General features: G+C 65.2%; 38 protein-coding genes, 1 tRNA gene and 1 pseudogene (2 of these 40 cut by a window edge). 25 read left to right on the top strand and 15 right to left on the bottom strand.

Features of this window, described 5'->3' with window-relative positions:
- Positions 1-418 carry the 5' portion of a succinate dehydrogenase cytochrome b subunit gene (locus AQZ59_RS04615; RefSeq protein ID WP_062613493.1) on the bottom strand. The gene continues 275 nt to the left of window position 1, outside the view, so the window shows 418 of its 693 coding nt (coding positions 1-418); the start codon lies at positions 416-418; its stop codon lies off the left edge, out of view.
- A gap of 162 nt (positions 419-580) precedes the next feature.
- Between AQZ59_RS04615 and AQZ59_RS04610 the strand changes: the two genes are divergently transcribed.
- Positions 581-1,576: a calcium:cation antiporter gene (locus tag AQZ59_RS04610; RefSeq protein ID WP_152994721.1), complete on the top strand. Its 996-nt coding sequence runs from the start codon at positions 581-583 to the stop codon at positions 1,574-1,576.
- A gap of 209 nt (positions 1,577-1,785) precedes the next feature.
- On the opposite strand, the gene AQZ59_RS04605 is transcribed toward AQZ59_RS04610, so the two are convergent.
- The 3 genes from AQZ59_RS04605 to AQZ59_RS04595 form a co-directional block, all read right to left on the bottom strand.
- Positions 1,786-1,859, bottom strand: a tRNA-Met gene (locus AQZ59_RS04605).
- Between the two features lie 197 nt (positions 1,860-2,056).
- Entirely contained in the window at positions 2,057-7,450 is a 5,394-nt protein-coding gene (locus tag AQZ59_RS04600; RefSeq protein WP_160326870.1) for an endo-alpha-N-acetylgalactosaminidase family protein, read from the bottom strand.
- 360 nt (positions 7,451-7,810) lie between these two features.
- Positions 7,811-10,798, bottom strand: coding sequence for a UPF0182 family membrane protein (locus AQZ59_RS04595; RefSeq protein WP_236698661.1), 2,988 nt, complete (start codon positions 10,796-10,798; stop codon positions 7,811-7,813).
- Positions 10,799-10,958: 160 nt separating this feature from the next.
- On the opposite strand from AQZ59_RS04595, the gene AQZ59_RS04590 reads away from it, so the two are divergent.
- Positions 10,959-11,495, top strand: coding sequence for a PPA1309 family protein (locus tag AQZ59_RS04590; RefSeq protein ID WP_062613490.1), 537 nt, complete (start codon positions 10,959-10,961; stop codon positions 11,493-11,495).
- A gap of 43 nt (positions 11,496-11,538) precedes the next feature.
- Here AQZ59_RS04590 and AQZ59_RS04585 read toward each other — a convergent pair whose 3' ends face one another.
- Positions 11,539-12,639, bottom strand: coding sequence for a YlbL family protein (locus tag AQZ59_RS04585; protein WP_062613489.1), 1,101 nt, complete (start codon positions 12,637-12,639; stop codon positions 11,539-11,541).
- A gap of 96 nt (positions 12,640-12,735) precedes the next feature.
- On the opposite strand from AQZ59_RS04585, the gene AQZ59_RS04580 reads away from it, so the two are divergent.
- Entirely contained in the window at positions 12,736-14,136 is a 1,401-nt protein-coding gene (locus AQZ59_RS04580; protein WP_236698660.1) for a zinc-dependent metalloprotease, read from the top strand.
- A 162-nt stretch (positions 14,137-14,298) separates the two neighbouring features.
- On the top strand, positions 14,299-15,249 hold the full coding sequence (locus AQZ59_RS04575; RefSeq protein WP_062613488.1) for a hypothetical protein: 951 nt from the start codon (positions 14,299-14,301) through the stop codon (positions 15,247-15,249).
- Between the two features lie 11 nt (positions 15,250-15,260).
- Here the strand turns inward: AQZ59_RS04575 and AQZ59_RS04570 are convergent, their stop codons facing one another.
- Complete coding sequence (locus tag AQZ59_RS04570; RefSeq protein WP_062613487.1) at positions 15,261-17,261, bottom strand: ATP-dependent DNA helicase UvrD2; 2,001 nt, start codon at positions 17,259-17,261, stop codon at positions 15,261-15,263.
- Positions 17,254-18,162: an NAD(+) diphosphatase gene (gene nudC / locus AQZ59_RS04565; RefSeq protein WP_062613486.1), complete on the bottom strand. Its 909-nt coding sequence runs from the start codon at positions 18,160-18,162 to the stop codon at positions 17,254-17,256. Before nudC ends, AQZ59_RS04570 begins: the two co-directional genes overlap by 8 nt.
- 123 nt (positions 18,163-18,285) lie before the next feature.
- On the opposite strand from nudC, the gene glgX reads away from it, so the two are divergent.
- The 3 genes from glgX to AQZ59_RS04550 all read left to right on the top strand — a co-directional run bounded on the left by glgX (position 18,286) and on the right by AQZ59_RS04550 (position 24,061).
- Positions 18,286-20,463, top strand: coding sequence for a glycogen debranching protein GlgX (gene glgX, locus AQZ59_RS04560; RefSeq protein WP_062613485.1), 2,178 nt, complete (start codon positions 18,286-18,288; stop codon positions 20,461-20,463).
- Between the two features lie 39 nt (positions 20,464-20,502).
- Positions 20,503-21,591, top strand: a complete 1,089-nt coding sequence (gene trpS, locus AQZ59_RS04555; RefSeq protein WP_062613484.1) for a tryptophan--tRNA ligase — start codon at positions 20,503-20,505, stop codon at positions 21,589-21,591.
- Between the two features lie 103 nt (positions 21,592-21,694).
- Positions 21,695-24,061 carry a glycogen/starch/alpha-glucan phosphorylase gene (locus AQZ59_RS04550; RefSeq protein ID WP_062613483.1) on the top strand — a complete coding sequence of 789 codons (2,367 nt, stop codon included), beginning with the start codon at positions 21,695-21,697 and terminating at the stop codon, positions 24,059-24,061.
- 68 nt (positions 24,062-24,129) lie between these two features.
- Here the strand turns inward: AQZ59_RS04550 and AQZ59_RS04545 are convergent, their stop codons facing one another.
- Complete coding sequence (locus AQZ59_RS04545) at positions 24,130-24,870, bottom strand: hypothetical protein (protein ID WP_062613482.1); 741 nt, start codon at positions 24,868-24,870, stop codon at positions 24,130-24,132.
- Positions 24,871-25,425: 555 nt separating this feature from the next.
- Here AQZ59_RS04545 and AQZ59_RS09745 point away from each other — a divergent pair.
- The 14 genes and pseudogenes from AQZ59_RS09745 to AQZ59_RS04480 all read left to right on the top strand — a co-directional run bounded on the left by AQZ59_RS09745 (position 25,426) and on the right by AQZ59_RS04480 (position 44,083).
- A complete protein-coding gene (locus tag AQZ59_RS09745) occupies positions 25,426-26,481 on the top strand; it encodes an efflux RND transporter periplasmic adaptor subunit (RefSeq protein WP_062613481.1) in 1,056 nt (351 codons plus the stop codon).
- A complete protein-coding gene (locus AQZ59_RS04535) occupies positions 26,478-27,119 on the top strand; it encodes an ABC transporter ATP-binding protein (protein WP_236698659.1) in 642 nt (213 codons plus the stop codon). Before AQZ59_RS09745 ends, AQZ59_RS04535 begins: the two co-directional genes overlap by 4 nt.
- Positions 27,116-28,204: an ABC transporter permease gene (locus AQZ59_RS04530; RefSeq protein ID WP_062613480.1), complete on the top strand. Its 1,089-nt coding sequence runs from the start codon at positions 27,116-27,118 to the stop codon at positions 28,202-28,204. Before AQZ59_RS04535 ends, AQZ59_RS04530 begins: the two co-directional genes overlap by 4 nt.
- Positions 28,205-28,255: 51 nt before the next feature.
- Positions 28,256-30,439, top strand: a complete 2,184-nt coding sequence (locus tag AQZ59_RS04525) for an alpha-1,4-glucan--maltose-1-phosphate maltosyltransferase (protein WP_062613479.1) — start codon at positions 28,256-28,258, stop codon at positions 30,437-30,439.
- Between the two features lie 15 nt (positions 30,440-30,454).
- Positions 30,455-32,176, top strand: coding sequence for a maltose alpha-D-glucosyltransferase (gene treS / locus AQZ59_RS04520; protein ID WP_062613478.1), 1,722 nt, complete (start codon positions 30,455-30,457; stop codon positions 32,174-32,176).
- Positions 32,173-33,489 carry a phosphotransferase gene (locus tag AQZ59_RS04515; protein WP_062613477.1) on the top strand — a complete coding sequence of 439 codons (1,317 nt, stop codon included), beginning with the start codon at positions 32,173-32,175 and terminating at the stop codon, positions 33,487-33,489. Before treS ends, AQZ59_RS04515 begins: the two co-directional genes overlap by 4 nt.
- 66 nt (positions 33,490-33,555) lie before the next feature.
- Positions 33,556-35,721, top strand: a complete 2,166-nt coding sequence (gene glgB / locus AQZ59_RS04510) for a 1,4-alpha-glucan branching protein GlgB (RefSeq protein ID WP_236698668.1) — start codon at positions 33,556-33,558, stop codon at positions 35,719-35,721.
- 221 nt (positions 35,722-35,942) lie between these two features.
- A complete protein-coding gene (locus AQZ59_RS04505) occupies positions 35,943-36,488 on the top strand; it encodes a YagU family protein (protein ID WP_062613475.1) in 546 nt (181 codons plus the stop codon).
- A 659-nt stretch (positions 36,489-37,147) separates the two neighbouring features.
- Positions 37,148-37,411, top strand: a complete 264-nt coding sequence (locus AQZ59_RS09905) for a radical SAM protein (RefSeq protein ID WP_082661145.1) — start codon at positions 37,148-37,150, stop codon at positions 37,409-37,411.
- Between the two features lie 446 nt (positions 37,412-37,857).
- Entirely contained in the window at positions 37,858-39,156 is a 1,299-nt protein-coding gene (locus tag AQZ59_RS09795; RefSeq protein ID WP_160326869.1) for an ATP-binding cassette domain-containing protein, read from the top strand.
- Complete coding sequence (locus tag AQZ59_RS04495; protein ID WP_082661144.1) at positions 39,110-39,544, top strand: ATP-binding cassette domain-containing protein; 435 nt, start codon at positions 39,110-39,112, stop codon at positions 39,542-39,544. Before AQZ59_RS09795 ends, AQZ59_RS04495 begins: the two co-directional genes overlap by 47 nt.
- Before the next feature lie 248 nt (positions 39,545-39,792).
- A pseudogene (locus tag AQZ59_RS04490) lies at positions 39,793-40,863 on the top strand (methylenetetrahydrofolate reductase).
- Positions 40,864-40,956: 93 nt separating this feature from the next.
- Positions 40,957-43,236: a 5-methyltetrahydropteroyltriglutamate--homocysteine S-methyltransferase gene (gene metE, locus AQZ59_RS04485; protein WP_062613472.1), complete on the top strand. Its 2,280-nt coding sequence runs from the start codon at positions 40,957-40,959 to the stop codon at positions 43,234-43,236.
- Positions 43,237-43,348: 112 nt separating this feature from the next.
- On the top strand, positions 43,349-44,083 hold the full coding sequence (locus AQZ59_RS04480) for a cyclase family protein (protein ID WP_062613471.1): 735 nt from the start codon (positions 43,349-43,351) through the stop codon (positions 44,081-44,083).
- 180 nt (positions 44,084-44,263) lie between these two features.
- Here AQZ59_RS04480 and AQZ59_RS04475 read toward each other — a convergent pair whose 3' ends face one another.
- From AQZ59_RS04475 to AQZ59_RS04465, 3 genes are all read right to left on the bottom strand, one after another.
- Positions 44,264-45,169 (bottom strand): sugar ABC transporter permease, encoded by a 906-nt coding sequence (locus AQZ59_RS04475; protein ID WP_062613470.1) that lies wholly within the window; start codon positions 45,167-45,169, stop codon positions 44,264-44,266.
- Positions 45,170-46,774 carry an ABC transporter permease subunit gene (locus AQZ59_RS04470; RefSeq protein WP_062613469.1) on the bottom strand — a complete coding sequence of 535 codons (1,605 nt, stop codon included), beginning with the start codon at positions 46,772-46,774 and terminating at the stop codon, positions 45,170-45,172. It abuts the gene before it with no gap.
- A gap of 79 nt (positions 46,775-46,853) precedes the next feature.
- Complete coding sequence (locus AQZ59_RS04465) at positions 46,854-48,104, bottom strand: sugar ABC transporter substrate-binding protein (protein ID WP_062613468.1); 1,251 nt, start codon at positions 48,102-48,104, stop codon at positions 46,854-46,856.
- A gap of 276 nt (positions 48,105-48,380) precedes the next feature.
- Here AQZ59_RS04465 and AQZ59_RS04460 point away from each other — a divergent pair, with 276 nt between their 5' ends.
- From AQZ59_RS04460 to AQZ59_RS04445, 4 genes are all read left to right on the top strand, one after another.
- Positions 48,381-49,403: a LacI family DNA-binding transcriptional regulator gene (locus AQZ59_RS04460; protein WP_062613467.1), complete on the top strand. Its 1,023-nt coding sequence runs from the start codon at positions 48,381-48,383 to the stop codon at positions 49,401-49,403.
- A 28-nt stretch (positions 49,404-49,431) separates the two neighbouring features.
- Positions 49,432-51,087, top strand: a complete 1,656-nt coding sequence (locus AQZ59_RS04455) for a glycoside hydrolase family 13 protein (protein WP_062613466.1) — start codon at positions 49,432-49,434, stop codon at positions 51,085-51,087.
- Between the two features lie 235 nt (positions 51,088-51,322).
- Complete coding sequence (gene dcuC / locus AQZ59_RS04450) at positions 51,323-52,681, top strand: C4-dicarboxylate transporter DcuC (RefSeq protein ID WP_062613465.1); 1,359 nt, start codon at positions 51,323-51,325, stop codon at positions 52,679-52,681.
- Positions 52,682-52,697: 16 nt separating this feature from the next.
- Positions 52,698-54,032: a lyase family protein gene (locus AQZ59_RS04445; RefSeq protein WP_062613464.1), complete on the top strand. Its 1,335-nt coding sequence runs from the start codon at positions 52,698-52,700 to the stop codon at positions 54,030-54,032.
- On the opposite strand, the gene AQZ59_RS04440 is transcribed toward AQZ59_RS04445, so the two are convergent.
- The 4 genes in view from AQZ59_RS04440 to AQZ59_RS04425 are tightly spaced (at most 46 nt apart) and all read right to left on the bottom strand, a layout consistent with a single transcriptional unit that may run on beyond the window.
- Positions 54,029-54,904, bottom strand: a complete 876-nt coding sequence (locus tag AQZ59_RS04440; protein WP_068538693.1) for a MurR/RpiR family transcriptional regulator — start codon at positions 54,902-54,904, stop codon at positions 54,029-54,031. The genes AQZ59_RS04445 and AQZ59_RS04440 overlap by 4 nt on opposite strands.
- A 46-nt stretch (positions 54,905-54,950) precedes the next feature.
- A complete protein-coding gene (locus tag AQZ59_RS04435; protein WP_062613462.1) occupies positions 54,951-55,856 on the bottom strand; it encodes a tetratricopeptide repeat protein in 906 nt (301 codons plus the stop codon).
- 12 nt (positions 55,857-55,868) lie between these two features.
- A complete protein-coding gene (locus AQZ59_RS04430) occupies positions 55,869-56,882 on the bottom strand; it encodes a hypothetical protein (protein ID WP_062613461.1) in 1,014 nt (337 codons plus the stop codon).
- Positions 56,875-57,671, bottom strand: partial view of a hypothetical protein gene (locus tag AQZ59_RS04425; protein ID WP_062613460.1) — the 3' portion only. It continues 316 nt past the right edge of the window; only the last 797 of its 1,113 coding nucleotides appear in the window; the start codon falls outside the window, past its right edge; the stop codon is at positions 56,875-56,877. The genes AQZ59_RS04430 and AQZ59_RS04425 overlap by 8 nt, the downstream gene beginning before the upstream one ends.

The raw sequence follows: 57,671 nt of genomic DNA, 5'->3' as shown, positions 1-57,671 counted from the left end.
CGGAGGCCACCGGCTGCAGACCAACCGTCAGGTCAAGAATGTGAACAATGAGGAAGCCCAGGATCGCCACGCCCGTCACCGGCATGAGCCGGGCCGAAACCGCCTGGATGCCGTGAAGCTTGCGTGCCCGGTGCTTGCCGCGGAACTTCCGGCCCCGGATGTAGACGATCGACGCCGCCCACACATGCAAGACCAGGCAAGCGCCCAGCACCACGCGCATGATCCAGAGCACGGCCAGCTTCGGGAACAGCGGGTAGAACGCCTCGCGCAGCCAGTGGGCGTAACCGTCGAAGCTGGTAGCACCCATGTAGACCTTGAGATTTCCATACAGGTGGATGAGAACGAAGATCGCCCAAATGGCGCCCGTGACCGCCATGACGACCTTCAACGCCCACGAGGGCGGAGCCTTCAGTTGCATCGTTGCCTCCTTCCTGCCATTGTCCCAGGCCGCAGATGTGATTCTTCACACCTTTGTCCCGAATCGGGTATGCTCGAGGGGTTGCCGGGACGGCCCGGCGCCGCGCTGGTGTTGCCGATCGCTACGCGGCACAGGCGAGGGACGGCCCTCAAGAAAGGGCACATGCCTGCTGTGATTGCATGGTTGGCCATGGGGTTGACCTTGGTGGTTGACCTGTCGGGGCCGGTGACCGTGGCGGGAATCCTCGCCGTCATCATCTATGCCTCCTTCGAGGTGAAGCGGCGGGCGGACGCGCTCTCACGGCGGCTCGGCGAGCCCGTCGGCACGATCATCCTCACCCTGTCGATCATGCTGATCGAGGTGGGAATGGTGGCGAGCGTGCTGCTCGGCCCGGGCACACATGCCTCCATCGCGCGCGACGCCGCCTTCTCCGCCGCGATGCTCATCCTCAACGGGATCCTGGCCGGCGCCATCCTCGCCCACGTGGCCCGGCGCGGGCCGATGCCGATTCGGGCACGGGCGCTGGCTTGGTACCTGGGAACGCTCGGGGTACTCGGCACGGGCGCATTCGTGCTGCCGAGGGCGGTGGGCGAATACCGGGGCGGCTGGGCGGTCATGGCCGGGGTCGGGCTGGTCGCAGCATACGGGGTTTTCATGTGGCGCCAGCTCGGCCCGGGGGCGGGCGACTTCTCCGAAGCCGACTCGCCCCCGCGCTCCTCCGAGCCCGTCGCTCGCAACCTGGTGTCGCTCGTGGTCACCTTGGTGGCGATCGTGGCGCTCTCCCACGCGCTTGGCCCACTGCTCGATGCGACCGTGGGCAACACCGCGATTGTTGGCCTCATCGTGGCGGGCGTGGTCCTCCTGCCCGAGACCGTCACCACGCTCCTTGCCGGCTGGGAAGGGCAGAGCCAGCGCGTGTCAAACCTGACCCACGGCGCGCTCGTATCGGTACTCGGCGGCTCGGTCCCCGCCGTGGTGCTCATCGGGGTCGCCACCGGGCAAGACATCGTGCTTGGCGTGGGAGGCACGGAGCTGGCCCTCCTCGCGGCGACGCTCGGCCTGCAAGCCACGGCGCTGGCAGGCCGGCGATTCAACGCGGCCCACGGGCTGGGGCACCTGACGTTGCTTGCCGCCTACGTGGCGGGACTGCTCGCCTGACGACCGGGGTTCCCGCCCGGCTTCACTCCCCTTCCCCGCGTGTGCAACGGTAATTCCCCATGTGCAACGTTAATAAACTGCTTTTCGCCGTTGCATATTGCGGATTAGCGTTGCATATGGCCAGGCCCTGACGAGCGAGGTGGCTGAGCGTGGCGGGGTCGGGCAATGCAAAGCCCGGGATCTCGGCTGAGATCCCGGGCTTGTTCTCGTGGCGGGGGCAGGATTTGAACCTACGACCTCCGGGTTATGAGCCCGGCGAGCTACCGAACTGCTCCACCCCGCGTCGGCATCCCCTACTCTATTCAGCCAGCGTCCCGGATTCAAGGTTGGCCGTGGTGCCCTTCCTCACCATCCGCCAAGCTCGCCCAGGCGGGTGGATGCAGACACCGGGGCGGGGGCCCGCGCATGCGAGCCCCCGCCCCTCGATCCGATCAGCGGCAGGCAGACACCGTGTCAGCCAACCCGCCGGCCGTGTGGCCGTTAACCGATCAGATCAATGTTGTCCCAACCGTGGCCGCCCTGGATGGGCTTCGCCCAGCCGCTCTTGCCCGTGTTGTAGTAGGTGAACAGGCGGCCGTCGTTGCGAACGCCGACCAGGTCGAAGCGGCCGTCACCGTTCACGTCGCCCGGGATGGTCGCCTGGACGAAGCTCGACCAGCCGTGGCCGATCTGAGCCGTGTAGGCGATCAAGCCATCGCGGCCGCCCTTGTACAGGAACATCTTGCCATCGTCGCGGATCGCCACGATGTCAGCGTTGCGGTCGCCGCTGAGGTCGCCGGGGCCAAGGATGGTGGCCATCGACGACCAGCCGTGGCCGATCTTCGTGCCAGAGTGCATCCCATTGGCCGTGACGACGTAGCGGTAGAGATCGCCCGTGGCAACGTGGCGTGCCACCACGTACTCGGAGCCCGAGCCTCCCAGCTTGCCGGCGTAGACAATGTTGTCCATGCCGTTCCAGCCATGACCCACCTGCGGGCCCTGGGTCAGGAAACCATCACCCTGAGAGTAGTAGAAGTGCACCGTGCCGTCTGTGTGGCGAACCAGCACGTCCGCACGCCCATCGCCGTTCATGTCCGGGATGGGGGCGAGAGCGGTGAACTCATCCGCGTTGCAGTCGACGATAGCGCCGCCCGCGAAGGTGCCGTTGCCCACAGAGGCGTAGCGGCGCAGACTGTTGTCCTTGTCAACCGCCCACAGGTCAGCAAAACGATCACCCGTGAACTCACCCAACAGGCCCGTGCCACGAGCCGGAATCGACGGACGATCCACGGCCTGGCACGTCCCAGGCTCCGGCTGCGGCTCCGGCTCGGGCTCCGGCTGCGGCTCCGGCTCGGGCTGCGGCTCCGGCGTAGCACAGGTGCCGCCGAGGCGGATCTCGCCAGCGCCACCGAAGACAGCGCCGTTGATGGCATCGAGGCCAACCAGCTTGACGAACTTGCCCTCAACGGCCGGGAACTCCACAACCTGAGGCGCGAGGTCGGCAGTGAAGTTGCCCGTAGCGACCGGATCGCCCCAGTCCTCGCCATCCATCGAGACGTAGATCTCGTAGCCCTTGATGCGACCGTTCGCCGCACCCTGGCGGGTGGTGTACTCGAAACCGGTGAACGTACAGGTCAGGTCGTTATCCGTGACCGCCGCCGGCTCGAGCGTGATGTGGTGCGGGTAGCCCCGCACACTCGGGCTCCACTGGGTGTGCCAGTAGGTGCTGGGATCGCCGTCGATCGCCGCCGCAGCGAAGCCGCTCGGCGCCGGCTCATCGGACGTCTGCTGGGAGCTGAAGTCCGTGACCGTCAGGTCTGACCCACCGATCGGGTTGAGGAGCTCGGCCTTGCTCGGGTCGATGGTCGCGGTCTGCGCGCCCTCGCCCGCCTTGTCGCCGATCATCCAGGTGCCGGTGAAGACCAGATCGCCGGGCTCGGAAGTGCGCGGAGCATCGACCTTCCAGGTCGCCACAGACGCGGCGTCCTTCGTGGCCTCGGTGGCGCCGGCCGTCACCTCCGTGACGGTCCAGCCCTCGGGCGCCTGAAGCTTGTGCGCCACGTCGGTTAGGTCGTCAGCGTAGGAATCCACCGTTGTGGTTACCTCGTAGGTGCGCACGTCGTCGCTCGAGGGCTCAACCTGCTGGACATCCATACTGGTGCCCGGGATCAGCCCGAGGTCCTCCACGCGGAAGTTGTCGATCGTCAGATCGCCCTGGTAGTGGTTGCCCGCCTTGACAATACCGATGAAGGTCGGCTGGGAGCTCGCGCGGAACTGCATCTCGAAGGTCGACGTGCCCTTGCCGGCGTTACCGTCGGCGTCTTGCCAGCCTGTACCGCGGCTCTGCGCGATCGGGTTGCGGGTGTCGATGACTTCCTTCCAGCTATCCCCGGTCGACTCGTCGTGGCCGATGACCAGCTGGTAGTCGCCGTCGTAGCCGGCCTGGTAGTCGAAGCTCACCTTGTAGGTGCGGTTCGCTTCGAGCGGCACCGACGCGGTGGTGGTGCGCAGGATGAGCCCGCCGTTCTCCTGGTGGGCGAGGAGCGACCAGTCGCCGTCGAGCACGTTGTCGATGAGCTTCTGGCCCGCCTCGGTGTTCTGGCCGTTGCGGGTGCCCCACCAGCCGGACTGCGAGTAGGGCTCGTTGCGCAGGGCGAGCTGCGTGCGGGCGTCACCGGTCTGGGTGGAGCCGGTGACGAACGGCCAGTAGCCGGTGTCGGTGTCCTCGAAGTTCGTGAACGCGATGGTCGCGTCTGTCGGGGCCTTGTCGGTCTCCTTGAAGGCCACCATGCGTAGGTCGTCGACCGCCACGGTCGCGTCGCCCTCGCCCACGGTGATGGCGAACGTCATCGCCTTGCCGTCGGTGTGGAAGCGGACGGGCACGCGCTGGAAGCGCGTTTTGAACTTCTCGTCCGACGCCGTGGCATTGATCGCGCCCGACGTGGTGATGGTGGTGGTGGCCACCCCGTCCACGTCCTTCTGGTAGTCGCCCGGTGTCACGACGCCGTCCTTGCCGGTCACGGACACGCTCACCTCGCGCGTCTTACCCGGCTGGATCTCGATCCACGCCCAGGCGGAGTAGTCGCCTTCGGGCAGGGTGATCTCCTGGGAGATCGAGCCCGCGCCCTCGCCGAACTGGGCCTGGTAGTTGCCGCGCTCGGAGGTGGCGACGGTGGCGTCGCCAGTCACGTCGTAACTATCGAGGGTGCCGGAGAAGAAGCCCGGGTCCGCAATTCCGGTGCCCTCGCCCCAGTTCGGGGTGGCGGGTGCGGGAACAGCGCTGCTCGGGTAGAGCACGTAGGCCGTAGTGGCACCGCCGTCGGTAGCCGGGATGGTCACTGAGCCGTCCGAAACCGGCAGGTCGGTGACCTCGGCGCGGCCGGTGGCCGTGAGCTTGAACAGCTTCAGGCTCGACTGCGAGGCCCATGCATTCGTGAGCTTCCAGGTGGTGGCCTCCCCGCTCGGGTTGTAGTAGTACAGGCGATCCTCGCCGCCGTCCTTCCACGGCAGCAAGTAGGTTGCACCGTTCAGCACGGTGGCGCCGTCATAGGTGACCACACGGTCGGTTGCGGAGTCGTACCCGCCAACCGCGGTCTGCGCCGAGGTGACCTCCGTGCCGTTGGCAAAGACCACGCGGCCGGCCTGGCCGTTCGCGGGCTTGGTCCAGGACATGATGTCGGACTGCTGGAGGAACTTCGCCGGGAGGTTCTTCTGCCAGATGCCCTGGATGAAGGTGTTGTAGTTGACGTTGCCCGCCCAGCCCTCGAACTCGCGGACGTTGGTGTTGCCCAGCATCGGATCGGGGTTGAACGTGTCACGGTAAGAGTTTTCCACGAAGCGGATGAGCGTGGAGCTCAGGCCCTTGTTCGTGGTTCCGCCGTAGGGTTCGTCATTGGCCCAGTGGGACCACGTGGACAGGGTGGGAAGCGAATAGGCCCACTCGGAGGCCAGGCGGAAGCCCAGCTCCTGCTGCTGCCTCCACGCGAACGCCTCGGCCTGCCAGCCGCTCTCGTAGTAGACGTCCCAGTAGAGCCAGTTGAGGTTCGAATCGGCCGGGAAGTCCTTGCGCAGCTGCGCCAGGCGCTTGAGCACGTTGCCGGTGGCCAGGTCCTTCTTGTCGTTCATCTTGTAGGACTGGTTCATCCAGCCCCACGCGAGCCGCGGCGGCATGCGCAGCTCACACGGAGCGGCCACGCCGTTCGCGGCATCGTCCACGTAGCCGTTCACCCCGTCAGAGAAGCACTTGGCCTCGGAGTAGGACTCGGTGGCGTTGACATGGATACCGAAGGTGGCATTCCAGGCCTTGCCGGCATCCACGAGCTTCTTGAGGTCGGCAAGGCCGCCGGCGCGCTCGTTGTAGTTGTTGCCGTAGTCGCCCTGGGCCGAGTCGTGGCCCTCGGACTGGTAGCCCTTGAGCAGGACCTGCTGGCCGAGGTTATCCGTGGCGAGCGCGATCCGCTTCGTGTCGTCGAGCGTGCGCAGGAAGGGGTGGGTGGCCTGGGAGACGATGTTGAACGGGATGCGGGTGATGACGGTGTTCTTCGTGTCATTCATGCCGACGAACGGGCGCAGCACGTCGCGCGTGGCGATCGCTGCGTCCTGCCAGTCGACAGCCCCGTCCGCGTTCGCGTCAGCCGTGATCTTGACCTGGATGAAGGGATCAGGCTCTTCCCCGATGCCGCTGCCGTCGTCGTACTGCACGACGGCGCCGCCGCGGTGCACCCATTCGTACGGGGAGATGGTGCCGATGCGGTTGCCATTCTGCTCGCGGACCTGGACCGTGTAGCGGTCATTACCCGAGGTGCCGGACACGGCGGTCTGGTCGTCAATCGCATTGGTCTCGAAACCGGCGGCCAGGCCGTTGCCGGCTGCCACCGCCATCCACACCCGTGCAGTCGTGTCGGCGGTGGACGCGACCGTGAGGAAGCTGTCCGGGTTCGCGGCGCGGTTGGTGTTGATCCGCGCGCCGCCCACCATCGCCGTGGCGTCGGCAACCGAGTCCAGCGACACGAGGTCAAGCCCCGGGATCTGGATGCGGTTGATATTCTTCTCCGGGTCAGTGATGTTCGTGATGCGGTAGTCGAGCACCTGGTCCTTGACCGAGATAACCACATCGAAGGATCCAGACACCGACGGCAGGCTGACCGGGTACGTCACCGCGGTCTTGTCCGCGCTGACGGACGGATCGCCGACGACGACGGGCGTCGCCTTCCCATCAATGTTGACCGAGGTCAGCGCATCGCCGAACTTGCCGGGCATCTGCTTCTCACCCAGCTGGTAGTCCACCACCTGCGGGAAGGCGGGGTGGGTGTGAACGGTGAGCTGGCCGTCCGTGATTTCGGGCGCACCCTCGGGGATAACGACCTCGAGAGGAGCGGCCGGCTCCGGCTCGGTGCCTGGCTCGTTTTCAGCGGCGGTGAAGGCCGCGAACTCGGACAGCGCGGCCACCTGCTCCGCGCTGTCGTTGCCGCCCCATGTGCTGTTAATAGTCACCGCCACGCAACGTGCGGCGGTCGGCTCGAAATCGACGTTGACCGGCGCAAGCTTGCCGGCATCCGGGGCCGCGGGGATCGACTCGTCCGCCACGGACTCAAAATCGGGGACCGAGTCTTTACTGGCGTAGGCCTCCGGGTTCGCGCACTCCGCGTCAGTAGAAACGGAGACGTTGAAATTGCCGAACCGGCCCGAACCGTTAGAGGACTGGCGCGGGGTCAGCACGATACGGCCGAGCCCCTCCACGCTCTCGCCAAGGTCCACGACGAGCTTGTGAGGTAGCGGATCCTTCGCAGGGTTCCACTTCGTGTGCCAATAAGTGTCAGTGTTGCCGTCGAGAACGAGCTTCGCCGGGCCGTTGGCACCTTCGCCCGTGGTCTCGACCGAGTCCGCGTAGGCCACAGACATCCCCGTCTGCGGTATCGGTGAGTATGTATAAGTTACGCCAAAGGCGGGGGCTGTGATCCCGCCTATCGCCAGCGCTGCACCCGCGATGAGCGCCGCACTTCGTTGTGGAGATGATCGCATGTTTTATTCCTGTCGCTGGATTTGTGATCTGTAAAGCCAGCTTGAACGTCAATGTTCACGGCTTCACGCTTCCAGCCTAGACCATGGGAGAACTCATTTCAGCAAAACTGGCAAAATTCGACCACGTCAAAACCGTTCTTTTGCCATATTGGCCAAACCTGCGCGACCACGGGGACCAGGAAACGGGGAGGGAGCCCGCCCGGACTCCCTCCCCTGCCTGCGACCCAGCGCCAGCTACTGGCCGTCGATCTCCTGCTGAGCCTTGACCGCGTCGTCGATCGCCTTCTCCAGCGCCTCCTGAGCCTTGCCGTAGTCCGCCCAGTTGCCCGCGTCCAGCGCGGCCTTCGAATCCTCGATGGCCTTCTTCGCCGAATTCAGCGCGCTATCGAGCCGCTCCTGCACGCTACCCGGCACTGGCGCGATCGGCGCCTGGCTCGGCTCGCTGCGGGGATCCTCAGTCGGCTCCGTGCTCGGCTCCTCCGGCGGCGTCGCACCCTCGAGCGGGGCCTCCTTTTCGCCCACGACGCCGGCATCGCCCGCGTTCACACCCGAATCACCGCCGAAGACCTGGTCGAGGGACTCATCCAGCGTGGGCGCGAAGCCCACGTTGTCACCAAACAGGGTGAGCACGTACTGCAGGGTCGGGTACTGAGTACCCGAGGACGCCTGGACGTAAACCGGCTGGACGTAGAGCAGGCCGTCACCCACGGGCAGCGACAGGAGGTTGCCGCGCATGATCTCCGTGCCGCCCTGCTGGAGCAGGTTGAGATCCGTAGACACCTTCGGGTTGGCCAGCATCGTGTTCTGCGCCTGGCCGGGGCCGGGCACCGTCAGGTCTCGCGGCAGCTCGAGCAGGCTGAGCTTGCCGTAACCTTCGCCCTTGACGCCCCTCTCGTTGCCGGCGTCGCCGGATGCGGCAAGGAAGCCGGTCATGACGTTACGGTTCGTCTGGCCGCCCGGAATGTAGGACGTGGTGAGCGAGAACGCCGTCTGGTCCTCCCCCGGCATCTTGAGGGTGAGGTAGTACGGGGGCTGCTTCGGGGTGGTGGGGCTGGCGGCCTTGGTCGGCTCCAGCGGCACGTTCCAGAAGTCGCCGCCCGAGTAGAACGACTTCGCGTCCGTCACGTGGTAGCGCGCCAGCAGGGTGCGCTGGATCTTGAACAGGTCCTCCGGGTAGCGCACGTGGGCGATCAGATCGCCCGGCATCTCGGACAGCTCGGTGATCTGGCCGGGGAAGATGGACTTCCAGGCGTTGATGATCGGATCGTCGTTGTCCCACTGGTAGAGGGTGACCGAGCCGTCGTAGGCGTTGACCACGGCCTTGACCGAATTGCGAATGTAGTTGATTTCCTCCGGGCGCGGCTGACCCAGGCCGGTCGTCGTCGCATCCGCGGTGGCCTCGGTCAGGGTCTCGCGCGCCGAGTAGGGGTAGTTGTTCGACGTCGTGTAGCCGTCGATGATCCACACCAGGTCCTTGCGGGTGGACGGATCGTTGTCCATGTCCACCACCGCGGGCACGGCCTTCGTATCCAGGGTCAGGTACGGAGCTACCTTGCGCACGCGCTCGTGCGGGTCGCGGTTGAACAGGATCTGGGAATCGGAGGTGACGCGGTCAGAGAAGAACAGTTCGGTCGACCTCATCCGGATGGCGTACATGAGCCGCTCGAAGGCGTTGCCCACGCTCGGCCCGCCGTTACCGGTGTAGGTGTTCATCACCTGACCGTTCGGGGCCGTGTCGTCCGGGTAGTCGAGCTCCCACGGGTCCGAGCCCTCCGGTGCGCCCACGATCGAGTACGACGGCGACTGCTGACCGAAGTACACGCGTGGCTCGTAGTCGCCGAGCTGGCCCGTGGACGGGATGCCGGCCTCCCAGAACGCCGGGTCGCCACGCGAAGTAATCGTGTTGCCGTAGGCGGCCGCCACGCCGAAGCCGTGGGTGTAGACCGTGTGGTCGTTGACCCAGGAACGACGCTCGGCGTCCAGACCCCCGAGGTTGAGCTCGCGCACCGCGATCACCGTGTCGCGCGTCTGCCCGTCGATCTCGTAGCGGTCAACCGTGAGCGGGTCCTTGAACTGGTAATACTGCCGGTTCTGCTGGAGCTGGTTGAACGAGGGATCCACGATGTTCGGATCGAGCAGGCGGATCTGCGCCGCCGTCTCCGAGTCCTTGCGCAGCTGGCCCGGCTCGACGTCGGTACGCGCGTCATACTGCTGGGTCTCAACGTGGGCCATGTCGTAGGCCTTGAGCGTGGCGTCAATGTTGCGCTGAATGTAGGTCGATTCGAGCTCGGCCGCGTTCGGGCGCACCTTGAAGTTCTCCACGAGCGCCGGGTAAAGCATCGTCACCACGAGGGCCGTGGCCACCGTGGAGGCGATGCCGATGACGGCTGGCTTCCAGCGGCGCTGCACCGCGGCGACCACGAACAGTCCCGCCACGAGCACCACCACAATCGCCAGGATCGTCAGGCCCGGCTTGGAGGCGTTGATGTCGGTGTAGGTGGCGCCGGAGAAGCGCTGGTTATTGCCCAGCAGCAGGTCATACCGGGCGAGCCAGTAGTTGACGGCAATCATGAGCGTGCCGATCGCGAGCAACACGCCGGCGTGTGCCTGGGCCTTTTTCGACACGGTAAATCCGCGCTGACCCGCCCCGATATCGCCCGTCATCCAGTAGACCACGGCCCCCACCATGAACGATAGGATCACCAAGGTCACCATGAAGCTCATGATCGTGTGGATCGCGGGCAGGGAGAAGACATAGAAGGACACGTCCAGGCCGTATTCGGGGTCCGCCTCCCCGAACGAGGAGCGGTTGATCCACAGAAGGAAGGTCTGCCAGTTGCCGGCCAGGCCCGCGCCGAACAGCAGGGAGACCACCGCGGGCACCACGCCGAAGGTCAGCCACTTGCGCCCCAGCAGCGTGTCGCGGAAGTTGTTCCCGTCGAGGTTAATGACGTTCTCCGGCGTCTTGCGCTCGCGCACCGCGATCCACAGGTTGAGCACGACGACCCCGAACACCAGCACGAATCCGATCGCGCCGAGGGCGATCGACGCGCCGTACTGGGTCCAAAACACGCGCGCGGCCTCAATCTGTTCGTACCACTTGAGCTCGGTCCAAAAACCGGCAAAGCCGATGAGCGCAAACACCAGCAAGCCGAGCACGATCAGCGTGGGGATGAACGCTCCTGGCCGGGCCCGATGCTCCTTTTCGGTGGATGTAGTCAAGATAAACCTCGTTTCATGGCCGCGTTTTGCGGGCATTTCGGCACGTTAGAACTGACAAAACCGTATAACATCTGCCGCGCGGGGCGCCATGCGGTTCACCTAAGAGCTTGCCGGTGGCGTGTGGTAAGAATAGGCCGTGACTGAAAATACGAAGACCCCCATGACTCGTTCGTTGGAGAAGTCCACCTTGGAGATCGAGCGGCACGTGGCCACCGGCGGCTGGGATGCCCCGATCCGGCTCTTCGCCCTCGCACTCGCCAAGAATGCGCTCGCCCAGCATCCCGAGCTCGCCGGCGAGCTCCCATCGGACGTCCAGGCCGACGCGATCAACGACGAGACCACCCTGTTCTCCATCGAGCAGGAGGGCCTGCCCCCGGTGGATACGCTCGAGGAGCTCCTGGGCCGCATCGTCTGGCCCGCCGACGTCGATGGCGCGGCCCTCGCCGTGGAGCGCATCATTCTTCCGCCCAGCGCCGAGGTGACCCTGCCCGAAGACCCGGTCGAAGCCGAGAAGATGCTGGCCGAACACCCGGATCGGCAGGACGTGCGCATCGTCGCCTCCGTCCTTCGCACGGGCGAGAGCTGGTGCGCGATCCGCATGCGCAAGTTTGACGACGACGCCAAGGTCCTCTCCGGCGCCAACCTCATCCCCGGCATCGTCGAGGGGCTGAAGATGGGCTTCGCCGAGCAGCCCTAAGCGCTGGCTCAGCCTCCGCCGCCGGGCGGCGGGCCGCAGGCGCTTAGCCCTCCGGGTTCACTTCGGGCAGCGCCGAGCAGGGCGTGAGCGAGCTCGTGTCACCCGCGCCGATCGCCTCGACGGCGGCGATGGCCTGGTCGATCGTGCGCACGGCCCAGATATTCAGACCGTCGAGCTCGTACCCGATCGTCTCGGGGCAGTTGTAGGCGGGGGCAATGAAGTCCGTGGCGCCGGCCGCGCTTGCCCCCGCGAGTTTGTGGCGGATCCCCCCGATCGGCTCGATGTCGCCATCCCAGGCGATGGCACCCGTGCCGGCGATCACCGCATCCCCGCCCAGCGAGCCGGGCGTGACGGCGTCGTAAATGGCGAGGGTGAACATCGTGCCGGCCGAGGGCCCGCCGATCCCCTCCACCTCGTAGGTGGCCTGCGCGGGCAGCTGAACATCAGCGACCGAGACGTAGATTCCGAGCACCGAGCCGGGGTGGACCCAGCCGGTGACGTCGGGCTCGAAGCCGCGGGTCGTCGTCGTGACCTCTTGCTCCGAACCGTCGCGCTCGATCGTCAGCGTCACCTGCGTACCGGGCGCCGTATCGTCGAGCACGTTGGTCATCTGGCGGAAGGTTCCGATCGTGGCCGTGCGCTCCGGCGTCGTGATCGCGCGCAACACGTCGCCCTCCTGCAGGATCGCTTCTGCCGGGGAGCCCTCGGGCACGCCCGCCACGCTCAGCGTCATCGACACGTCCATCCCCGCCTCCTCGAAGGCGACCGCGGCGGCCGTGTCCTGCGAACTCGTCATGAGCTGAACGTTTTGCTCGTTGACCTCGCTCGAGGACACCTCCTTGGGATAGTACGCGCGCACCGGCACCACCTCGTCTGAGGTCAGGAGCGCCGAGGCCACCACGGCACCCGAGATGCCGGCGTCGGCGTTGCCCAAGGCGTTGACGGTGGTCATGAGGAAATGCGTGCCCGAATCGAAGGTCTGCGTGCCCCCGACCGTCACCAGGTTCTCCCCGTGCTCGGTCACGTCCAGGACCGGGCCGGGGCGCTGCACCATATACGACGACGGCAGCGCGGCACCCGCCGCGAGCAGAACGGCGAAGATGCCACCCGAGATGACGGTCTTGGAGGGGCGAGAAGTGAACATGTGATCCTCTTTCCGGAACTTCGCGCTCGGCGCACCGCCCCGCGTTGTCCGGTGCGGCGGACTGCTACTACCCTATAGTGAATCCAAGGAGGAAAAATGAGCAATAGCGACATGGGCCCGGGCAACGACGGTTGGCAGGACCGCCTACGCGCCATCCTCGGCCCGGAGGCCGCCGACCGGCTCATTGAGCAAATCAGGAATCAGGGCCAGGATCCGGATCAGTTCATGTCCCAGATGCTCAACCCAGCAAACCTCGCACTTGTGACGAATCAAATTCAGCAGATGCTCGGCTCCTCGGGCGAGGGGCCGGTGAACTGGAAGCTGGCCGAGCGCGTGGCGCGCGAAACGATCACCAATCAGCACCTTGATCGGCTCACCGCCGACACCGCCGATAGGACCCGCGCCTCCCTGCGCACGGCCTCCCTGTGGCTGGACGCCGCCACCGCCCTCGACCCGACGACGGGCCCTAACATGGCCCTGTCCCGCCTCGACATGCTGGCCCATTCCCTGTCCACTTTCCGCAGGCTGCTCGAGCCGGTGGGCTCCAACGTCTCGCGCGCCTTTTCTGAGATCTTCCGCGAGCAGGCCGAGCACATACCCCCACAGATGGCCGGCTTGTTCGGCGACCCGGGCGGCTTCGTGAACAAGATGATCGCCTCCGTGCTCGGCGTACAATACGGCGGGGCGCTGGCGGAGCTCGCGGCCGAGAGCTTCGGCTCCACCGACACGGGCGTTCCGCTCATGGAGGGGTCCTCGGCCGTGCTCGTGCCCACGAACGTGGCGGGCTTCGCCAAGGACCTCGAGATCCCGGACGAGGAAGTGCTGTTATTTGCCGCCGTTCGCGAGGCCGCCGCCGCGCGCCTCTACACGCGCGTGCCCTGGCTGCGCCCGCGAGTCATCGACACGATCGCCCAGATCGCCTCCGGCTTCGAGATCGACATGGAAACGATCGAGGAACAGGCCCGCGGCCTGACCGAAGGCATGTCCTTCGACCCGTCCTCCATGCCCGAACTCGACATGTCGAAGGTATTCGTGCTCGACCTGTCCGAAGAGCAGGAGGATTCCGTGGCGCGCCTTCAGCTCCTCCTGTCACTGGTGGAGGGCTGGGTCAGCGAGGTCACCGCCCGCGCCGTGGCACCGCACCTGCCCAACGCCGTGGCCCTGCGCGAACTGTTCACCCGCCGCTACGCCACCGACAACCCTGCCAAGCACGTGTGGCAGGCCCAGCTCGGCATCGAACTCACCCCGCGCCTGCAGCGCGAGGCCGCCGCGTTCTGGCAGCAGGCCGAGTTCCGCGTGGGGATCGACGAGCGCGACGCCCTGTGGGCTCACCCCGACCTCCTGCCCACCTCCGCCGCGCTCGACAACCCGGCCGCCTTCTTCGGCCCGGACGTGGCAAGCGTGGAGGCCGAGCTCGATTCCTTCCTCGAGGACCTCTTCAACGACGAGAACCAGGGCCAGGCCCCGCACGAGCCCGGCTTCGGCGACGTGGAGTAGCCCGGCTGGCAGAGGGCGGCGCGAGCTGAGAGAGCTCCGCGCAGGGCGAGGGCCGAGGGAGGCGAGTGCCACGAACGAGGCGAGTCCCGCGAGCGCGCGGCAGTTTTCCACAGCGGTGCATTGCCGGGGCGCGCGCCCGGCGTTTTGACTAGCGTGTGCCTCATGCAGCTGACCACTGGAGTGTTTTGGACGGGACCGTGGCGTGCCCAGATCGGGATCGACCCGCGCATCGGCCTCAGCCTTGACGGGCTGAGCAAGGCCGAGCTGTCGTTCGTCGACACCCTCACCCTCCCTCAGGAACGGCCCGAGGTGGAGGTGCGGGCCAAGGCCGCCGGCATCTCCCGAAAGCGGCTGGCCGCGCTGCTTGGGATGCTCACCGACGCCGGCGTGCTTGACCAGCGCCCCTCCTCCGGGATGGACCACGCGCCGTGGCGGCGCATCCGGCAGGATTCGCCGCGCCGCCAGAACTGCCACGTCCACATCCACCGCGCCGACTACCTGGGCGCCGGCATCGCGATCGCGCTCGCCCGTTGCGGGGTGGGCAAGATTACTACAGATGACGCCGGCGCGGTCGGCTACAGCGATCATCCCACGATGACCTCGCTCGGCTTGGGCAGGGGGCGGGCCGCCGCGCTCAAGACCCTGCTGCGCCGGGAGGCGCCCACCATCCAGACCGCGGGGGTGGACATGGGGGTACGCCCGCCAGACGTGGTGGTGGTCAGCGGCACGTATGCCACCGACCCGGTGAGCGTGGGCATGTACCTGGGCCAGTCCGCGCCCGTCTACCAGACCTGGATCGAGGAGGTGGACGTTTTCGCCGGTCCGCTCTCAATCCCTCACGAGTCGGCGTGCGGCACTTGCCTCATGCTGCACCGCGCGGATGCGGACCCGAATTGGACCGACCTCATCCAGCAGGCCTGCTCGGCCACGCCCCTCATGCCCGAGTCTTCCTCGGCGATGATGGTGATCTCGCTGGCCGTGCGCGACATCGTGGCCTACCTGGACGGCGGGCCCGTACCCCACATGTGGAAGGTGGGGCCGGCACCGCATCCGCCCGAGCCGATGGTGCTCCAGCCCCACCCCAAGTGCGGGTGCACGCTCAGCACCGCGTGAACCGGCTTCGGCTAGCGCCCGAAGCCGATGGGCTTGTCCCCCACGATGGCGAGCAGGTCGAAGCCGTAGTCGGTGAGCTTGCGGGTACCGATCCCGCGCACACGGCCGAGCTCGGCCAGGTCGCGCGGCTTCTTCACGGCGATCTCGCGCAACGTCACGTCGTGCAAGATGAGGTGGGCGGGTTTGCCCGTCTCCTGCGCCTTGGCCAGCCGCCACATGCGCAGCTCCTCAAACAGCGCCACGTCGTCAGGATTCTCCGCCGCCCACTGCTCCTTGGCCGCCTTCGAGCTGGCCCGCCGCGAGCGCGTGGAGCGCGATTCGGGCTGGGGCCAGTGCTCGTCGAGAAAGCGGGTGAGTTTGCGCTTGGACCGGCCCCGGTTGCCTTCCGCATAGGAGATGAAGAGCTCTTCGCGTGCGCGGGTGATGCCCACGTAGAGCAGGCGGCGCTCCTCGGCCACCGCTTCGGGGCTGGAGGCGTGGGAGATCGGCATGAGCCCCTCGCTCATGCCGGCGAGGAACACGGCTCCCCACTCCAGACCCTTGGCGGCGTGGAGGGAGGAGAGGGTGACAGCGTTGGTGGTGGGTTCGTTGCCCAGCTCCGCGCGCTCCTCGAGCTCGGCCACGAACTCGGCCACGCTCGCGTGGCGCCTGTCCCACATGGCCTGGGCCAGCTTGAGCAGAGCGTTCTGGGACTCCCAGCGCTCCTTGGCCGCCCCCGCCTCGGGCGCCTCGGGCCGCCAGCCCATCCCAAAAAGCGTGTCCTCCACAATCTGCGGCAACTCCCCTGCCACCGCCCCACGCGCGGCGGCGCGCAGGGCCACCATCGCGTCCTTGACCTCGCGGCGCATGAAGAAGCGCTCCGACCCCTTCATCTCGTACGGGATGCCCGCATGGGCGAGCGCGGTCTCAAACTCCTGGGATTGGGCGTTCGTGCGGTAGAGGATCGCCATGTCGGAAAAGTCCATGCCCAACTCGCGCAGGGTAAGGATCTTGCCGGCGATGCCGACCGCCTCGTCGGCGTCGTCGGCATACATGGAGTACGTGACGGGCCGGCCGGACTTTAGCGCCGAGACGAGCTGGACGGCGGCGGCGTTGTGGTCGGATTCGATGACGGCGTTGGCGAGCTCCACGATCTGCGGGGTGGAGCGGTAGTCGCGGTTGAGCTTGACCGTGCGCGCCCCGCGGAACTCCTGCGTGAAGCCCTCCAGATACCGGGCGGAGGCCCCGGTGAAGCTGTAGATGGTCTGCGACACGTCACCCACCACGCACAGGTCCCGCCGATCGCCCAGCCACAGCTGGAGCAGGCGGTGCTGCATGGGCGACACGTCCTGGTATTCGTCCACCACGAAGTGCTGGTACTGTTTGCGGATCGTGGCCGCGATGTCGGGCCGATCACGCATGATGCCAATAAGGATGACGATGACGTCCTCGAAATCAATGACGGCGCGCTCGGACTTGACCTCCTCATAGGCCCTGATGAGCGCGGCGATCTCCGCGTGCGAATAGCCGGCCACCTCCGGGCGAAGCTGGGAGGCGGCCTCGCGTTCGTAGTCCCCCGGCGCGATGAGCGAGACCTTCGACCACTCGATCTCGGCCGCCATGTCGCGCACCGAGACCTTGTCCACGCTCATTCCCAGCCGAGCGGCGGCGCTCGCCACCAGGTTGACCTTCGACTCCTTGATCTCCGGCACCCGCCCGCCGATCGCGTTCGGCCAGAAATAACGCAGCTGGCTCAGCGCCGCCGAGTGGAAGGTGCGGGCCTGGACGGTGGGCACCCCCAGGTCGCGTAATCGCGAGCGCATCTCACTGGCCGCCCGGTGGGTGAAGGTGACGGCCAGGATGTTCGTGGGCCGCTGCTGGCCCGAGTGCACGGCATAAGCGATGCGGTAGGTGATCGCGCGGGTCTTGCCTGTGCCGGCGCCGGCCAGCACCGCCATCGGCCCGCTCACGTTTTCGGCCACCTCGCGCTGGCGCGGGTCCAGGTGGCTCAGTAGCTCCTCGGCATCAAACACGTGCCCCTCCTCTTTCTAGCGGTCCGCCCAGCCAGTCCTCGATGAGGGCGCGAGCCACGGACGTGGGCCCGGGCATCGAGGCGGGGTTGTCCGCGTACATCTGGCGTAGCTCGGCGCGCGTGACGAACATGGCCGCCACCACCTCCACGCCGTCGGGCCTCAGCTCCGGCGCCTCCTGCGCCGTCCAACCGCGGAAGCCCACCATGAGCGAGCGCGGGTAGGGCCAGGGCTGGGAGGCGAAGTATTCCAGGCGCCCCACCTCGATCCCTGCCTCCTCCAGGACTTCGCGGCGCACCGCGTCCTCCAAGGTCTCCCCGGCCTCCACGAAGCCGGCCAGGGTGGAAAAGCGCCCGGCGGGCCAACTGCGGTTACGCCCGAGTAGCAGGCGGTCCGCCCCGTCCCGGATCGCCATGATGACCGCCGGGTCCATGCGCGGGAAGATCACGTGTCCGCCCGGGCAGCGCATCTGCCAACCCGATTCGACCAGCTCTGCGCGCTGCCCGCACATGGGGCAGTACGGCGTGCCATGCCAGTTGAGGAGCGCCATCGCTTCCATCGCCAGCGCCGCCTCGGCCTCGTTCAGCAGGTGGCCAACCTCCCGCAACGGCGCGAAGCGCAAGCCGGCCAGCTCGCCCTGCCACGCGCGATCAACGCTGAGCGCCCCAGCATCGACGCCGAAGTACGGCCGCCCCTCGAACACGCCGAGGTAGGACGGTTCAGGCGCGCCCAGCTGCTGGAACTGGCCGCGCGTCAAAAACACGAGCGCACCGTCGAACGGCACGTCCCCCTCCTGAATTAAGAGGTATCGTCCGCGCGGATCGGCCAGCCCCGCCCGCGGATCAGACCTGCTCTCCGCGTCCCGCTGGCCGATCGCCCGCCGCTCGCTCAATTTTCCGTACATCGTGCCTCCTTCCCCCTCCACTCTACTGCGCCCCTCCGACACTGCCGGAGGCCAGCCCGCTACCGATTCACACCATAAACTGCCACAATAGGGTTCGTGACTTCCCAGCAATCCACAAAGCCCGTGTCGCGCTATACCGCGCGCGAGCCCGAGCCGTCGTTGCCCGTCACGGGCCCGGTTCGCCTCGGCGCGCACCTTACCGGCCATGGGGTCGACGTCGCCGTCATGGCCTCGCACGCTACGGCAGTGGACGTCTGCTTCGTGGACGCAAGCGTCTACCACACCTCCGAGCGCCGCTTCCGCCTGCGCCGCGGTGACCACGGCGTGTGGTCGGGGCACGTGCCCGGCATCCGCGCCGGCCAGGCCTACGGTTTTCGCGTGCACGGGCGCTGGGACCCGGCCCAGGGCCTCCTGCACAACCCCGCCAAGATCCTCCTCGATCCCTACGCGCGCGCCATCACCCGCACCCCCGAACTCCACCCGGCGCTCTACTCGCACGTCGTCGACGCCGACCTCAAGCCGGACCCGTCACACCAGGCCGACCAGCGCGATTCGGCGGAGGTAACGGCGCTCGGCGTCGTGGTCGAAGATCAGCCCCTGGAGATCCATCGGCCGAACGTGCCGTGGGACCAGACGGTCATCTACGAGGCGCACGTGGTCGGGCTGACGAAGGCCCTGCCCGGCATCCCCGAGGAGCTGCGCGGCACGTACGCCGGCGCCGCCCACCCTGTCACGATCAACCATCTCAAGAGCCTGGGCGTCACCGCGATCGAGTTCCTGCCGATCCACGCGAAGATGAGCGAACCCTTCCTGTCCGTCCAGGGAAAGGAAAACTACTGGGGGTACAACACCCTAAGCTTCTTCACCCCCGAGCCCTCCTACGCGATGGAATCCTCCCGGGCCGCCGGGCCGCAAGCGGTGATCGACGAGGTCAAGGGCATGGTCAAGCTCCTGCACGACGCGGGGATTGAGGTGCTGCTCGACGTCGTGTACAACCACACGTGCGAGGCAGGCTCCGATGGGCCCACCGTGTCCTGGCGCGGGCTGGACAACTCGATGTACTACCGCCACGATTCCCAGCGGCCGGGCCAGCTCATCGACACCACCGGTTGCGGCAACTCCCTTGATTTCCGCCGCATGCCGGTCATCCGGCTGACCCTGGATTCGCTGCGCTACTGGGTGGAGCACATCGGGGTGGACGGTTTCCGCTTCGACCTTGCGGTCACGCTCGGGCGCGAGGGCGATTCGTTTAACCACATGCACCCGCTCTACGTGGCGATGGCCACCGACCCGATCCTGTCCCAGGTCAAGCTCATCAACGAGCCGTGGGACCTGGGGCACGGCGGCTGGCGCACCGGCCAGTTCCCGCCGCCGACCGCGGACTGGAATGACCGCTTCCGCGACACACTGCGCTCGTTTTGGGTCACGGAGCCGGCCGCGATCGTCCACGGTGGCCAGGGCGGGGACCAGCGCGACCTCGCCACCCGCATCGCCGGCTCGGCGGACCTGTTCGGGCACGGGCGCATGCCCGGCGGGCGCGGGGTGTATTCCTCGGTCAACTTCATCACCGCCCACGACGGCTTTTCCATGTATGACCTGGTGAGCTACAACCACAAACACAACGAGGGTAACGGCGAGGACAACCGAGACGGCACGGACAACAACCGCTCGTGGAACCATGGGGTGGAGGGCGAGAGCGCCGACCCGAAGATCCTGGCCGCGCGTCGTCAAACCATGCGCAACCTTTTCGCTTCCCTCTTCTTCTCCGTGGGCACGCCGATGATCGCCGCCGGCGACGAGCTGATGAAGACCCAGGGCGGCAATAACAACGCCTACAGCCAAAACGGCGCGGTTTCGTGGATCGACTGGGACCTCGACCAGGACCAGCGCAACATGTTCGACACGGTGGCCTACCTGCTGCGCCTGCGCCGCGACCACCGCACCTTCCGCCCCACGACCTTCTACACGGGCAACACCGCCGACGGCGACGTGATCCCCGACATCACCTGGCTCGACTACACCGGCCAGATGATGCCCGACTACAAGTGGTTTGACCCGAACGTGCGCCTGTTGCAGGCCCTGCGCTCGGGCTTCGGGCAGGACGCGGACGCGCTGATCGTGGCGAACGGCAACGTCACCTGGCGCGTGGTGCAGCTCCCGCAGGGGCGGGGCAACCCGTTCCGTCTCGAGTGGCGTTCCACCTGGGAGACTCCGCGCCGATCGACGCCGACGTACGCGCCCGGCGCCCTCACGCGCGTGCCCCCGCTCTCACTGACACTGTTCTTCGCCAACCCGGCCTAGAAGTTTCGAAACGTCGAGGCGGCCACCTATCATGGGGGCATGACTGATCGCGCTAGCTTTGACATGTCCGATGCCTCCCTCGATCACGCTCGCTCGGTGAGCGCGAAGATCGATCGGGCCATTGCCGAGGACCCTTCCCAGTTCCGTGTGCTCACGGGCGCCCGCCCCACGGGCAACCTGCACATCGGTCACTACTTTGGAGCGCTTCGCAATTGGGTGGACATCCAACGCCGCGGGGTCGATACCTGGCTGCTGATCGCGGACTACCAGGTGATCACCGACCGCGATGAGACGGGCTCGATCCGCGATTCGGTCTACTCCCTTCTCACCGACTACCTGGCGATCGGCATGGATCCGGAGGCGACCACGATCTTCGCCCACTCCCAGGTGCCCGAGCTCAACGAGCTCCTCCTGCCCTTCCTTTCCCTCGTGACCGACGCCGAACTGCGCCGCAACCCCACCGTCAAGGCCGAGCTTGAGGCGACGGGCGGGCGACCCATGTCCGGCCTGCTGCTGACCTACCCGGTCCACCAGGCGGCCGACATCCTGTTCTGCAAGGCCAACCTGGTGCCGGTTGGCAAGGACCAGCTCCCCCACCTGGAGCAGGCGCGCGTGATCGCGGACCGATTCGAGGCCCGTTACGGCCACAAGGGCGAGTCCCGTGTGTTCCCGCGCCCGCAGGGCCTGCTGTCCGAGGCCGAGTCGGTGCTCGGGCTGGACGGGGCGAAGATGAGCAAGTCGCGCCACAACACGATCGAGCTGGGGATGAGCGCGGATGAGACGGCCAAGCTCATTAAGAAGGCCGTGACCGATTCGGAGCGCTTCATCACGTTTGATCCGGAGGGCCGCCCCGAAGTGTCCAACCTCCTGCTGTTGGCGGGCCTGGCCACCGGCCGCGACCCGCGCGAGATCGCTGAGGAGATCGGCAACGGCGGCGGCGGGACCCTGAAGAACGTCGTCACCGAGGCCCTCAACGAGCACTTGGCACCCCTGCGCGAACGCCGCGCCGAGCTTGCAAACGACCCGGCCTACCTCACCTCCGTGCTCGAGCGCGGAGTGGCCCGGGCCCGCGAGCAGGCGGCGCAGACACTCGCGGAAGTTCACGACGCGCTTGGCATGCGTTACTGACGTTTTCTTGCAACAATCCTGGACCAATTTGGAGACGCTTTTTTCGCGGGTATCCTTGGAGCGTTAGGTCTCGTGGACGTCCACGCTTCACTGAAGGGGTTTCATGACTCACGATAATTTGACCGCGACAATTGCGGGCCAGGTCCGTTCCGTCTCTGGCAAGAACGTCCTTTCCGCCACACTGCAGGAATACTGGCAGGGCACCGCGGCCGCCGTCGTCGACCACCTTGCCGACAACTGGCAAAAGACCGAGGAGCGCTACAACGCCTCGCGCATGCAGCACTACTTCTCGGCCGAGTTCCTCATGGGCCGGGCGCTGCTCAACAACCTCAACAACCTGGGGCTGGTCGAGGAAGCCGAACAGGCCCTGGGCGCGTTCGGCCAGAACCTGAGCGACGTCCTGGAGGAGGAGCACGACGCCGCGCTTGGTAACGGTGGCCTGGGCCGCCTAGCCGCGTGCTTCCTCGACTCGTCGGCCACCCAGAACCTGCCCGTGCGCGGGTATGGCATCCTGTACCGCTACGGCCTGTTTAAGCAATTCTTCGAGGACGGCAACCAGGGCGAAGAGCCCGATCCGTGGATGGAGGAGGGCTACCCCTTCGTCATCCGCCGTGAGGAGAACGTCAAGTTCATCAACTACGCCGACCTCAAGGTCCGCGCGATCCCCTACGACATGCCGATCACCGGATATGGCACCGACAACGTGGGCACGCTGCGCCTGTGGAAGGCCGAGCCGATGGCCGACTTCGACTACAACGCGTTTAACTCGCAGGATTTCACGGGCGCGATCGTGGAGCGCGAGCGGGTCAACGACATCTCGCGCGTGCTCTACCCCAACGATTCCTCCTTCGAGGGCAAGGTGCTGCGCGTGCGCCAGCAGTACTTCTTCTGCTCGGCCTCCCTCCAGCAGATCGTGGACAACGAGCTGGCCCAGCGTGGAACGCTGAAGGATTTCGCGACGTTCAACTCGATCCAGCTCAATGACACCCACCCGGTTCTCGCCATCCCCGAGCTCATGCGTATCCTCATGGATGACCACGATTTCGGGTGGGACGAGGCGTGGGAGATCGTGCGCGGCACGTTCGCCTACACGAACCACACGGTGCTGGCCGAGGCGCTGGAGACCTGGGAGGTGTCGATCTTCGACCGGCTCTTCCCGCGCATCCGCGAGATCATCTTCGAGATTGACCGCCGCTTCCGCGAGGAGATCGCAAAGGCCGGCTTCGACCAGGGCAAGATCGACTACATGGCACCCGTGTCCGGCAACCGCATCCGTATGGCGTGGATCGCCTGCTACGCGGCCTTCTCGATCAACGGCGTAGCCGCCCTCCACACGGAGATCATCAAGGCCGACACGCTCAAGGACTGGTACGACGTGTGGCCGGAGAAGTTCAACAACAAGACCAACGGCGTGACTCCGCGCCGCTGGCTTGACCAGTGCAACCCGCGCCTGTCCGCCCTGCTCACCGAGCTGCTGGGCAACGACGAGTGGGTACGCGACCTGGACCTGCTGAAGAACCTCGAGGGCTACCTCAACGACGCCGACGTGCTCGACCGCCTAAATGCGATCAAGCACGCCAACAAGGTGGACTTCGCCGCGTGGATCAAGCACCGCCAGGGCATCGAAGTGGACCCGGACGCTATCTTCGACACGCAGATCAAGCGCCTGCACGAGTACAAGCGCCAGCTACTCAACGCCTTCTACATCCTTGACCTGTACTTCCAGATCAAGGACGACCCGTCGATGGAGGTGCCCCCGCGCGTGTTCATCTTCGGCGCGAAGGCCGCCCCCGGTTACGTACGTGCGAAGGCGATCATTAAGCTGATCAACACGATCGGCGAACTGGTCAATAACGACGACGACGTGGCCGGCCGCCTCAAGGTGGTCTTCGTGGAGAACTACAACGTTTCCCCCGCCGAGCACATCATCCCGGCCACCGACATCTCCGAGCAGATCTCCACCGCCGGCAAGGAGGCCTCGGGCACGGGCAACATGAAGTTCATGATGAACGGCGCGCTCACGCTGGGCACCATGGACGGTGCGAACGTGGAGATCGTGGACGCGGTGGGCAACGACAACGCCTACATCTTCGGCGCCACGGAGGACGAGCTGCCCGAGCTGCGCAAGACGTACGACCCGCGGCGCACGGCCGCCGAGGTCCCCGGCCTACAGCGTGTCATGGATGCGCTGGTGGACGGCACGCTCGACGACGGCGGCACGGGGCTGTTCCACGACCTGCACAATTCGCTGTTCGACGGCTGGGGCGGCGCGGACGAATACTACGTGCTGGGCGACTTCGCCTCCTACCGCGAGACCCGCGATAGGGTGGCGGCTGACTACTTCTCCGACCGTCGCCACTGGGCGGCGATGTGCCTGAAGAACATCATCGAGTCGGGCCGCTTCTCCTCTGATCGCACGATTCGGGATTACGCCCGCGAGGTGTGGAAGATCGAGCCACAGAAGATCTGACGTGTAAAAGCGATCTGATCCCACGGGGTGCCCGCGCGATTGCGCGGGCACCACTGCGTTTCTAGGCGCTACTTGAGGGCAACCCCGTAGAGCATGTCGCTCGGGGGAAGCGCCGGGCAGGCCTCGAGGACGTCGTCGTGGCCGCCCTCGGCTTCGAGAGCAGGCTGGAGGTCGGTGGGGAACCACTCCCGCCCCGAGCCGTCCTCGGCGAAGAAGTTCTGCACGTAGGATTCACGCGAGGGGCGCTTGGAGACGTCCGTCGCATAGCCGTACCCCTCCAGGCACGGAATCATGTACTCGTTCCAGTAGTCGTAGACGAGCCCGACCTGCTCGGCTGACCAGTCGCGGGCGAGGGCCGGGTCGAAGGGAAACTGCATTTGGCACGTGTATCCCGCCAGCTGGAATGCCCGCTCTTGCAACTCGGGATACTTACCATAGGACAGGCCGCCCGTTTGAAGTGCTTTGGCGCTAAAGCCGGCGTCGGTCATACACTCGGCCATCTTCTTTTCTTGTTCTCGGAACGAATCGTAATAGGCGACGACGGGCACATCAGGCAGGCTCTCAAGCAGCTCGGGATCCGTGACGAATTGCCGTGCAACCTCTTTGCGGGTCTGATCCTTCTCGTCCTCGGTCAGCGAGGGGCGCGTAATGGTGACGGTTGGCTCCCACGCCTTGGGATCCCAGTCCCGCGACGGCCCCTCCGAGGTCCCCGTGCCCTCGGACGTCGGGGCGTCGGGCTGTTGTGCCTGGGGAACAGAACAACCCGCGAGCAAAACAGTCACAAGTACGGCACAGAAAGGCTTACGCATGAAAACCATCCTTCAAAGCAATCCGTTATCAACTATGGCAAATCAGACTAAATCTTGCCATCCTACCAAGGCAGTAGTAGGTATCCTTGATGGAAGAATGCCCGACATTTAACCTGAAAGTACCTATTTCAGTGATGATAGAAGGAATAATCTCATGAAGAGATTTGGTAGAGTCGTTGCTGCGACCATGATGTCGGTAGCGCTCGTATTTGGCGCTACAATACCTGCTTCGGCTGGTACAAAATCGGGGACTCATTCTTGCGCAACAATCGCAAGGAATGCTGTCAGAGGTGAGCAACAGCGTTTCGCTACTATGACTCTTAAACTCGGCGGTTCGACCGTTTACTCGAAGTACGGCGAGTATGTGGGATGGGGATACACCACATCTGGAGGGACCAAGACGTGGTCTGCAAGTTCGCCATGGCTACTCTGGAAAGGCACCTACGCTACGTGCGCGCCTAAGATCATCAACTAGTTGATTCTGAGTAGCGAACCAACACCGCAAGTTCAGGCCTCCCGCTTGATCCAGAACGCTGCGCATGTAAGGGAACCCGTATGAAAGGTTTTCGTGCTCTCGCGACACTCCTCGGCGCCGTCGTCGTGCTCGCCGGCGTCTTCTGGGCGGGGTACACCGTCGCGTCCCCGAGCTCCGCACCTACCAAGGACGCCGCGCCCACCACGGTCGAGGCCACGTCGGGAACGATCGAGCACAAGATCGTCCTCACGGCGAGCGTGAGCAGGCAGGCGCTCCCCCTGACGGTCAACGCGCTGGAGGGCTACGTCCTCAAGGTCACGGACGCCTCCACTGCCTCACAGGGCGACATTCTCTACCAGGTCGACGCCCGGCCCGTCTTCGCCGTCGTCGGCTCTACCCCATTCTGGCGCGACCTCGCGCCCGGCGACTCGGGCGACGACGTCGCCCAGCTCAACCAGATGCTGGTCGACACCGGTTTCCTCGCCGAACCTGGGCAGAAGTTCACCGCGGCCACGCGGGCGGCGATGAAGGCCCTGCTCGCCGAGCATGGCGCCGGCTTCGACGACGTGGTGCCGATCGGCCAGCTCATCGCCATCCCCTCCGAGGCGACCCCGGTCATGATCGATAGGTCGATCCTCTATCCGGGCGCCCGGTTATCCGGCGGGGAGCGGGCGATCTCTATCCTGGACCGCGATCCGATCTTCGCTATGATCGTCACCCCCACCCAGGCGGGAATGATCCCACCCGGAACGACGGTGCGCGTCCACCACGGTGAGCTGACGTGGGACGGGGTGGTCGGCCAGTCCAGCACCACCGACGAGGGCATCTCGCTCGAGTTGCTCGGCGCCGACGGCGGGCTCGTCTGCGGCGAGGAATGCGACGCCCTCCCGCCCACCGCCACGGCCTCGCTGCTGACCGACGTCGTCCTCGTCCCTCCTGCCACGGGCGTGACCGTCCCGGTGGCCGCGATCAGCACCCACGCCGACGGCACCACCAGCGTGACCCGCGTGGCGGGAGATGCGCAGGAGAGCGTGAACGTCACGGTCGTGGGCGTCTCGGGCGGCCTCGCGGTTGTCGAGGGAGTGGAGGAAGGCGACACGCTCCTGTTGTCGGGGCCGCAGGAGGAGGAGTCGTGACCGGAATCCTCACCGTCACGGACCTCACCTTTCGCTACAAGGCCTCCCTGCCCGAGCTCTTCGACGGCCTGACCCACGACTTCGAGGCCGGCGTGACGGCGGTGACCGGCCCGTCCGGCCGCGGGAAGTCCACGCTCCTCTACATCCTGGGCATGTTGTTGCGCCCGACGTCGGGCACGATCCGGCTACGCGGGAGGAACCTCACCACGCTCAAGGACCACGAGATCTCCTCCGTGCGGGCACGCGAGTTCGGCTTCGTCTTTCAAGATTCCGAGCTCGACCCGGCACGCCCGATGATCGACTCGGTGATCGAGCCCGGGCTGTATGCGGGCGCGCGCCGGGCCGACCTCCTCGAGCGCGCCCGCCGCCTCCTAGCGGAGGTCGGCCTGGAGGAACGGGCCACCCACCGCCCGGCCCAGATCTCGGGCGGCCAGGCGCAACGAGTGGCGCTGTGCCGGGCGCTGGTCAACGACCCGGCCGTCGTGCTCGCCGACGAGCCGACAGGCAATCTCGACCCCGCAAATTCCGCGATCGTCCTCGACGCGCTCGGCGACATGGCGGCGTCCGGGCGCGCCGTCGTCATCGCCACGCATGACCCGGTGGTGCTGGAACGCGCGGACAGGGTGCTCGCCCTATGAACATCGCCGAACTCCTCGCCGAATCCTGGCGCGCCTTCCGCTCCTCTCCCGTGGCGGCCCTCCTCATCGCCTTCCTGACCGCCGGCATGGGCGCCATTACGATGGCGAGCGCGGGCTCGAACGCCGCCACCTACGATTCCATCAGCGAGTCGCTCAACGCCCCCGAGGCGCGCACGTTCAAGCTCACCGACGGCGAGCAGCAGGTGATCGGGATGCCGATCGTGGACTCGGTGCGCTCGCTGTCCTCGGTCGAACGCGCGCTGGCCATGACCACCCCGCAGGACATCGTAGCCGGCAACCTCGGCCAGGACTCGACGCCCGTGCCACTGTCCCACATCGCCGGCGACGTCGACGGCGCGCTCACACTCACCTCGGGCCGGATGCCCGACCCCCACGAGGTCGTCATCGGCCCCGGGGCGCTCGACGCGCTCCGGCTTGTCGACGGGGTGGGCTACGTGGAGTCCCCCGCCGGGGAGCAGTGGGCGGTGGTCGGCACTTTCGCGGCGCGACCCCCGTTCACCGACCTCAACTCCTACGCCATCTCTACCGAGGAGGCCGGCGCCTACGCACGCCTGCACGTGGTGGCACGCAGCCTCGAGGTGCTCTCGGGCATGGAGCGGGACGTCTCCGACGTCGTCGGCGAATTCCCAGGGATCGAGATCGCCAAGCAGTCGGCGGCGGCGTCGGCAGCCGAATCGCTCAAGGTTATGGGGATCCTGCGTAGCTCGGGCACTGCAAACGTGGCGCAGACGATGGGAGCCGGGCTGCTTATCGTGTTTGGCGTCGTGTTCGCCGACGTCCTCCTCCACGCCCGCGATCTTGGACGACGCCGCACGCTCGGCATCACCCGCTCTCAGCTCGTAGCCTTCGTCCAGTTGCGCGTGGCCTACTCCGCGTTACTGGGCGCCGCGGCCGGCGTGCTGGGCGCGCACATCGTGCTCGCAACCCGCGGCGTGGCCGTGCCCTGGACGTTTGCGCTGGCAACCTTCATCCTGACGGTCACTGCGGCGGTGTTCGCGGCGTTCACGCCCGGCGTTGTTGCCGCCTACCGCGATCCCGTCACCGTGATGCGCACGCACATGTAGCATTTCGATACCGGCTGATTGCGGCAGTAAAGTTGCGGCCTTTGGCATAGGATGAAAAACGTGACTAGCAACGATTTCACCCAGCCCGCTGTTCCTGCTTCTGCCGCTGAAGCCGCCACGAAGGCGCCTGCTGGCAAGGCTCCTGCCGTTGCAAAGGCGCCGGCGAAGAAGCCCGCAGCGCGCAAGCCGCGCGCCACCACGCGCCGCACCACCAAGGCCACAAAGGCCGCCGAGGCGCCCACGCTGGGCCGCATCCCGATCGTCGACGTCCAGCCGAGCCTGCAGAACGGCGCGTGGCCGGCGAAGGGCACGCAGGGCGAGGCATTCCCCGTCACCGCCACGGTGTTCCGCGAGGGCCACGACCAGTTTGGCGCTGCCGCCGTGCTCGTGGATCCGGAGGGGCGCGAGGTGCAGGAGTCGATCATGTACGACTCCCACCCGGGGCTCAACATTTACAAGGGCTGGCTCACCCCCACCCACCCGGGCACGTGGGAGTTTTTCGTGCGCGCGTGGTCTGACCCGGTTGCCACGTGGTACCACGACGCCGACATCAAGCTCAACGCCGGTCAGGACACGGAGCTGGTATTCCTCGAGGGCGCGCGTGTGCTCACCCGCGCGATGGAGAAGATGCCGGCGCGTAGCGAGGAGCGCAAGATCCTGCGCGATGCAATCTCGGTGATGAAGCGTGACCGGGTGGCGATCAACCTGCGCTTCGCCGCGGCCACCTCGGAGGACGTGCGCCGGGCGCTCGCCACCTACCCGTTGCGTGACCTGGTCACGGAATCGGCGCGGCTGAAGGTGAACGTGGACCGCGAGCGCGCGCTCGTGGGCTCGTGGTACGAGTTCTTCCCGCGCTCGGCGGGCTGCTACTACGACGCGGCGGCTGAGAAGTGGGTGTCGGGCACGCTGAAGACCGCCGCTGAGGCGCTGGATCGTATCGCGGCGATGGGCTTCGACGTCGTCTACCTCACCCCGATCCACCCGATCGGTGAAACGAACAAGAAGGGGCGCAACAACTCCCTCGATTCCATCCCGGAGGATCCGGGATCGCCGTACGCGATCGGTTCTGCCGACGGCGGCCATGACGCGATCCACCCGGACCTGGGCACGTTCGAGGACTTCGACGCGTTTGTGGCACGCGCCCGGGAGCTGGGCATGGAGGTGGCGCTCGACATCGCGCTCCAGTGCTCCCCCGATCACCCGTGGTTGAAGGAACACCCGGAGTGGTTCACCACGCGCGTGGATGGCACGATCGCCTACGCGGAGAACCCTCCGAAGAAGTACCAGGATATCTACCCGCTGAACTTCGATAACGACCCGGAGGGGATCTACCAGGAGATCAAGCGGATCCTGAAGCTGTGGGTCTCCCACGGGGTGACGCTCTTCCGCGTAGATAATCCGCACACGAAGCCGGTCATGTTCTGGAAGCGCCTGCTGGAGGAGTTCCGGGCGGAGCATCCGGAGGTCATCTTCCTGGCCGAGGCGTTCACGAAGCCGCCGATGCTGCAGACCCTGGGCGCGGTGGGCTTCCACCAGTCCTACAACTACTTCGCGTGGCGGAATGAGAAGAAGGAGATCGAGGACTACCTGTGGGAGCTCTCGGCGGAGTCGGATTCGCGGGTGCGTCCGGCGTTTTGGCCGACGACGCACGACATCCTCACCCCGTACATGCAGCGCGGCGGCGTGCCGGCTTTCAAGATCCGGGCCATCCTCGCCGCTACCGGCTCGCCAACCTGGGGCATCTACTCGGGATACGAGCTGGCGGAGAACGTGGCGCGCCCGGGTGCGGAGGAGCAGATCGATAATGAGAAGTACGAATACAAAAGCCGGGACTGGTCCTCGGCTGAGGCGTTTGGTATCTCGGACCTGCTGACCAAGTTGAACGACGTGCGTAGCCGCCACCTGGCGCTGCGCCGCCTGCGCAACGTGCGGATCAACCCCACGAATAATGACAACATTTTGTGCTTCAGCAAGGTCTCCCACCCGGAGGAGTCGGCGGATGGCTCGGTGGACATGGTGATCGTAGTGCTCAATCTCAACCCATTCGAGACCCACTCGGCCACTATTGACCTCGACCTGTCAGTCTTTGGCACGTCGGCCCGCTGGGACGGCTCACCGGCGATCGAGGTCTATGACGAGCTGACGGGCGCCTCCTTCCGCTGGAACGACCGCCCGTACGTGAACCTCGACCCGAACGGGACGGTCGCACATATCCTCTCTGTCAAGGTTCTCTAACCGAAAGGTGGCTTAGTGGCCAACGCGCACTTCGACTCTGGTCATTTCCCCGGGCTGTCCGACGATCCGGACTGGTTCAAGACGGCGGTCTTCTACGAGGTCCTGCTTCGTGCGTTCGGGGATTCGACGGGGAAGGGGTCCGGTGACCTCCGCGGCCTCATCGAGCACCTGGACTACCTGCAGTGGCTGGGCGTGGATTGCCTGTGGATCCCTCCCTTCTACCCCTCACCCATGCGCGACGGCGGGTACGACGTCTCGAACTTCACGGCGATTGCGCCCGAGTACGGCACGATCGAGGAGTTTGGCGAGCTGATCGAGGAGGCCCACCGGCGCGGGATCCGCATCATCATTGACCTGGTGGTCAACCACACCTCGGATCAGCACCCGTGGTTCCAGTCCTCGCGCTCGAATCCGGATGGCCCGTTCGGCGACTTCTACGTGTGGAGCGACGACGACACGGCCTATTCGGACGCCCGCATCATTTTCATTGACACGGAGGCGAGCAACTGGACGTTCGATCCGGTACGCCGCCAGTATTTCTGGCATCGCTTCTTCTCCCACCAGCCGGACCTCAACTACGAAAACCCGCAGGTGCGTGAGGCGATTAAGGACGTGGTGCGCTTCTGGGCCCGGCTTGGGATTGACGGTTTCCGGCTCGACGCCGTGCCCTACCTGTTTGAGGAGGAGGGCACGAACGGGGAGAACCTGCCGCGCACGCACGCCTACCTGGCGGAGTTACGCGCCATGCTGGATGAGGAGTTCCCAGGCAAGATCATGTTGGCTGAGGCCAACCAGTGGCCGGAGGACGTGGTGGAGTACTTCGGGGATGAAGAGACTCCGGAGTGCCACATGTGTTTCCACTTCCCCGTCATGCCGCGCATCTACTACGCGTTACGCGACCAGCGGGCCACCGCGATTCGTGACATCTTGAATGCCAGCCCCGCGATCCCGGCGAGCTCCCAGTGGGGTACGTTCTTGCGCAACCATGACGAGCTGACGCTCGAGATGGTCTCCACCGAGGAGCGGGCCAAGATGTATGGCTGGTATGCGGAGGACCCGCGGATGCGGGCGAACGTGGGCATCCGGCGTCGTCTGGCGCCTCTGCTCGGCAACTCGCGCGCGGAGATCGAGCTGGCCAACGCACTCTTGCTCTCGCTGCCCGGTTCGCCGTGCTTGTACTACGGGGATGAGATCGGGATGGGCGACAACATTTGGTTGCCGGACCGTGATTCGGTGCGCACGCCCATGCAGTGGACCCCGGACCGCAACGCGGGCTTCTCCACCGCCGACCCGGGCAAGCTCTACCTGCCCACAATCCAGTCGCTCGTCTACCACTATCAGGCGATCAACGTGGAAGCGCAGCTGGCCCAGCCGGCGTCGTTGTTGCACTGGATGCGAGGGGCGTTGCAGGTGCGCCGCCGCTACCCGGTGCTCGGCAACGGCGACTTCGAGCTGCGCGAGTCGGGCAACGAGGCGGTGCTATCCTTCACCCGCGCGAACTCCGAGCAGGCGATGCTGTGCGTAATGAACATGGCCAACACGGCGCGCGCCGCGGTGGTCGAGGTGCCGCAGTACGCGGGGTGGAACGTGCGCGACGTGTTTGGCGGCGCCGGCTTCCCCGCGATCGGTGAGGACGGCCGCTACCCGATGACCCTCGGCTCGCGCGACTTCTTCTGGTTCGAGCTGACCCCGCCCGGGGAGGGCGAGTCGGCGCCCGTGGAGGGTGATAGCGCGTGATCGGCACGATCGAAGCCACGCTCGGCGCCGTGACGCCCGAGGCGCTCGCCGGCGTGACGCGGGAGTGGATGACGAGCGCTCGGTGGTTCACCGGCAACCCGGGAGATGAGCTCGAGTTCGGCCCGAGCGCCCTGCTCGCCGACGGCGCGGCCCGCACGGAGATCTTCCTGGTCCGCTCCGGAGAGCTGATGTTCTCGGTGCCGCTGACGTTCCGGGAGCGCACCGGGGCGGTCGACGTCTTTGATGCCACCGACGACGCCGATGGCCAGGCCGCCCTGCTCGGCGCGGTTTACACCGGAGCACTGTCCGGGGATGGCCTGACCCTCGAGGCCCACCCGATCCGGCCCGCCGCGCCCGTGGCGAGCGCGGCCAAGCTGACCTCGGAGCAGTCGAACACGTCGATCATCTACCGCTTCGCCGAGCTGGATGAGACGGGCTCGGCCGGGATTATCCTCAAGGTCTTCCGCGTGCTGTCGGACGGGGCGAACCCCGACGTCGAGCTGCAAACCGCGCTGGACGCCGCCGGCTCGCGCGCGGTGCCCCGCCAGTACGGATCGGTGACCGGGGCGTGGGGCGCGGCGAGCACCGACATGCTCGTGGCCCAAGAGTTCCTCGCGGGGGCAACCGACGCGTGGCAGGTGCTGCGGGGACAACTGGAGACGACGGCGTCGTTCGCGCAATGCGGCGAAATCGTGGCGCTGGGCAAGCTCACGCGCGACATTCACCGCCAGCTCGCCGAGGCCTTCCCCACGGTGGAAGCGACGCCGGCGATGCGGGCCGAGATCGTGGACCAGTGGCGCAAGCGCGCCCGGACGGCCCTTGCCCAGGTGCCCGCGCTTGCCGACTACCGCGACCGGATCGAGGCCGTGTTCGCCGGGGCGCTCGAGGAGCACTGGCCCCCGTTGCAGCGCATCCACGGCGACTACCACCTGGGCCAGGTGTTGAACGCCCCGGGGCGGGGCTGGGTGGCGCTGGACTTCGAGGGCGAGCCGCTGCGCCCGCTTGCCGAACGCGTGCACCCGGACCTGGCCCTGCGCGATGTGGCCGGCATCCTGCGCTCGTTCGACTACGCCGGGGGCTCGGCCGAACTCGCCGGCGGGAACCGGGCCGAACTGGAGGCGTGGACGCGGAGCGCGCGGGAGGCGTTCATGGCCGGATACGGGCAGATCGAGACCTCCGAACAACGCCTGCTCGACGCCCTAACCTTGGACAAAGCCCTGTATGAGGTGAGCTATGAGGTGGCGAGCCGACCCACCTGGTTGGAGATTCCCGTGCGCGGAGTACTTCGCCTGATCGGCGCCCAGGACAACTAATCCGACGTAGAATATTGCCATTAGCCAGCACGATGAAGGAAGCCTGACATGACTGAACCCGTACCGATGTCTGTCTCCCATGACGTTCTTGACGCCGTCTCAAATGGAATTCACCATTCGCCGCATGACGTCCTTGGGCCGCACACCAACGGTGAAACCGTCACGATCCGCGTGAGTCGCCAGCTGGCAGACTCGGTGACGATCGTGACCCCCGACGCCGAATACCCCGCCGCCCACGAATGGAACGGCGTATGGGTGGTGGCGATCCCGGGCGGGGAGGTTCCCACCTACCAGGTGCGCGCCACCTACGGCGACTTTGAGGCCACCACCGATGACGGCTACCGTTTCCTTCCCACCATCGGTGAGGTGGACCGCTACCTGTTCTCCGAGGGCCGCCACGAGCAGCTGTGGAAGGTGCTCGGCGCTCACGTGCAGACCTATGACACGCCGATGGGCCCGGTGCACGGCACCAGCTTCTCGGTGTGGGCACCCAACGCGCGCGTCGTGCGCGTGATTGGCGACTTCAACTCGTGGAGCGGCGTGTCTGCCGCGATGCGCACCATGGGCACCTCCGGCATCTGGGAGCTCTTCATCCCCGGTGCCGAGGACGGCCAGCGCTATAAGTTCGAGATCCAGTACGCCGACGGCAGCTGGCACCAGAAGGCTGACCCGATGGCTCGGCGTACGGAAATCCCGCCGTCGACGGCCTCGATTATCACCGAGTCCCACTTCGAGTGGGATGACGAGGAGTGGATGGAAGGGCGCGCGAAGACGGATCCGCACGCCGGCCCGGTGTCGGTCTACGAACTGCACCTGGGCTCCTGGCGCCACGGCCTGTCCTACCGCGACGCCGCCGAACAGCTCATCGGCCACCTGAAGTACACGGGATTCACCCACGTGGAGTTCATGCCACTGGCCGAGCACCCGTTCGGGCCGTCGTGGGGATACCAGGTCACCTCCTACTACGCCCCCACCGCGCGCTACGGCCATCCGGACGAGCTGCGCTACCTCATCTCCGAGCTACACAAGGCCGGCATCGGCGTCATCATGGACTGGGTGCCCGCCCACTTCCCCAAGGACGAGTGGGCGCTCGCCCGCTTCGACGGCACGCCGCTGTACGAGGACCCGAACCCGCTGCGCGGCGAGCAGCCGGACTGGGGCACCTACGTGTTCAACTTCGGCCGGCGCGAGGTGCGCAACTTCCTCGTGGCCAACGCGCTGTTCTGGCTGGAGGAGTTCCACGTGGACGGGCTGCGCGTGGACGCCGTCGCCTCCATGCTCTACCTCGACTACTCGCGCCAGGATGGCCAGTGGCAGCCCAACGTGTACGGCGGGCGGGAAAACCTCGAGGCGATCTCCTTCATCCAGGAAGCCAACGCCACCGCCTACCGTACGCACCCGGGCATCATGATGATCGCCGAGGAATCGACGTCGTGGGGCGGAGTCACCGGCATGACAGATCAGGGCGGCCTCGGGTACGGCCTGAAGTGGAACATGGGGTGGATGAACGACACCCTGCACTACATGGAAGAAAAGCCGATCAACCGCAAGTGGCACCACGGGGAGCTCACGTTCTCGCTGGTCTACGCATTCTCCGAGCAGTTCCTGTTGCCGCTCTCGCATGACGAGGTGGTCCACGGCAAGGGTTCCCTGTACGGCAAGATGCCCGGCGACCACTGGCAGAAGCTGGCCGGCGTGCGCCTGTTGCTCGGCTACCAGTGGTCCCACCCGGGCAAGAAGTTGCTGTTCATGGGCCAGGAGTTCGCCCAGATCGATGAGTGGAACTCGGGCAAGAGCCTCGACTGGTGGCTCACCGACAACCCGGGCCATGACGGGGTGATGGCCTGCGTCAAGCGCCTCAACGAAATCTACCGCGAGCACCCCGCCCTGTGGAGCGACGACTTCACCAACCACGGATTTGAGTGGATCGAAGTCAACGACTCGGACCACAACGTGCTGGCCTACCTGCGCAAGTCCAAGGACGAGGACGACTTCGTGGTGGCGGTGTGCAACTTCTCCGGAGTCCCGCACAACGACTACCGCATCGGGCTGCCGTTCGAAGGCGTGTGGGAGGAGATTCTCAACACCGACGCGGTCGAGTACGGCGGCTCGGGCGTGGGCAACCTCGGCCAGGTAGAGACCGAGCCGGTGGAGCACGCGGGCCGCGCCCACTCGGCGATCGTGCAGCTGCCGCCCTACGGCGTGGTGTACCTGACGCCGAAGCGGGCGTAGCGGCTGGCCGGAAGCCGGCGATTTCACAACACTGGACGGTTTCGGGGCTATCTTCGTATGCGAGGAGATAGCCCCGAAACCGTCCAAACTTTTTGATCGGTCCCTTGGCGGTGTGATGGTCGAGCGACAACGGTGTGGATCTGCTGGGCCGACAGTTTCACATGTACTGTCATGTGAACCGATTTGGCACCGCTGGTTCGCTAAGTGAAATAATCGTATATATGTGGACAAAGACTGATGTTTCCCGACGTAATTATAAGGTTGCCGCGCTCGTTGGCCTGATCGGCGGAATCGTCTCCGCGATTGTGAAGTTCGGCTGGGAGGTCCCCCTCCCGCCGCGCACCCCCGAGCGCAACGCGACCAACCCGCCGCAGGCATTCCTGGAGCTGCTCGGCTTCTCCGACCAGACCACGCACGCCTCCTACACCTTCAATGGCAACGAAGGCCTGCCGTGGGTGTCCTTCCTCATCCACTTCGGCTTCGCCATCTTCTTCGCGGTGCTCTACTGCCTGATCGCCGAGGTCTACCCGGGCATCAAGCTGTGGCAGGGCGTCGCCTTCGGCGTGTTCCTGTGGTTCGTTTTCCACGCGGTGCTCATGCCGGCCATGGGTGTGGTCCCGGCACCGTGGAACCAGCCGTGGGAGGAGCACCTGTCAGAGATCCCCGGGCACGCGATCTGGATGTGGGTGATTGAGATCATCCGGCGCGACCTGCGCAACCGCATCACCGGTCAGCCTGACCCGGAGGTCGCGCTCGCCACGCGCTAATCATCACCGGGCTGGGTCAGCCCAAACTTCAACGGGCTTCAGCCCAAGCAACGACCAGTGGGCCGCTCAGCCGAGCGGCCCACTGTATTTACCATTTGCTTCCCAGTCGCCCACTGGCAAAGGTTAAACGGGTTGTTGATCGATCGAAAGGTAGCCGAACACAGTGCGACAACAGGCCGCCGCCAATTAAGCTTCGCCCAAGCCCGAGTCCAGATACACCACTCTTAAGGACGCAACCGGGGCGCAACCCGATTACATCCATACTCTGTTGGAGAGGGTCAGATCAATCCGTTCCGCGAATGGGTAGCGTTCACTCATTATCAGATGCAATCTTTATCACACCTACAGGAAGGAGGTGAAGACGATGCTACTCGCGCTCTTACGAAAGCTGGGATTCGGCACATTTACTCCGATGGACGATAAGTGCCCGTAGCGTAGTCGAATGGTACCCGGCCTGCTCTAGGTCGACTGTCTGTTAGCCAGCAAAGCTGACTAACAGACACAATAGTGTTTTGGAGGATGCATAGTACGGTTTCAGAGGGAGAAAACACTCGTACGTCTCGTGCAGTTCGGGCGTTTTCTTCCTGCCAAGATCATTGGTGACTCCTAACGGGACCGTAACTAGATTCGGTGCAGTTGCCCTGAGGCTACTTGTGACTATGGGAAAGTCTAAGAAGCCCAGAGTTTTAACTGTGGCCTATATGCCTGGGTTTGCTTGCAACTTATCCTGCGATTATTGCTATCAAAGGACTGACATATCTCATTCTCGACGTAAACCAATCCTTGGGAAACGGTCCGTATCGAACGAACAGATTTCGAGGTTCATTCACCAATTTGCTACGACAAAGAAAAAGCAAAGCATCCACCTTTCCTTGCTTGGAGGGGAGCCACTCCTTTATCTCGATCACTTTGACCGTTGTTGATTCAACCCCGTTTTACACCCCGCACACCTATGACCAAAGATTCATCAGCGAGTATGTGAGGCTTGCACGAAGCGTAGTTGCCGCTGGCTTTAGCTTGACTCTCCCTGGGCACTCTGGATTGTGCAGAACCTGTGGCACCCCGTTTGACCCAGAGGGTATTGTCGTTACCTCTCATGGGCAGCTCTACAGTTGCTGGGACAGTGCTGGTCAGGCAGGTATGTCCATAGGTGATGTGATTTCCGGATTCGATACATCAAAGGAACAAAGCTGGGTTCAATGTGGGTACTCCGGCAAAGAGTCCGACCTCCACCAGAGATTAGCATTGGAAATTGTCAAGATTCTCGCTGAGGGGTGAATCCGTGGAGACGTACAAGAACACCCCGCACTGGCTTTGGGCCTTCCGATTCGGATTGCGCTCTACTCCACTTAGCGCTGTCGCATCGATCTTGTTTCTCATTGTTGCTGCTTTAATCCCCGCCGCCACCGTTGTGCTGATCAAGTTGCTATCCAGCGCGATGGGTTCGGAGCAGAGAGCCGTCAGGCTCATCATCCTAGTTGCCGTCGTTTTCGGCGCAGGGAACGCCTGGCAACAAGTCTCCAACGCAATCTCGCGCGTGAATGCGATGAGGATCAACCTTTCTTCTGCCTCCTTATTCCAGGATCGGCTATCTCAGGCTTCGGCTCGGGAGTTTAACGACGAAGGGTTCATGAAGGAGTTGAGAGCGGCGCGGCAGTGTGTTGCCGAGGGACATGTCTCTTCGCAGTTCCAGGCAACGGTCAATATCGCGTGCGCGACGCTGACCGCGTTCACATTGTCGCTCTCTTTGTGGGAAATCAGCACGGCAGCCGCACTGATCAGCCTCCTTGCACCCATTCCCACCACGCTTGCATATGCCTGGTACGGGAAACAGGAATCCCACCTCTGGCCACAGGCAACAGAAGAGATTCGCCGATCCACGTATCTTCAGGACCAGATCTCATACCAGCGTACGGCGGTCGAAATATCGACCCTACGGGCGACGAATGTTTTCGCCGAGCTAGCTGCGCATCACCGATGCGCGCATATGGCGATCAGACAACGACTAGAGTGGCTGTCAATCGCGAGTGATTCGCTGGCCGGGCTCGTGACAACTGGCTTGTTTGCAATCGCGCTTCTCACGCTCTACAGGGACTCCGGTAACAACATCGGCGCATTGTTCGCCGGAACCGCCGGCGTGATGGCAGGGATCAGCGCAATGATGGGCATCGGGTACCAGATCGGGGAGCTTGTCACATCGCTGCCGGCGAACAAGCATCTCCGTTCGTTTGCTGACAGACCTACCGAGCAATCAAGTCCTTTGGACGTTCGAAACGCCGAGGCTCTCATCGCCTCCGATGTGACGGTCAACTACGGCACGCTACGCGCCGTTGATCATGTGTCCCTCGAAGCTCCTTCCGGCAAGCTCACCGCAATAGTGGGCGAGAACGGGAGCGGGAAGACATCGCTTCTCAAGGCCTTGATGAACACACAGCGTGACGCATCAGGGGGCGTATTGATCGGCGACCGCACCATCAACGTGGGAGAAGACGAACATATTTCCTTTTATGTGTCCGCTGTTCTGCAGGATTATGGGCGTTACGAAATCTCGGTGCGTCGGTTTCTGATGTTGGGAAGCAGGCAGCGCGCGGCCGATTCCCAGCTGTGGGACGCCTTAGAGTTTGCAAGCATCGCACCTATTTTCCTGGGACTCCCCGAACGGACTTGACACCCCCCTGGGAAGCCAGTGGGGCGGAATCGAGCTGTCGGGGGGTCAATGGCAGCGGCTTGCCATCGCCCGCGCGATGGTCATGGACGAATACGTGTGGATCCTAGACGAACCGACGAGCACCATCGATGCCGCCGGCGAAGAAGAACTGTTCTCGAAGTTCGCAGCTCTCGCCAAGGACAGGATCTTTATCCTCAGTTCCCATCGGCTCTCAACCTTGAAATGGGCGGACACCATCTACCTCCTCGACGCTGGCAGGATCCTCGAATCTGGAAGTTTTGATGAACTGATGTCTCCGGGAACTGCCTTCCGGAAAATGTTTGAGGCACAGATCATGGAGGCTGAGGATCGTGGGCGGTATTCTCCCAACGATTCCTCGACTCTCTAGGGCCGATCGAAATGTGAGACATTTCAGGGTCCCCTTTGGACAGCGGGAACGATTCGGGTTAAGTTATTGCCATGAAGATTTACGCGCATGCTCACGCCCAGTCGGTCATGACTGCTGGTGTCGTTGCGCGAATGTACGTGTGCTAGGTTCCTGCGCACGTTGGGCGCGCAGGCGCTCGTAGCACTTTTCTAAAACAAGCCGCCTCGCCGATCGAGGCCGTTTGAGCCCACATCCTACGTTTTTCCAGGATGATCATGGCTACCTGTACCTCTGCTACCCCTGTACTCTCTGCTGTTCCGACGCCGGCCGCGCGGGCCACCGACCCAACGGTGACAAGCCCGGCCGCGAACCCGCCAGAACCCACCGCCAATCCGGCGTCCTTCGGCTGGCTCCCCGCCCGCGGCAGCGACCAGCTCCCCTCCCACATCACCACGTCGTTCGAGGTGATGCCGCCGCGCAACCCGCAGACCGCCCCGAAGTTCTGGACCACGGTCAAGCAGCTGGTGGACGCCCGGCCAAACTTCATCTCGGTCACCTACGGCGCGGCGGGCCAGGATCGGCGCGGGGCCCGGGCGGTCACGGAGATCCTCGCCCGGCACGTGCCCACTCCCCCGATCGCGCACCTGACCTGCGTGGGCACGTCGATCGAGGAGATCACGCAGATCGTCACGGACTACCTAGATTCTGGCGTGCGCACGTTCCTCGCCCTGCGCGGCGACCCGCCTCTTGGCAAGCCGGGTTGGACTCCGGCCGATGACGCCTTGGTCCGGGCCACCGACCTCATCCGTCTCATCCGCGAGGTCGACTAAAAGCGCAACGCCCGCTCCGCCCCGCTCGCCCTGCAAAGCGCGCTCCAGCCAATCCGCATCGCGGTGGCCACCTTCCCCGCCGGCAACCCGGCGGCGGGCACGAGCCCGGAGACCGAGGTCGAGCGCCTGGTCCATAAGCAGGTAGCCGGCGCCGACTTCGCCATCTCCCAGTTCTCCTGGCACGCCGCCGAGTTCACCCGCTTCGTGGAGCTGGCCCGCGCGGCTGGCGTCACCATCCCGATCGTGCCGGGGATCCTCCCGCCGGTCGAGACCCGGCGCGTGCTTCGCACCCAGGAGCTCACTGGCGTGGTGGCCTCCCCCGAGATCCTCGAGGCCCTCGCCACCGCCGCCACACCCGAGGAGGAAGAGCGGATCGGCGTCCGGATCGCGGCCGACCTCGCCCTCGAGCTGCTCGACGGTGGCGCCCCCGGCGTCCACCTCTACACCTTCAACAAGGCCGTCCCCGCGCTCGCGGTCATGGACCTGGTCGCCAAGGAGCATCATGCCTAGACGAATGCCCTGCTGGGATCCGCTTGCGGGCCGGCTCCCAGGTTTTCATTCCGCACCCGACCACACTGACCATTAAGACACGAAGGACTTTTCATGACTCTGCCCTCGACCATCCTCGGCTATCCCCGCATCGGCGCCAACCGCGAGCTCAAGCGGGCCCTCGAATCCTTTTGGGCCGCGAAGACCACCCGCGAGGAGTTCCTCGATGCGACCCGCAGCCTGCGCCTGGCCAACTATGCCCGCCTCACCGAGCTAGGCCTGACCGAGCCGGCCGCGATCCCAGACACCCACACCTACTACGATCAGGTGCTCGACGCCGCCTTCCTCGCCGGCATTATTCCCGCTCGCTTCGCAGACCTCGACGGCCTGGACGCCTACTTCGCCGCAGCCCGCGGCGACGCCTCCCACCCGGCAAACGAGATGACGAAGTGGTTCGACACGAACTACCACTACATCGTCCCCGAAATCGACTCGACCACCGCTGTGGCATACACCGACCGCCAGGTCGTGGCCCGCTACACCGAGGCCGCGGAGGCGGGGTACACGGTGCGGCCGGTCGTCGTCGGACCGGTCACGCTCCTGGCGCTGGCGAAGGGCACTGAGCGCGAGCCGGACTTTGACCCGCTTACGCGTATCGACGACGTCGCCGTCGCTTACGCCGCCCTCCTCGCCGAGCTTCAGGGCGCCGGAGCGCCGTGGGTGCAGTTCGACGAGCCGACGTTGGCCACCGATAATCTGCCCGCCAGCAGGGCCCGCCTCACCGAGATCGCCGCCCGCGTTTACTCACAGCTCGCATCTCTCGAGTCCCGCCCGCAGATCTTCCTCGCGGTCCCCTACGGCGACTCCTCGGCCTCCTTCGAGGCCCTGGCCGCGACGGGCGTGGAGGCGATAGGCGTCGATCTTGACCGCGGCTCCCTGCCCGAGGGCGCGCGGGCGGAGGGCGTGACGCTCGCGGCCGGCGTCGTGGACGGGCGCAACATTTGGCGCACGGACCTGCGCGAGGCAGCCGACAAACTCGAGCGGGCGCGAGCCACGGGCGCGAGGGTTGTGGCGTCCACGACGACGTCGTTGCAGCACGTCCCCCATACGCTCGAGGGCGAGGTGTGGGACGAGCCGCTGAATGCCAACCTGCACGCCTGGCTGGCGTTCGCGGATGAGAAGGTAGCGGAGATCGTCACGCTCGACCGGGGCCTGCGCGAGGGCTGGGACGCGATCGACGCCGACATCGCCGCTTCGACCGCCGCGTTCGAGCAGCGCGCGAGTGCCGACGGCGTCACGGTGGCTAGCGTCCGCGAGCGCACCGCCGCCCTGCGCCCCGAGGACCGCCGCCGCGGGGACGCCGTCCTGCGCCGTTCCCTCCAGCGCGCCCGCCTCGATCTGCCACTCCTGCCGACCACGACGATCGGTTCGTTCCCCCAGCGCAGCGAGCTGCGGGTGGCGCGGGCGAAGCGGCGCTCGGGCGAGCTGGACGAGGCCGGCTACCGCGAGGTGCTGAAGAACGAGATCCGGCACGTCATTGAATTGCAGGAGGAGATCGGGCTGGACGTCCTGGTGCACGGCGAGGCCGAACGCAACGACATGGTCCAGTACTTCGCCGAGCTACTCGAGGGCTTCGCGGTGACCCACAACGGTTGGGTGCAGTCCTACGGTTCACGGTGCACGCGCCCGTCGATCCTGTGGGGCGACGTCTACCGCACGCGCTCGCTCGGTGGGGAGTGGATCGAGTACGCCCAGTCGCTCACGAGTAAGCCGGTCAAGGGCATGCTCACGGGGCCGGTCACGATCATCGCGTGGTCTTTCCCGCGCCGTGACATCCCACTCGGCGAGGTGGCCGACCAGCTCGCGCTCGCCCTGCGTGACGAGGTAGCGGACCTGGAGGCCAAGGGCATTACGGTGATCCAGGTGGACGAGCCGGCGCTGCGCGAACTCCTGCCGCTGGACGAGGCCCGACACGAGGACTACCTCGGCTGGTCGGTGGGCGCATTCCGGCTCGCCACCTCGGGCGTGCGGGAGGACACCCAGATTCACACCCACCTGTGCTATTCGGAGTTCAACCAGATCATCGGCGCGATCGCCGCCCTCGACGCCGACGTCACCTCCGTGGAGGCGGCGCGCTCGCGCATGGAGTTGCTCGAGTCGGTGGAGGGCACCTTCACTAACGACATCGGCCCCGGCGTGTGGGACATCCACTCCCCGCGCGTGCCTGACACCGCCGAGCTCACCGACCTCATCTCGGCCGCACTGAGGAACGTTGCCGCAGACCACCTGTGGGTCAACCCCGACTGCGGCCTTAAGACTCGCGCCTACGCCGAGACCGAGCAGTCCCTGCGCAACCTCGTGGATGCCGCACAGTCGGTGCGCGAGCGCCTGTAACGACGGCGGCTGGCGTCGCTGACCGACGGCGGCCCGACGACGGCGGTGCTAGCCGCAAACCGACACCGAAGACAACTGAGCTGAAGACTCAACGACATCGAAAGTACCTCCCATGTCCCTGTGGAACCTCAAGCTGACCCGCGTGGACCTCACGCACGAACTCGACGAAAACTCCCCCTACTGGGGTGGCATGCCCGAAGGCGCGATCGAGCTCAACACCCCGATCCTCGACTTCGATTCACCCTACAACCTGCGCATTCAGCGCCAGACCTTCCCCGGCCAGTTCGGCACGCACATCGACTTCCCCGGCCACTTCCACCAAGATGGCGCACTCGCCCGTGACTTCGGGGTGGATCAGGCGGTATTGCCGCTTGTCGTCATCGATAGGCATGAGGAAGTGGAGGCGAACCCGGACTTTGCGCTGACGGTGGCGGACATCGAAGCGCACGAGGCGGAGCACGGCCCCATCCCGGCGGGCAGCTTCGTGACCTTCCGGTCGGACTGGCACAAGCGCTGGCCCGACGGCGCGGCGCTGGCCAACGCCGACGACGACGGGGCGCTGCACTCGCCTGGCTGGTCGAAGGAGGCGGTGAGCGCGCTCGCCGATCGCGGCGTGATCGGGATCGGGCACGAGACGCTCGACACGGACCCGGCCGTCGACTGCGCGGCGGCTGGCGACCTGGCCGTGGAGCGCCACGTGCTGGGACTGGGGCTGTTCCAGCTCGAGCTGCTGGCCAACCTTGACCAGGTGCCGGTGCGCGGGGCGCTCATTTCCATCGGTTGGCCGAAGATCGCGAGCGCGAACGGTCTGCCGGTGCGGGCCTGGGCTACGTTTGAGGCCGAGTAGAGACAAGCCGATTTATATACACTGGACGGTTTTGGGGCGATCTTCTTATATGAGGAGATCGCCCCAAAACCGTCCAAGAGTTTTTAAGCGAACGCGGTCTGCCGGCCCACACGTGGCCCAGACGAGTTCGGCCCCGCGCGAGAGCGCGGGGCCGAACCGGGTAAGGCGAGGAAAGGAGCCTTAGCCCTTGACAGCGCCTCCGGTCAGGCCGGAAACGATGTACTTTTGCAGGAAGAGGAACAGCAGCAAGATCGGCAGTGCCGAGATGATCGAGCCGGCAGTGAACCACTCCCAGTGTTTTTCATTACCGCCCACCCACAGGTTCATTCCCACGGCCAGCGTCCAGTTCTCCTGGCTGGTGAGGATAGTCCTCGACAGGATGAAGTCGTTGAACGCGGAGATGAAGGACAGCAGGCCGACCACCGCGAGGATCGGGATGACCAGCGGCATGATGATCGTCCAGTAAACCTGGGCGTGCGAGGCGCCGTCGATCTTCGCCGCCTCGTCCAGTTCCATCGGGATGGAGTTGAAGAAGCCGTACATGAGGAAGGTGTTCGCACCGAGCGCGCCACCCCAGTACACGGCGATGAGGGCGATCTTCGAGTCGATGCCCAGCCACGGGATGATGTCACCCAGGGTTGTCAGCAGCAGGAAGATAGCTACGAAGGTCAGTAGCTGCGGGAACATCTGGATGATCATGAGCGACATGAGCGTGACTTTGCGGCCCTGGAAGCGGTAACGCGAGAACGCGTAGGCCGCCGCCGCGCCCATGAGCACCGTGCCCACCGAGGTGGCCACGCCGATGATGAGCGTGTTCTTCAGCCAGGTCCAGAACATGGTGTCGGACAGCTCGGTGAAGTTTTCAACGGAGACGTCCGAGAAGAGCGCGTTTGCGCCCGTGAGCGTGGTGGAGATGTTCGGGTTGAGTGCCGCAGAGACGATGTAGACGATCGGGAACGCCGCGTAAATCACCGCGAGCATGCCCACCACGTGCCTAAATCCGAGCTCGCGGAACCAGCGCCCGAAACTCATCTTGTTTTGTGCCACCTCAAGCTGACCCGCCTGAGGCTGTGCCAGATCAGTCATCTACTTCAGTCCTTCCAGCGAGTTCGACTTCTTAAACGAGTACAGCGACACGCTTCCCACGATCAGGAAAATCACCAGCGACATGGCGGCGGCCAGGCCGTAGTTCGGCAGCGCCTCGCCTGTTAGGCCCGCGATCTTGTAGACCATGGAGATGAGGATGTCGGTGTGTCCCACCGGCACCGAGGCGTCCGCCATCGACGGGCCGCCCCCGTTCAACATGTAGATCAGGTTGAAGTTGTTGAAGTTGAAGGCGAAGGACGAGATGAGCAGCGGGGTCAGCGCGATCATGAGCTGGGGGAAGGTGACGTTGCGCCACACCTGGTAGGTGTTCGCCCCGTCGATCTTCGCCGCCTCCACCAGGTCGCCCGGGATGGACTGGAGTGCGCCCGTGACGATGAGGAACATGTAGGGGAAGCCCATCCACAGGTTCACGAGGATCACGGAGACCTTCGCCATGGTCGGGTCGGTCAGCCACGGGATCGCCGTGCCGAGCATCTCGTTGAAGAAGCCGTACTTGGCGTTCATGAGGCCCGCGAACAGGAACGCGGTCATGAAGGACGGGAAGGCGTAGGGCAACAGCATGATCGTGCGGTAAATCTTGCGGCCCTTCATCCGCTCGTCGTTCATCACGATCGCCAGGATCATGCCCAGCACAAAGGTGGTGAGCACGGAGAAGAAGGCGAACAGGACGTTCCAGATGAGGACCTTGACGAACGGCTGGGCGTAGCGGCCATCGGAGAAGCCCTTGACGAAGTTGTCGAACCCAACCCCGACTCGCCAGCCCACGGACAGCGTGGAGCCGTCGTCGGCCTGGAAGAAGCCCGTCTCCCCGTTGGCCTTGTAGGTCAGGCCCGTCTCGGTGTTCGTCATCGTGTCGCTTGCCTCGTCGTAGTGCAAGGTCGAGGTGAACTGGAAGGCGGTGGAGCCAGTCTGGGTGCCGAGTGTGCCGTCCTCCGGGTTGTCGGTCAGCGGCACGCGCAGGTTGATGACCTCCTGCTGGCGCTCGGCCAGGCCGGAGACCGGGATGATGTCCCAGCCGTCGACGGCGGTGATCTTCGTCCCGTCCGTCTCGCCCTTGACCTTTTCAAGCGGCATCTCGGCGGTGCCAACTTTGAGATCGCCGTCGTCGATGACGGCAAAGCCAAGATCGCCGTCCTTCTCCACGATCGCGAGCGGGTACTGAGGCGAACCTTCCACGCGCTTAAACGCGTTTTGCAGGACCAGAGCGTCGATGGCCTGGGACTTGGACAGGGTGTGCTGGTGGCCGTAGTTGGTGAACGCGATGTAGCCGGTGTAGACGATCGTGAACGCCTGGAAGATCAGCAGGAACACGAGGCCGGGCGCGAGGTACTTCAGGGCAAGTGTGCGCTTGGAGAAGTAGACCCAGTCGACGCCGAGCAGCAGGAGGAGCATGAGGGTGCCGACCACCCACGAGCCCATCGTGTATGCGGTGAAGATAATGTAGATGCCGAGGGCGTTGACCAAAGCCATGAGGATGAGCTTGGTGATGAAACCAACGGACCAGTTGGTGGCGTGCGAGTCCTTCTTGCGGAGCTCTTCGCGGCGCTGCTTCCTGCCCTTGGTCGCCTCGGACTGAACTGTCATCGAAGACAACGTTTCCCCTTCGGTTCTTAGGACAAGTGCCGGCCTGTCAGCGAGACCGGCCGGCACTTTCCATGGATCACTACTTGTTCATCTCTGTTTCGATGTCAGTAATCATCTTGTCCCACACGCCTGCGGGATCGGCGTCGCCGGCGATGATCTGCGACTCAGTCTTGCCCCAGAAGCCCCACACGGCACCCATCTCGGGCAGCGACGGCATCGGGAGGGCCTCCTTGCCCGCGGCGGCGAAGCCGGCCATGAGCGGATCGGAGGTCGCGTCATTAGCGGAGGCGGTCAGAGCGGGCAGGCGCTGGCCGATCTCGAAGAGCTTGTCCTGGACTTCCTTGGAGCCGACGTAGTTGACGAGGAAGTCGGTGGCGAGCAGCTGGTTAGCCGAGCCGGCGTTGATGAAGCCGCCCTGGACGCCCAGGAACGGGGAGGCCGGCATGTCGCCAGCGGCCGGGATCGGGTCAACCGCGATGTTCATGCCGGCAAAGTCCGCGATCATCCACGGGCCACCGAGGATGTAGGGGGACTTGCCGGACTTGAAGGCATCAACAGCGATGTCGTAGCTGATGTTGGTGTCGAGCACGCCGGTGCCCTTCTCGCCGTTGTCGGAGAGCCACTTGGCGAAGGCCTTGCCCTTGTCGCCACCGAGGTTGAGATCGGCGGTGTAGTTCTTGTCGCCATCAAGGGTGAAGACCGGGCCGGAGAAGGAGGCCTCGAAGGGGTACATGGTGTACGGGTCGCCGTCGGCGCCCACCTGCATGATGAACGGGTACTCGACGCCGGCTTCCTTGCCCTTGGCGATCATCTCGTCGAAGGTGGCCGGGGTGGAGTCCACCAGGTCGGCGTTACGGAAGATGGCAAGGTTCTCCACGGCGTAGGGCACGCCGTAGGTGGTGCCCTCGTAGGTGAAGGCGTTGACGGCGAGCTCGTTGAAGTCGCCAGCCTTGTCGCCGAGCTCGACCGGGGCCACCAGGCCGTTGGTGACGAACTCACCGAGCCAGTCGTGGGCACCGAAGACGACGTCCGGGCCCTCGCCAGCAGCGGCCTGCGAGGAGAACTCCGAGCGCATTTGGTCATTTTCCTTGACGACGAGCTCGACCTCGTTGCCGGTGTCTGCCTTGTAGTTGTCAGCCGCGATCTTGAAGGCCGGCTCGCGGTTCGCGTCGGTCCAGATAACGAGCTTGCCGCCGCCAGCGGGGGCCTCGGTGGAGGTTTCGGTTGCCGGGGCAGAGGTCGTCTCCTTGCCGGACGAGTTGTTGTCTGAACAGGCCGCCAGCGTCAGTGCCAGGCCGGTGCTCGCAATAAGCGCAATGCTCCTTCGCATTTTCTCTCCTCTTTATGTGGTGTGATGCGGTGGAGCGAACGAGGTTACGGAGCCTCATTGCTCGCTTCCTTCCGCGTGTCTTTGATCATACGTTCCCGAAAGCGCTTTGCAAGGCTTTACAAGGATTGTGCAAGATTCACGCAAGCGACAACGCCCGAAAACCGCGCGTTTCCGCGCTTTACCCACCTCAACGGAGAGTGTGTTATGCAAATATCACGCAAGATCTCTGCAAATAAGCTAAGGTGTCGGTGAGTTCAACGACGACTTGGAGAAACCGTGGCCCGAAAGATCCGCCTATCTGATATTGCTGCACAGGCAGGGGTATCAACCGCCACCGTCTCACGGGTCCTCAACGGCAAGGATTCCGTAGCCCCTGAAACGCGCCAGGCAGTGATCGCCGCACTTGACCTGCTCGGCTACGAGCGCCCCGAGGTGCTGCGCGAACGTAGCGGCGGCCAGATCGGCATCATCGTTCCCGAGCTCACCAACCCCGTCTTCCCGCTGTTCACCCAGCAGATCGCCAACGCTATGACAGTGCAGGGTTTCACTCCCCTGCTTGGCACGCAGATGGCCGGCGGCGCCACTGAGGACGCGTACGTGGAGGCTATGATCAGCCAGCGGGTGGCGGGCTTCGCCTTCATCTCGGGCCTGCACGCGGACTCTACCGCGAACACAGCCCGCTACGAGCGCATCTCGGAGCTGGGAATCCCGTTCATCACGATCAACGGCGCCAACCCGGCCCTCGCCAACCCGGATTTTTCTGCCGACGACGCCTCGGCCGTCCGCCAGTCGATCCGCCACCTTGTCACGCTCGGGCACACGAAGATCGGCCTGGCCTCCGGTCCGATCCGCTTCTTTCCCTCCCGGGACAAGACCGAGGCCTACCTTGATACGATGCGCGAGCTGCTGCCGTACGAAAAGCCGCGCGTCATCCACACTCTCTACACCGTGTCGGGCGGCCAGTTCGCGGCCTCCCAGCTGATCGGCGCGGGGTGCACCGCGATCATCTGCGGCTCGGACCTCATGGCGCTCGGCGTCGTGCGGCGCTGCCGCTCGATGGGCCTGCAGGTCCCGCAGGACGTGTCGGTGATCGGCTATGACGACACGCCGTTCACCAGTTTCACCGACCCGCCGCTGACCACCCTGCGCCAGCCGGTCAAGACCATGACCGAGGCCGCGGTGTCCACGCTGCTCGCGATGATCGGGGGCGCGCCGGCCGACGTCGGGAAGATGAAGTTCGAAGCGGAGCTCATCGTGCGCGAATCGACCAGCCGCCACCACGATTCCGCCCGCCACTAAGTTCACCTACCCAATTCAAAGGATACCCATGCTGCTTCATGCCCAAAGCGCCCCCGGCCAGTGGTGGCGCGAGGCCGTTATCTACCAGATCTACCCCCGCTCCTTCGCCTCCTCCGCCGGCCCGATCGGCGACCTGCGCGGCATCATTGGCAAGCTCGACTACCTGAAAGACCTCGGGGTCGACGCGGTGTGGATCAGCCCCTTCTACGTCTCCCCCCAAAAGGACGCGGGCTACGACGTGGCGGACTACCGGCGCGTGGACCCGATGTTCGGCACAAATGACGACGCCGTGGCGCTGGTCCGCGCCGCCCACGAGCGCGGGTTGAAGGTGATCGTGGACATGGTACCCAATCACACCTCGGACCAGCACGCCTGGTTCCAGGCGGCCCTGCGCAACCCAGGCGGGCCAGAGCGGGAGCTGTACTGGTTCCGCGAAGGGGAGGAGATCCCCAACGACTGGGGCTCGATCTTCGGCAAGGCCGCCTGGACGCGCGTGTGCGACCGGTCCGACGCGCCCGGCTCGCCCTGGGAGCACGACAAGCAGTGGTATCTGCACCTGTTCGATTCCAGCCAGCCGGACCTCAACTGGGACAACCCCGCAGTGCGGGCCGAGTTCCGCGACATCCTGCGCTTCTGGCTGGATCGGGGCGTGGACGGCTTCCGCATCGACGTGGCCCACGGGCTGGTCAAAGACAAAGCGCTACCCAACTGGAACTACGAGGTGGCGATGGTTTCCGGCATCGGGGACGCCCCGCGCCCGCCGCACTGGAACCAGCCCGGCGTGCACGAGATCTACCGCGAGTGGCGCGCCGTGCTCGACGAGTACGGGCCGGACCGGGCGCTCGTCGCCGAGGCCTGGGTGGACGAGCTGACGGACCTGGCCAACTACGTGCGCCCGGACGAGATGAGCCAGGCCTTCAACTTCGACTTCCTGTGCACGCCGTTCGACGTCGACTCCTACCGGGCCGTCATCGCCGATTCGCTTGCCGCCATGGACTCCGTGGGCGCGCCCACCACCTGGGTGCTGTCCAATCACGACGTCGTCCGCGCGGCTTCCCGCATGGGCCTGCCGGTCACGGGCAAGGGCCCGAACGGGATTCGCTCCACCGACACGCAGCCGGACGTGGAGCTCGGCTTTGACCGGGCGCTCGCGGCGCACGTGCTCCAGGCCGCGCTTCCCGGCTCGTGCTACATCTACCAAGGCGAGGAGCTAGGGCTTCCTGAGCACATGGCGCTCGACGACTCGGTGCGTGAGGACCCCGCCTTCTTCCGCACCGAAGGCGCCGAGGCCGGCCGCGATGGCTGCCGCATCCCCATGCCGTGGCAGGCGGACGCGCCCGGCTACGGCTTCTCCCCCAGCGGGGCGACCTGGCTGCCCCAGCCCAAGGAGTATGGCAAGCTGGCCGCCGACGCGCAGGCCGCCGACCCGGCATCGCCCCTCACGCTCTTCCGCACGCTGCTGGCCGAGCGTAAGCGACTGGGGATGGCCCGTGCTGAGCTGAACGAGCCCGAGGAGGGCCACCACCTGCACTACATCTCCCGGCTGGCAGGCCGCGATGACGTCCACGTCATCTGCACCTTCGACGAGCCCGCCGAGCTCCCTGCCGGCGCGAAGATCCTCGTCCAGTCCCGGCCCTTCGCCGGGGTCATACCGCCGAACGCCGCGGTGTGGTACACCTTGTAGAACGCCACGGACACGGTTGGGCCCGGGAGGAAACTCCCGGGCCCAACGTCCTATTCCGGGCCGAGTCTCCGTAAAGAACTGACCGTGCGGGCGCGAAAACAATCAATTCACACCACTATTTTGATGAAAACCTCTTTTCGTAGACGTACTCTGAATATTAGTTTTCAACCAACGAAGACATGAAAGCTAATTCTCAGCCGTTGGCGATGGCGCCAACACTAAGAAGGGGTGGGCGATGTTTCTCATCATTCTCGCTATCCTGGTCACCATTGGCGCAGGATACATGCTCGTCAAGGGGAAGCAGCCGATCATGGTGCTCCTCCTCGCAGGTCTGTTACTGATTGGGGCCGCAGTCATTCTGGATTCCAGCGCGATGCCGCTGTCAGAGGACGCGACCTCGGGTTCGCGATGGGTTGACATCTTCGGAGTCATCGAGTCCGTTGCCAAGAGCCAGCTCGCAGGGGTTGGGCTAATCATCATGGCCGCTGGTGGTTTCTCAGCCTACATGAAGAAGATCGGCGCGACCCGAGCACTCGTCGAGGTAGCCGCCAGCCCGATGGAGAGGTTCCACCGGCCCTACGTCCTCCTGGTCATTGCCTATTTCCTGGGTCAATCGCTCTTCATGGTGATCCCAAGCGCCGCGGGTCTCGCCCTCCTTTTGCTGGTCACCCTCTTGCCGATCCTCAAATCGGCGGGGGTTCGCCCGGCCGCGGCGGGTGCCGTCATCGCGTCGGTCTCGGCACTGCCCATGGGCCCTGGTACAGGAACGGCCATCCTCGCCGCTGAGACTGTGGGGGTCTCCCCCGCCGTCTACTTCGTCAAGAATCAGCTACCCGTGGCGATCCCCACGATGATCGCCATCGCCGTCACCATTTACTTCACCCAGAAGTACGTCGATCGACGCGAGGCCGCCTCGGCAATCCAGGTCGAGCAGGAACAGGCCGCGGGAGCGTCAGCACCCAAGTGGTACGCCCTTTTGGTGATTTGCCCCATCATCCTCCTCATTGTCTTCAGCCCGCTCACGAACGACGCCATTGAGTTGTCGACCGTTTCTGCTTTCTTCGTCGTCTGGCTCGCCGCCATGGTGATCGAGCTGATCCGCAGGCGGGAGATCAACGGCGTCTTCCTTGACGCACGTCAGTTCTTTGCAGGCATGGGTAACATCTTTACTTCCGTGGTCGCGCTCATTATTGCTGCACAGGTCTTCGCCGAAGGCCTCAAAATCACGGGCCTCATCGACGGTCTCATCGGTCTCGCCCAGCGCGGCGAAATCGGGATCGGTGTGATGGCCATCATCCTCACCCTTATCGTCGGCCTCGTCACCTTCCTCACCGGCTCCGGTGTCGGCGCCTTCTCTGCCTTCGCCTCGCTCGCTCCTAAGGTTGCGAGCGACATGGGCGGCTCGGTTGCCACCCTCGTCACCCCAATGCAGTTCGCGGGTGGCCTGTTCCGCTCAATGTCTCCTATCTCCGGCGTCGTTATCTCTGTCGCTGGAACAGTCGGCGTCAGCCCCGCCGCGATCGTCAAGCGCACGGCGCTCCCGATGGCTGTCGGCATCGTCGTCATGACTACCCTCAGCCTGATCGTTGGCTAATAGAAAGGAAATCACCGTGTCTTTTGGTTTGCTTGATAGCACACTGACCCGCAGGGGGTACGTCTACACCGACTTCGATGAGATCTGGGGCGAGCGGCGCACCCTCGAGGCGTGGTTCGAGGTCGAGGCCACGCTCGCCGAAGTCCAGGCGACGCTTGGCATCATTCCGAAGGAGGCCGCCCGGGCCATTCGCGCCAATGCCCGCGTCTCCGACCAATTCGTCGACGCCGTCAGCCAGGGTGGCGTCGGCAACCCCCTGATCGTCGGGCTCGACAACATCCGCAAGACGATTCCCCCGGAGCATCGCGGCTGGGTCCACTATGGCGCAACCAGCCAGGACATCCTTGACACCGCGCGCGCCCTGCAAATCCGCGAATCACTCGATCTAATGGAAAGTCACCTCATCGCCTTGCGCGACACGTGCGAGCGTCTGGCTCACGAGCACGCAGAGACTGTCATGGTGGCGCGCACCAACGGCCAGCAGGCCCTGCCCACCACGCTCGGTCTACGGATCAGCCGCTGGAAGGCCAGCCTCGACCGTGATCTGCGCCGACTTCAGCTGTGCAGAGACGAGGCGCTCAGCGTCCAGTTCTCCGGGGCGGCCGGCACCTACGCCTCCAATGGCGAGGATGGGCCGAGAATCGCCGAGGGCCTAGCTGATCAGCTTGACCTGACCTTCCGTCTGCTGCCCTGGCACGCTGACCGCGATTCGATCACGATGCTGTGCTGCGTGGTGACCATCCTCGGCCAGAACCTCGCCAAGATCGCCGAAGACCTCTTCGACATGCAGCGCAACGAGATCGGCGAGGCATTCGAAGCCATGGATGCCCACCTCTCCGGCTCATCCGCCATGCCGCAGAAGCGCAACCCCTTCGCCATGATGAAGACATCCGTGGCCGCGCGGCTTGCCGCCGGAGCTACAGCCACCCTGCTCACCCAACCGCCAGGCGCCCACGAACGCGACCACCGCCAGCTCGAGGTTGAGCGCGACGTCCTGCCCCGTACGCTCGTGCTGGTCGGGGGCGCGCTGGAGAAGCTCAACGGCCTCTTCACCCGACTCACGTTCAACGCCGCCCACCTGCGCCGCAATGCTGAGCTGGACGGTCCACTCATCCTCACGGAGAACATCCTTATGCAAATGGCTCCCCATATCGGGCACGACCGCGCCCATCACGTACTGCAGGATTTCGCGGCCGAGTACCGCGAAAAGGGCACCACCCTCGCCGCATTCGTGTCCCGGTCACCGGAGCTGTCTGATGCACTGGCCTCGGTGGACCTCGATCGACTCTCGCAGCCCGACAGCTACACGGGCCTGTCCGCCCACCTTGCCAGGCAGGGCGAACAGGACTAGGAGGATTGGCCGGGTTTGATGATCAGACCCTGGCTCGTAAACAGTTCCTCGATCTGCTCAATGCGCTCGTTGGAGCCCTCGTTCTCGAGGGCTCCAACGAGCGCCTCCAAGAAAACGAGCAGGGTGCTTCGGCTACGGAACCGGCCGACCGGCGGCGGGGCCTGCAACGTCATGATGATATCCGCGTGCTGGCGTAGCGGCGAGGCTGGCCGGTTCGTCACCAGGATGGTCGTAACCTTTTTCTGGTGTAGAAACTCGATCAGGCCTTTAATGGGTGCCGGGTGCCGGTCAAAGATCGAAATCAAGGCAATAGCATTCGGCTCGATTCCCGCAAGCTCATGGGGTAAGACGTCGATGTCTTCCGGCGACCTCATGTTGCCCCGATGGTAGCGCGCGAGCAGGTAAAAATAGCGCAACAGGTAGCGCCCCGAGGCGTGAGAGAAGAGATAGAGCGGCCGGGACTGATCCCGCACCAACTCAACGATCTCATCGAAGACCAGCGCGCTCTCCTCCGTGATAGAGGAGCCAATGCTCGCCTCTGCCGTCTGCACCTGTGCCGACCACATCGCCGCCGGCCGCGACGGTTCAATCTGCGCGACGTTGCGTTCGGCGGGGGAATCAAAGTTCTCCCGCACCTCCTCCCGCACCGCACCGCTGAAGTCTCGGAAACCCGCGTATCCGAGGCTCCTCACGAAGCGGGTGACGGACGCGGGGCTCACTCCTGCTCCCGCCGCGATGTCCTCAATGTTCTCAAACGCGATGTTGGGGAAATGATCCTGGAAGTATTCCTGGAGCAGAGATTCCGTGGCCGTCGGAGTTTCGACGTTAGCAAGTCGATTAAAGAGCGAGAGTTTCACGCCGAGTCCTTCCACGGTTCGAAACTATTGTCTATCTCCACATTGTCAGGCTGGCCGCCCGTTAGAACAGCGCGTTCGTCAACGCCTTACGCGCCTGCGTGACCACCTCGGAGGGCCCGAGGATGTCGAAGTAGGCAAGCAGGCGCTCGCGGGCGGAATCACGATCCTCCCCGCTGGTTGCCCGCACCACCTCGATGAGCCGGGCGAACGCGGCGTCGGGCCGGTTGAGGGAGAATTCGACGTCGGCGGCGGTCAGGTGCGGCTCGACGTCGCTCACCGGCGCCTCGGCCGCGGCGCGCAGCACGGACTCGACCCTCGACACGTCGCCGGCGATATCCAGCTTCTCGATGCGCTGCAGGAGCTCGACCTGGTGGAGGGCCGTCTGGGCCTCGTCGTCGCCGGGGTTCTCCGCGAGCGCCTTGGTGTAGGCGGCGTGGGCGGCAGCGAGGTCGCCCTTCTCGAGCGCCTCGCGCCCCTCGCGGTGCAGCGGCGGGACCTCCGGTTCGGGGGCGGCCGCCGAGTTGTCGAGCACGCCGTTAATGCCATATTGGGCGGCAGTCTCCACGAGCTTGTCGAGGGTCTCGGCCAGCTGGGCCTCCTCGGGCATGCCCTGGAAGAGCGGGACCGGCTGGCCCTGCAAGAGCGCGGCCGCGGCGGGCACCGCGCTCACCCCGAAGGACTGGGCCACCTCCGCGTACTCATCCACGCTGAGCTTGGCCAGCTGGATGCGCCCGGCCTTGGCGGTGATGAGCCGCTCGAAGATCGCAACAAGGGTTTGGGAGTTCTCGGAATGGGACGAGTGGAAGACCACCACCACCGGCACCTTCGCCGACGTCGTCACCGCACCCTGCAAGCCCTGATCCGTGAGGTCGTAAATCCACGGGCCCTGGACGGCCCCGCCCGCAGCCTGCGGCTCCGGCGTGTTAAACATCGACAGGTCGACAGCGCCACCCATAGACATCGACATATGCTCTCCTCTTTACTGCTGGTCCTGTGCCACGTTCTCCACGGAAATCAGCGTGGGCTCCGCCGAGCCGATCACGCGCACCGTGGCATCCGCGCCTGCCGGCGGCACGTAGAACGCCACTGTTGTCGAATAGTTCGCCACGCCCTGGTGATCGATCTCCAGCGTGGCGTTCTCCCCCGAGCCGTTGTACAGCGCGCCGATCTGCCCGCCGATGCGCAGCTTGGCCCCGTCCACGGTCTTCGTGATCCGGATCGCGTAGCGCATCTCGCCCACGATCACCAGGCCGCCGTTGTCGGTGGCCACGCCGCGCAGGCCCGCGTCGCCTACGTAAAAGTCCGTGGCGGCCGTACCCAGGTCCCCCAACGACTGCACGAAGGCATCCTGCTGGTTGGCGATCTGCCGGTAGAGCGGGTCCTCCGCCTCGAAAGCGATCGCTTGCTGGGTGCGGGTGCCGTTGTAGGCCACGTACGCGGCGAGCACCTCATTCGGGTCCACCGCGTAGTCCGCGGGCTCGACGTTCGGGAAGCCCTCGGCGTTGTTCAGCTGCGAGACGATGGTGGGCGCGTCCACGCCCGGGAACAACGCCACGTCCGCCCACAGGTGGTAGTTGCCGCGCGCCGAGTCCTGGCTCCACACCGCCAGCGAGGTCAGGTTCTGCCCGTCGCGCGGCGGCACCACGGCCATCATCGAACGCGGGAAAGCCGTGCCCGACGACACCGGGGTTGCATCCGTATCCACCAGCAGCGGGTCGAGGTCATAGGAGTCGCCCAGCAGGGATTCAAGCTTGAGCTGGGCCGCGCGGTAAGTCTTGGCCGGCCCGCCCACGCGCACGCCGAGGTCATCCGCGTTCAGGCTCGTGTCCGCCGCGGCAATCCCATCTGCCGCCGCCTGGGCGATCTCGGCGAACTTCGCGTCCGCCACCACCACCTGCGGGTTCGACCCGCTTACCGGGCTCGGGACCGCCTGCTCGCTCGCGCAGCCGCCCATCAGCGTCACTACGGCAATCGCCGCCACCGCCTTACGCATCCTCGTCTCCCTTCTGGAACGGAGTACCCCACTTGAAATTCCACAGCGCCCGCCAGTCCTTTTCCTCTTCGGCCGCTTCGCCGACGACGTCGTCCGCGCCGAGCTCGCCACTCTCCACTTCCGTCGGCTCGCCTTCCGCTGGCTCATCCTGCTCGGCCTCCGCGGGGGCGTCAGCCTCAGATCCTTCGGGCTCTACGGCCGGCTCCACGGCCTCATCGACAGCCGCGGGATCGACGTCGGGATCCTCGTCCGCTACGGGAAGCACCACCCGGTCGGCGTCGCTCAGCTCGCGCTCGCGCAGCTCCTGGTTGACGGCGGGAAGGATGCCCGCGCCGAAGGCGCCTCCGGTCTGCTCAGCCGCCGACTGACGCACGCCCAACTCCTCCGGCGACTCATCGCCCCGGATCTTCGGCATGATACTGGTCTCGGCCTCGGAGCGCTCCTTGCGCTCGCGGTAGCTCTTCGCCACGCTCGCTTGGTCCTGCTGCGCCTGGCGCGCGCTCAGCAGAAGGAGAGCTCCGATCAGCAGGAGGAGCACGCCGATCGCGATCACCGGCATCGGGTTCGACAGCGCCAGCTGCCTGTTCCACGTGAGCGTGAGGTCGGGCGCCTGCCCGGTGGACGTCGTCGCGATGAGGGACTGCTCGAAGCTGGTGTCGGGCGTGAGCTCGAGCTCCACGGACCCCTCCCCCGAGCCCGAATCGAGCCACAGGTCAGAGCCCGTGATGACGAAGCCGGCCTCGCTGGCCGCTGCCTCGTCAATTGCGGCACGCGCCTCATCCGTGCCCG

The sequence above is a fragment of the Trueperella bernardiae genome (assembly GCF_001469025.1).
Taxonomy (GTDB): domain Bacteria; phylum Actinomycetota; class Actinomycetes; order Actinomycetales; family Actinomycetaceae; genus Trueperella; species Trueperella bernardiae.
Note: the sequence above shows the minus strand (reverse complement) of the source record. Positions and strands in the feature narration are given on the sequence as shown.

Bases quoted from the DNA above. Each gene is read 5' to 3' on its own strand.
- AQZ59_RS04465 (WP_062613468.1), bottom strand. From the start codon at position 48,104: ATGCGAAGGAGCATTGCGCTTATTGCGAGCACCGGCCTGGCACTGACG.
- AQZ59_RS04590 (WP_062613490.1), top strand. From the start codon at position 10,959: ATGACTCGTTCGTTGGAGAAGTCCACCTTGGAGATCGAGCGGCACGTG.
- AQZ59_RS04475 (WP_062613470.1), bottom strand. From the start codon at position 45,169: ATGACTGATCTGGCACAGCCTCAGGCGGGTCAGCTTGAGGTGGCACAA.
- AQZ59_RS09905 (WP_082661145.1), top strand. From the start codon at position 37,148: ATGGGAAAGTCTAAGAAGCCCAGAGTTTTAACTGTGGCCTATATGCCT.
- trpS (WP_062613484.1), top strand. From the start codon at position 20,503: ATGACTGATCGCGCTAGCTTTGACATGTCCGATGCCTCCCTCGATCAC.
- AQZ59_RS09745 (WP_062613481.1), top strand. From the start codon at position 25,426: ATGAAAGGTTTTCGTGCTCTCGCGACACTCCTCGGCGCCGTCGTCGTG.
- AQZ59_RS04545 (WP_062613482.1), bottom strand. From the start codon at position 24,870: ATGCGTAAGCCTTTCTGTGCCGTACTTGTGACTGTTTTGCTCGCGGGT.
- AQZ59_RS04455 (WP_062613466.1), top strand. From the start codon at position 49,432: ATGCTGCTTCATGCCCAAAGCGCCCCCGGCCAGTGGTGGCGCGAGGCC.
- AQZ59_RS04480 (WP_062613471.1), top strand. From the start codon at position 43,349: ATGTCCCTGTGGAACCTCAAGCTGACCCGCGTGGACCTCACGCACGAA.
- AQZ59_RS04585 (WP_062613489.1), bottom strand. From the start codon at position 12,639: ATGTTCACTTCTCGCCCCTCCAAGACCGTCATCTCGGGTGGCATCTTC.
- AQZ59_RS04430 (WP_062613461.1), bottom strand. From the start codon at position 56,882: ATGCGTAAGGCGGTGGCGGCGATTGCCGTAGTGACGCTGATGGGCGGC.
- metE (WP_062613472.1), top strand. From the start codon at position 40,957: ATGACTCTGCCCTCGACCATCCTCGGCTATCCCCGCATCGGCGCCAAC.
- AQZ59_RS04435 (WP_062613462.1), bottom strand. From the start codon at position 55,856: ATGTCGATGTCTATGGGTGGCGCTGTCGACCTGTCGATGTTTAACACG.
- dcuC (WP_062613465.1), top strand. From the start codon at position 51,323: ATGTTTCTCATCATTCTCGCTATCCTGGTCACCATTGGCGCAGGATAC.
- AQZ59_RS04580 (WP_236698660.1), top strand. From the start codon at position 12,736: ATGAGCAATAGCGACATGGGCCCGGGCAACGACGGTTGGCAGGACCGC.
- AQZ59_RS04575 (WP_062613488.1), top strand. From the start codon at position 14,299: ATGCAGCTGACCACTGGAGTGTTTTGGACGGGACCGTGGCGTGCCCAG.
- AQZ59_RS04470 (WP_062613469.1), bottom strand. From the start codon at position 46,774: ATGACAGTTCAGTCCGAGGCGACCAAGGGCAGGAAGCAGCGCCGCGAA.
- AQZ59_RS04610 (WP_152994721.1), top strand. From the start codon at position 581: ATGCCTGCTGTGATTGCATGGTTGGCCATGGGGTTGACCTTGGTGGTT.
- nudC (WP_062613486.1), bottom strand. From the start codon at position 18,162: ATGTACGGAAAATTGAGCGAGCGGCGGGCGATCGGCCAGCGGGACGCG.
- AQZ59_RS04550 (WP_062613483.1), top strand. From the start codon at position 21,695: ATGACTCACGATAATTTGACCGCGACAATTGCGGGCCAGGTCCGTTCC.
- glgB (WP_236698668.1), top strand. From the start codon at position 33,556: ATGTCTGTCTCCCATGACGTTCTTGACGCCGTCTCAAATGGAATTCAC.
- AQZ59_RS04530 (WP_062613480.1), top strand. From the start codon at position 27,116: ATGAACATCGCCGAACTCCTCGCCGAATCCTGGCGCGCCTTCCGCTCC.
- AQZ59_RS04525 (WP_062613479.1), top strand. From the start codon at position 28,256: ATGAAAAACGTGACTAGCAACGATTTCACCCAGCCCGCTGTTCCTGCT.
- AQZ59_RS04505 (WP_062613475.1), top strand. From the start codon at position 35,943: ATGTGGACAAAGACTGATGTTTCCCGACGTAATTATAAGGTTGCCGCG.